The organism is Streptomyces sp. NBC_01012 (genome assembly GCF_045162755.1).
In the GTDB taxonomy this organism is placed as follows: Bacteria; Actinomycetota; Actinomycetes; order Streptomycetales; family Streptomycetaceae; genus Streptomyces.
In genome coordinates, this window is the sequence record NZ_CP108688.1 from 4,393,809 (window position 1) to 4,449,513 (window position 55,705).

At 69.5% G+C, this 55,705-nt stretch carries 53 protein-coding genes and 2 pseudogenes (2 of these 55 only partly in view); 27 read left to right on the top strand and 28 right to left on the bottom strand.

Annotated elements, in window-relative coordinates:
* A protein-coding gene (locus tag OG623_RS19820) for an AMP-dependent synthetase/ligase (RefSeq protein ID WP_406148100.1) crosses the window boundary here: on the top strand, positions 1–646 show its final stretch. The gene continues 1,277 nt to the left of window position 1, outside the view; 646 of the gene's 1,923 nt are visible here — the last part of the coding sequence; the start codon falls outside the window, past its left edge; it ends in the stop codon at positions 644–646.
* Between the two features lie 18 nt (positions 647–664).
* Here OG623_RS19820 and OG623_RS19825 read toward each other — a convergent pair whose 3' ends face one another.
* Positions 665–1,396: a siderophore-interacting protein gene (locus OG623_RS19825; RefSeq protein ID WP_406148101.1), complete on the bottom strand. Its 732-nt coding sequence runs from the start codon at positions 1,394–1,396 to the stop codon at positions 665–667.
* Positions 1,397–1,566: 170 nt separating this feature from the next.
* Between OG623_RS19825 and OG623_RS19830 the strand changes: the two genes are divergently transcribed.
* Together OG623_RS19830 and OG623_RS19835 are read left to right on the top strand one after the other, a co-directional pair.
* Positions 1,567–2,412: an LLM class F420-dependent oxidoreductase gene (locus OG623_RS19830; protein ID WP_406148102.1), complete on the top strand. Its 846-nt coding sequence runs from the start codon at positions 1,567–1,569 to the stop codon at positions 2,410–2,412.
* A gap of 136 nt (positions 2,413–2,548) precedes the next feature.
* Positions 2,549–4,033 (top strand): peptidoglycan D,D-transpeptidase FtsI family protein, encoded by a 1,485-nt coding sequence (locus OG623_RS19835; RefSeq protein ID WP_406148103.1) that lies wholly within the window; start codon positions 2,549–2,551, stop codon positions 4,031–4,033.
* 74 nt (positions 4,034–4,107) lie between these two features.
* Here the strand turns inward: OG623_RS19835 and OG623_RS19840 are convergent, their stop codons facing one another.
* On the bottom strand, positions 4,108–4,785 hold the full coding sequence (locus OG623_RS19840) for a TetR/AcrR family transcriptional regulator (RefSeq protein ID WP_406148105.1): 678 nt from the start codon (positions 4,783–4,785) through the stop codon (positions 4,108–4,110).
* Between the two features lie 170 nt (positions 4,786–4,955).
* On the opposite strand from OG623_RS19840, the gene OG623_RS19845 reads away from it, so the two are divergent.
* Positions 4,956–6,068, top strand: coding sequence for a serine hydrolase domain-containing protein (locus tag OG623_RS19845; RefSeq protein ID WP_406151923.1), 1,113 nt, complete (start codon positions 4,956–4,958; stop codon positions 6,066–6,068).
* A gap of 22 nt (positions 6,069–6,090) precedes the next feature.
* On the opposite strand, the gene OG623_RS19850 is transcribed toward OG623_RS19845, so the two are convergent.
* Positions 6,091–7,551 carry an FAD-dependent monooxygenase gene (locus OG623_RS19850; RefSeq protein WP_406148106.1) on the bottom strand — a complete coding sequence of 487 codons (1,461 nt, stop codon included), beginning with the start codon at positions 7,549–7,551 and terminating at the stop codon, positions 6,091–6,093.
* 71 nt (positions 7,552–7,622) lie between these two features.
* Between OG623_RS19850 and OG623_RS19855 the strand changes: the two genes are divergently transcribed.
* Positions 7,623–8,306 carry a TetR/AcrR family transcriptional regulator C-terminal domain-containing protein gene (locus OG623_RS19855; protein WP_406148107.1) on the top strand — a complete coding sequence of 228 codons (684 nt, stop codon included), beginning with the start codon at positions 7,623–7,625 and terminating at the stop codon, positions 8,304–8,306.
* A 33-nt stretch (positions 8,307–8,339) separates the two neighbouring features.
* On the opposite strand, the gene OG623_RS19860 is transcribed toward OG623_RS19855, so the two are convergent.
* From OG623_RS19860 to OG623_RS19885, 6 genes are read right to left on the bottom strand one after another with little or no spacing between them, the layout of a single operon-like run.
* Positions 8,340–9,209 carry a phosphogluconate dehydrogenase C-terminal domain-containing protein gene (locus OG623_RS19860; RefSeq protein WP_406148109.1) on the bottom strand — a complete coding sequence of 290 codons (870 nt, stop codon included), beginning with the start codon at positions 9,207–9,209 and terminating at the stop codon, positions 8,340–8,342.
* A complete protein-coding gene (locus tag OG623_RS19865; RefSeq protein ID WP_406148110.1) occupies positions 9,209–10,006 on the bottom strand; it encodes a sugar phosphate isomerase/epimerase family protein in 798 nt (265 codons plus the stop codon). The genes OG623_RS19860 and OG623_RS19865 overlap by 1 nt, the downstream gene beginning before the upstream one ends.
* Positions 9,991–10,800 carry a triose-phosphate isomerase family protein gene (locus OG623_RS19870; RefSeq protein WP_406148112.1) on the bottom strand — a complete coding sequence of 270 codons (810 nt, stop codon included), beginning with the start codon at positions 10,798–10,800 and terminating at the stop codon, positions 9,991–9,993. Before OG623_RS19870 ends, OG623_RS19865 begins: the two co-directional genes overlap by 16 nt.
* Positions 10,800–11,324 carry a ribose-5-phosphate isomerase gene (locus tag OG623_RS19875; RefSeq protein ID WP_406148114.1) on the bottom strand — a complete coding sequence of 175 codons (525 nt, stop codon included), beginning with the start codon at positions 11,322–11,324 and terminating at the stop codon, positions 10,800–10,802. The genes OG623_RS19870 and OG623_RS19875 overlap by 1 nt, the downstream gene beginning before the upstream one ends.
* Complete coding sequence (locus OG623_RS19880) at positions 11,324–13,066, bottom strand: dihydroxyacetone kinase family protein (protein WP_406148116.1); 1,743 nt, start codon at positions 13,064–13,066, stop codon at positions 11,324–11,326. Before OG623_RS19880 ends, OG623_RS19875 begins: the two co-directional genes overlap by 1 nt.
* The gene (locus OG623_RS19885) at positions 13,066–14,433 is read right to left on the bottom strand and encodes an MFS transporter (RefSeq protein WP_406148117.1); all 1,368 of its coding nucleotides are present in this window, start codon (positions 14,431–14,433) and stop codon (positions 13,066–13,068) included. The genes OG623_RS19880 and OG623_RS19885 overlap by 1 nt, the downstream gene beginning before the upstream one ends.
* 243 nt (positions 14,434–14,676) lie before the next feature.
* Between OG623_RS19885 and OG623_RS19890 the strand changes: the two genes are divergently transcribed.
* Entirely contained in the window at positions 14,677–15,432 is a 756-nt protein-coding gene (locus OG623_RS19890; RefSeq protein WP_406148118.1) for a FadR/GntR family transcriptional regulator, read from the top strand.
* Positions 15,433–15,691: 259 nt separating this feature from the next.
* Here the strand turns inward: OG623_RS19890 and OG623_RS19895 are convergent.
* Positions 15,692–16,324: pseudogene (locus OG623_RS19895) on the bottom strand (HAD family hydrolase); the annotation flags it as partial.
* A gap of 186 nt (positions 16,325–16,510) precedes the next feature.
* Between OG623_RS19895 and OG623_RS19900 the strand changes: the two are divergent.
* Positions 16,511–19,087 carry a bifunctional FO biosynthesis protein CofGH gene (locus OG623_RS19900; RefSeq protein WP_406148120.1) on the top strand — a complete coding sequence of 859 codons (2,577 nt, stop codon included), beginning with the start codon at positions 16,511–16,513 and terminating at the stop codon, positions 19,085–19,087.
* A gap of 149 nt (positions 19,088–19,236) precedes the next feature.
* Positions 19,237–19,404 (top strand): hypothetical protein, encoded by a 168-nt coding sequence (locus OG623_RS19905; RefSeq protein WP_406148122.1) that lies wholly within the window; start codon positions 19,237–19,239, stop codon positions 19,402–19,404.
* Here OG623_RS19905 and OG623_RS19910 read toward each other — a convergent pair.
* The 3 genes from OG623_RS19910 to OG623_RS19920 all read right to left on the bottom strand — a co-directional run bounded on the left by OG623_RS19910 (position 19,362) and on the right by OG623_RS19920 (position 21,043).
* Positions 19,362–20,219, bottom strand: coding sequence for an aldo/keto reductase (locus tag OG623_RS19910; protein WP_406148124.1), 858 nt, complete (start codon positions 20,217–20,219; stop codon positions 19,362–19,364). The two genes, OG623_RS19905 and OG623_RS19910, sit on opposite strands and share 43 nt — an antisense overlap.
* Positions 20,216–20,650: a cupin domain-containing protein gene (locus OG623_RS19915; protein WP_406148125.1), complete on the bottom strand. Its 435-nt coding sequence runs from the start codon at positions 20,648–20,650 to the stop codon at positions 20,216–20,218. The genes OG623_RS19910 and OG623_RS19915 overlap by 4 nt, the downstream gene beginning before the upstream one ends.
* A gap of 72 nt (positions 20,651–20,722) precedes the next feature.
* Positions 20,723–21,043 (bottom strand): carboxymuconolactone decarboxylase family protein, encoded by a 321-nt coding sequence (locus OG623_RS19920; RefSeq protein ID WP_406148126.1) that lies wholly within the window; start codon positions 21,041–21,043, stop codon positions 20,723–20,725.
* A 233-nt stretch (positions 21,044–21,276) separates the two neighbouring features.
* Here OG623_RS19920 and OG623_RS19925 point away from each other — a divergent pair, with 233 nt between their 5' ends.
* Positions 21,277–22,164: a helix-turn-helix transcriptional regulator gene (locus OG623_RS19925; RefSeq protein ID WP_406148127.1), complete on the top strand. Its 888-nt coding sequence runs from the start codon at positions 21,277–21,279 to the stop codon at positions 22,162–22,164.
* A gap of 167 nt (positions 22,165–22,331) precedes the next feature.
* Here OG623_RS19925 and OG623_RS19930 read toward each other — a convergent pair whose 3' ends face one another.
* The 3 genes from OG623_RS19930 to OG623_RS19940 are packed head-to-tail and all read right to left on the bottom strand — an operon-like array spanning position 22,332 to position 23,553.
* Positions 22,332–22,523, bottom strand: coding sequence for a DUF397 domain-containing protein (locus OG623_RS19930; RefSeq protein ID WP_406148128.1), 192 nt, complete (start codon positions 22,521–22,523; stop codon positions 22,332–22,334).
* Positions 22,520–22,729, bottom strand: a complete 210-nt coding sequence (locus OG623_RS19935) for a DUF397 domain-containing protein (RefSeq protein ID WP_406148129.1) — start codon at positions 22,727–22,729, stop codon at positions 22,520–22,522. The genes OG623_RS19930 and OG623_RS19935 overlap by 4 nt, the downstream gene beginning before the upstream one ends.
* Entirely contained in the window at positions 22,726–23,553 is an 828-nt protein-coding gene (locus OG623_RS19940; RefSeq protein ID WP_406148131.1) for a helix-turn-helix domain-containing protein, read from the bottom strand. Before OG623_RS19940 ends, OG623_RS19935 begins: the two co-directional genes overlap by 4 nt.
* A gap of 132 nt (positions 23,554–23,685) precedes the next feature.
* Between OG623_RS19940 and OG623_RS19945 the strand changes: the two genes are divergently transcribed.
* The 3 genes from OG623_RS19945 (at position 23,686) to OG623_RS19955 (ending at position 25,842) form a co-directional block, all read left to right on the top strand.
* Complete coding sequence (locus OG623_RS19945; protein ID WP_406148132.1) at positions 23,686–23,961, top strand: hypothetical protein; 276 nt, start codon at positions 23,686–23,688, stop codon at positions 23,959–23,961.
* 90 nt (positions 23,962–24,051) lie between these two features.
* Positions 24,052–24,525: a carboxymuconolactone decarboxylase family protein gene (locus OG623_RS19950; protein ID WP_406148134.1), complete on the top strand. Its 474-nt coding sequence runs from the start codon at positions 24,052–24,054 to the stop codon at positions 24,523–24,525.
* A 192-nt stretch (positions 24,526–24,717) separates the two neighbouring features.
* Complete coding sequence (locus OG623_RS19955; RefSeq protein ID WP_406148135.1) at positions 24,718–25,842, top strand: ADP-ribosylglycohydrolase family protein; 1,125 nt, start codon at positions 24,718–24,720, stop codon at positions 25,840–25,842.
* Between the two features lie 188 nt (positions 25,843–26,030).
* On the opposite strand, the gene OG623_RS19960 is transcribed toward OG623_RS19955, so the two are convergent.
* Positions 26,031–27,614: a sodium:solute symporter family protein gene (locus OG623_RS19960; RefSeq protein WP_406148136.1), complete on the bottom strand. Its 1,584-nt coding sequence runs from the start codon at positions 27,612–27,614 to the stop codon at positions 26,031–26,033.
* A gap of 504 nt (positions 27,615–28,118) precedes the next feature.
* Between OG623_RS19960 and OG623_RS19965 the strand changes: the two genes are divergently transcribed.
* From OG623_RS19965 to OG623_RS19975, 3 genes are read left to right on the top strand one after another with little or no spacing between them, the layout of a single operon-like run.
* On the top strand, positions 28,119–28,361 hold the full coding sequence (locus tag OG623_RS19965) for a hypothetical protein (RefSeq protein ID WP_406148137.1): 243 nt from the start codon (positions 28,119–28,121) through the stop codon (positions 28,359–28,361).
* Positions 28,358–29,560, top strand: coding sequence for an NB-ARC domain-containing protein (locus OG623_RS19970; RefSeq protein ID WP_406148139.1), 1,203 nt, complete (start codon positions 28,358–28,360; stop codon positions 29,558–29,560). The genes OG623_RS19965 and OG623_RS19970 overlap by 4 nt, the downstream gene beginning before the upstream one ends.
* Entirely contained in the window at positions 29,545–30,789 is a 1,245-nt protein-coding gene (locus OG623_RS19975) for a tetratricopeptide repeat protein (RefSeq protein ID WP_406148140.1), read from the top strand. Before OG623_RS19970 ends, OG623_RS19975 begins: the two co-directional genes overlap by 16 nt.
* Positions 30,790–30,931: 142 nt before the next feature.
* Here OG623_RS19975 and OG623_RS19980 read toward each other — a convergent pair whose 3' ends face one another.
* From OG623_RS19980 to OG623_RS19990, 3 genes are all read right to left on the bottom strand, one after another.
* The gene (locus tag OG623_RS19980) at positions 30,932–31,129 is read right to left on the bottom strand and encodes a DUF397 domain-containing protein (protein WP_406148141.1); all 198 of its coding nucleotides are present in this window, start codon (positions 31,127–31,129) and stop codon (positions 30,932–30,934) included.
* Positions 31,130–31,370: 241 nt separating this feature from the next.
* The gene (locus OG623_RS19985; RefSeq protein WP_362889968.1) at positions 31,371–32,237 is read right to left on the bottom strand and encodes a helix-turn-helix transcriptional regulator; all 867 of its coding nucleotides are present in this window, start codon (positions 32,235–32,237) and stop codon (positions 31,371–31,373) included.
* A 239-nt stretch (positions 32,238–32,476) separates the two neighbouring features.
* A complete protein-coding gene (locus tag OG623_RS19990) occupies positions 32,477–33,196 on the bottom strand; it encodes a GPP34 family phosphoprotein (protein WP_356709848.1) in 720 nt (239 codons plus the stop codon).
* Between the two features lie 194 nt (positions 33,197–33,390).
* Between OG623_RS19990 and OG623_RS19995 the strand changes: the two genes are divergently transcribed.
* Both OG623_RS19995 and OG623_RS20000 read left to right on the top strand, forming a co-directional pair.
* Positions 33,391–36,279 (top strand): serine hydrolase, encoded by a 2,889-nt coding sequence (locus tag OG623_RS19995; protein WP_406148143.1) that lies wholly within the window; start codon positions 33,391–33,393, stop codon positions 36,277–36,279.
* A 191-nt stretch (positions 36,280–36,470) separates the two neighbouring features.
* Positions 36,471–38,291, top strand: a complete 1,821-nt coding sequence (locus tag OG623_RS20000; RefSeq protein WP_406148144.1) for an MFS transporter — start codon at positions 36,471–36,473, stop codon at positions 38,289–38,291.
* Between the two features lie 94 nt (positions 38,292–38,385).
* Here OG623_RS20000 and OG623_RS20005 read toward each other — a convergent pair whose 3' ends face one another.
* Positions 38,386–38,820 carry a VOC family protein gene (locus OG623_RS20005; protein ID WP_406148145.1) on the bottom strand — a complete coding sequence of 145 codons (435 nt, stop codon included), beginning with the start codon at positions 38,818–38,820 and terminating at the stop codon, positions 38,386–38,388.
* 96 nt (positions 38,821–38,916) lie between these two features.
* Between OG623_RS20005 and OG623_RS20010 the strand changes: the two genes are divergently transcribed.
* Together OG623_RS20010 and OG623_RS20015 are read left to right on the top strand one after the other, a co-directional pair.
* Complete coding sequence (locus OG623_RS20010) at positions 38,917–39,600, top strand: TetR/AcrR family transcriptional regulator (RefSeq protein WP_406148147.1); 684 nt, start codon at positions 38,917–38,919, stop codon at positions 39,598–39,600.
* 40 nt (positions 39,601–39,640) lie between these two features.
* A complete protein-coding gene (locus OG623_RS20015) occupies positions 39,641–40,864 on the top strand; it encodes an acyltransferase (RefSeq protein ID WP_406148148.1) in 1,224 nt (407 codons plus the stop codon).
* A 39-nt stretch (positions 40,865–40,903) separates the two neighbouring features.
* Here the strand turns inward: OG623_RS20015 and OG623_RS20020 are convergent, their stop codons facing one another.
* On the bottom strand, positions 40,904–41,518 hold the full coding sequence (locus OG623_RS20020; protein ID WP_406148150.1) for a hypothetical protein: 615 nt from the start codon (positions 41,516–41,518) through the stop codon (positions 40,904–40,906).
* A gap of 181 nt (positions 41,519–41,699) precedes the next feature.
* Here OG623_RS20020 and OG623_RS20025 point away from each other — a divergent pair, with 181 nt between their 5' ends.
* From OG623_RS20025 to OG623_RS20035, 3 genes are all read left to right on the top strand, one after another.
* A complete protein-coding gene (locus OG623_RS20025; protein ID WP_406148152.1) occupies positions 41,700–42,611 on the top strand; it encodes a hypothetical protein in 912 nt (303 codons plus the stop codon).
* Positions 42,608–43,369 (top strand): hypothetical protein, encoded by a 762-nt coding sequence (locus tag OG623_RS20030; protein WP_406148153.1) that lies wholly within the window; start codon positions 42,608–42,610, stop codon positions 43,367–43,369. Before OG623_RS20025 ends, OG623_RS20030 begins: the two co-directional genes overlap by 4 nt.
* Before the next feature lie 112 nt (positions 43,370–43,481).
* The gene (locus OG623_RS20035) at positions 43,482–44,264 is read left to right on the top strand and encodes an N-acetylmuramoyl-L-alanine amidase (RefSeq protein ID WP_406148155.1); all 783 of its coding nucleotides are present in this window, start codon (positions 43,482–43,484) and stop codon (positions 44,262–44,264) included.
* A gap of 82 nt (positions 44,265–44,346) precedes the next feature.
* Here OG623_RS20035 and OG623_RS20040 read toward each other — a convergent pair whose 3' ends face one another.
* A complete protein-coding gene (locus OG623_RS20040; protein ID WP_406148157.1) occupies positions 44,347–45,906 on the bottom strand; it encodes a hypothetical protein in 1,560 nt (519 codons plus the stop codon).
* Between the two features lie 271 nt (positions 45,907–46,177).
* On the opposite strand from OG623_RS20040, the gene OG623_RS20045 reads away from it, so the two are divergent.
* Positions 46,178–46,834, top strand: a complete 657-nt coding sequence (locus OG623_RS20045) for an O-methyltransferase (protein WP_406148158.1) — start codon at positions 46,178–46,180, stop codon at positions 46,832–46,834.
* Positions 46,835–47,406: 572 nt separating this feature from the next.
* Here OG623_RS20045 and OG623_RS20050 read toward each other — a convergent pair.
* Positions 47,407–48,147: a DUF4145 domain-containing protein gene (locus tag OG623_RS20050; RefSeq protein WP_406148159.1), complete on the bottom strand. Its 741-nt coding sequence runs from the start codon at positions 48,145–48,147 to the stop codon at positions 47,407–47,409.
* 540 nt (positions 48,148–48,687) lie between these two features.
* Between OG623_RS20050 and OG623_RS20055 the strand changes: the two are divergent.
* The 3 genes and pseudogenes from OG623_RS20055 to OG623_RS20065 all read left to right on the top strand — a co-directional run.
* Positions 48,688–48,887: pseudogene (locus OG623_RS20055) on the top strand (tyrosine-type recombinase/integrase); the annotation flags it as partial.
* Positions 48,888–49,448: 561 nt separating this feature from the next.
* A complete protein-coding gene (locus OG623_RS20060; RefSeq protein ID WP_406148161.1) occupies positions 49,449–51,506 on the top strand; it encodes a GNAT family N-acetyltransferase in 2,058 nt (685 codons plus the stop codon).
* Positions 51,503–51,982: an ASCH domain-containing protein gene (locus OG623_RS20065; RefSeq protein ID WP_326839456.1), complete on the top strand. Its 480-nt coding sequence runs from the start codon at positions 51,503–51,505 to the stop codon at positions 51,980–51,982. Before OG623_RS20060 ends, OG623_RS20065 begins: the two co-directional genes overlap by 4 nt.
* Here OG623_RS20065 and OG623_RS20070 read toward each other — a convergent pair.
* Genes OG623_RS20070 through OG623_RS20080 form a run of 3 tightly spaced genes read right to left on the bottom strand, consistent with a single transcriptional unit; the run spans position 51,979 to position 55,139 of the window.
* On the bottom strand, positions 51,979–53,223 hold the full coding sequence (locus OG623_RS20070) for an MFS transporter (protein ID WP_406148163.1): 1,245 nt from the start codon (positions 53,221–53,223) through the stop codon (positions 51,979–51,981). The two genes, OG623_RS20065 and OG623_RS20070, sit on opposite strands and share 4 nt — an antisense overlap.
* A complete protein-coding gene (locus OG623_RS20075; RefSeq protein WP_355972199.1) occupies positions 53,220–53,684 on the bottom strand; it encodes an ArsI/CadI family heavy metal resistance metalloenzyme in 465 nt (154 codons plus the stop codon). The genes OG623_RS20070 and OG623_RS20075 overlap by 4 nt, the downstream gene beginning before the upstream one ends.
* A gap of 60 nt (positions 53,685–53,744) precedes the next feature.
* Positions 53,745–55,139 carry an FAD-dependent oxidoreductase gene (locus tag OG623_RS20080; RefSeq protein WP_406148164.1) on the bottom strand — a complete coding sequence of 465 codons (1,395 nt, stop codon included), beginning with the start codon at positions 55,137–55,139 and terminating at the stop codon, positions 53,745–53,747.
* Between the two features lie 104 nt (positions 55,140–55,243).
* On the opposite strand from OG623_RS20080, the gene OG623_RS20085 reads away from it, so the two are divergent.
* Positions 55,244–55,609, top strand: coding sequence for a helix-turn-helix transcriptional regulator (locus OG623_RS20085; RefSeq protein WP_129264048.1), 366 nt, complete (start codon positions 55,244–55,246; stop codon positions 55,607–55,609).
* 21 nt (positions 55,610–55,630) lie between these two features.
* Here the strand turns inward: OG623_RS20085 and OG623_RS20090 are convergent, their stop codons facing one another.
* Positions 55,631–55,705 carry the 3' portion of an ArsR/SmtB family transcription factor gene (locus OG623_RS20090; RefSeq protein ID WP_406148167.1) on the bottom strand. Its footprint extends 252 nt past the window's final position, so only the last 75 of its 327 coding nucleotides appear in the window; its start codon lies beyond the right edge, outside the window; its stop codon occupies positions 55,631–55,633.

Consider the following 55,705-nt stretch of genomic DNA (forward strand, 5'->3'; position numbering starts at 1 on the left):
CACCCCGCCCCTCAAACCCCGTCTGGGCACGGTGGGCTGGCCACTGCCCGGCACCGCCGTGCGGATCGCGGACGACGGGGAGGTGCTGCTCGGCGGGGGCCAGGTCTTCCGGGGCTACTGGGACACGGAGCTCGGCGCGGCCACGCGGGGGCCCGACGGCGGCTGGTTCGCGACGGGTGACCTCGGGAATCTGGACGAGGACGGCTACCTCACGATCACCGGACGCAAGAAGGACATCATCATCACGTCCGGCGGCAAGAACGTCGCCCCCGCCCCGCTCGAGGACTGGCTGCGCGCCCACCCGCTGGTCAGCCAGTGCATGGTCGTGGGGGACAACCGGTCGTTCATCAGCGCCCTCATCACCCTGGAACCCGACGGCCTCGCCCACTGGCGCAGGATGCGGAAGAAGGAGGACGTGCCCATGCGTGAGCTCGTCCATGACGAGGAACTGCTCACCGCACTCCAGCGGGCGGTCGACGAGGCCAACCGGCTCGTCTCGCGCGCCGAGTCCATCCGTAGGTTCACGGTGCTGCCGAAGGACTTCACCGAGGAGAGCGGCCATCTCACCCCGTCGCTGAAGCTGAAGCGGGACGCGATCACACGGGACTACGACGCGGAGATCGAGGAGCTCTACCGCAAACTCTGAGGGCTGTCCCGCCAGGTGTCAGGCGGGCCGCCAGTAACCCAGGGCGTTCACCCGCTCCTTGGGGACGGCCAGCTCCTTGCGGACGTAGGAGCTCAGGGCCCGGGTGGTCGCCGTGTCGCAGGCGATCCAGACGTACGCGTCCGAGCTGTCGTCGCCGAGCAGTCCGGGCAGCGCGGACTTCACCTCGGAGACCAGGTGTGCGCCCTCCCCGCGGCGGGGGACGGTGTGCAGCGTGTGGTGGGCCGCGTCCAGCCGGAACGGCAGCCGCTCGTCCACGACATGGCCGGTCTCGCACCAGACGGTCGCCCGGGTGCCGGGCAGCGCGTCGAGCAGCGAGTTGACTGCGGGCAGCGACGCCGCGTCCCCGATCACGAAGAGCCGTGCGGGGCGCGGTTCGGGCAGGGTGAAGCGGGTGCCCTGGAGTGTGGCGTCGATCGTGTCGCCAGGCCGGGCGGCGCGGGCCCAGTCGCTCGCGGTCCCCGCATGGAGGGCGAACTCCAGGGCGAACGTACCGGTGGCGGGGTCGGGATCGACGAGGGTGTAGCCGCGCTGGTGCGGCTTGCCGTCCCGGTCGAACCAGAGCCTGACCCACATGGTCGGATGCGCGCCGCCCGTCGCCGCGAGCAGACCGCCGTCGGAGACGGTCACCCGGCGGAAGTCCTCGGTGAGCTGCTCGACCCCGGTGACGGTGAAGGTGAAGTCCCGCCCCCGGAAGAGCTTGAGGACGGCACCTTCCCAGCCGTGACCCATGAAAGTCTCCCCACGACGCAACCGAACGGAACGGAACAAAGCTTAGGCTAACCTAACTTCCCTCTTCGTGGCTCTCCGGACCGGAAGTCACCTAAGGAACGGGAGTGCACCCGACGGCACCCCGTACCGCATACCGTTGATCCGTCACGACGACGACGGAGGTGCCTCGCATGCGGATCGCCACAACGATCTTCCTCACCGACGAGACGATCACGCCGGTCCGGCTCGCCCGCGAGCTGGAGCAGCGGGGGTTCTCGGGGCTGTATCTGCCCGAGCACACCCATATCCCCGTGAGCCGGGAGACCCCGTATCCGGCGGGCGGTGAGCTGCCGCCCGAGTACGGCCGCACCCTCGACCCCTTCATCGCCCTGGGGCAGGCCCTCGCCGTCACGGAGCGGCTCGACGTCGGCACGGGCATCACGCTGATCGCGCAGCACGACCCCATCGATCTGGCGAAGCAGGCCGCCACGCTCGACCACCTCTCCGGCGGCCGCTTCACGCTCGGCATCGGCTTCGGCTGGAATGTGGAGGAAGCCGCCGACCACGGGGTGGAGTGGTCGACGAGGCGTGCGCTCGGCAGCGACCGGCTGGCCCTGATGCGCGCCCTCTGGTCGGACGAACCGACGGCGTACGACGGTGCGTTCGGCTCGGTCAGGGCGAGCCAGGCCCACCCGAAGCCGGTACGGAGGCCACGTGGCCCGGTGAACGGCCCGCGCACCCTGATCGGCGGGGCGGCCGGCCCGAAGCTGTTCGCGCAGATCGCCGAGAACGCGGACGGCTGGCTGCCGATCGGCGGGCGAGGCCTCTCGGAGTCCATCCCGAAGCTGCGCACCGCCTGGGAGGAGGCGGGCCGTGACCCCGAGCACCTCCAGGTGGTGCCGTACGCCGTCCTGCCCTCCCCGGGGAAGCTGGCCCACTACGCCGATCTCGGTGTGGAGGAGGTCGTTCTGCAGCTTCCCCCGGCCGGGGAGGCCGAGGTGCTGCGCGCGCTGGACGCCTACGCGGCCCATCTGTGAGAGCGCGGGCACGGGGACCCCACCGGGGGTGAGAATCCGGCGCAACCATCAAGGCTAAAATCGCATCTATCACCTCCGGACATCGATGGTGCGGCCCGTGTGCGTGTGTGCTCGGCTGCCTGGGAGCGGGAGCACGATGAACAGGCCGTTGCGGCACATAGCCATATTCTGTGGGCTGCTGATGCTGGCTCTGCTGATACGGACCAACTGGCTCCAGTACGCCAAGAGCGAGGAGCTGGCGGGCCACGAGCACAACCGGCGGGTCAAGATCACCCAGTTCGCCACCCCGCGCGGCGACATCATCGTCGGCGGCAAGGCCGTCACGGGGTCGAAGGCGGTCGAGGGGACCGACTTCAAGTACCAGCGGACGTTCAAGCAGGGTGCGATGTACGCCCCCGTCACCGGCTACGCCTCCCAGGCGCAGGGCATGTCCCTCCTGGAGAAGACGTACGACAGCATCCTCAGCGGCCAGGACGACCGTTTCGCCTTCCAGAACGCCAAGGGCATCCTCACCGGTGAGGAGCGTCGCGGCGGTGACGTGATCACCACCATCGACCCGAAGGCGCAGGAGGCGGCCTACAAGGGCCTGACCGACCTCGACGCACGGGGCGCGGTCGTCGCACTCGAACCGTCGACGGGCAAGGTCCTCGCCCTGGTCTCGACGCCCTCGTACGACCCCTCGGTCTTCGCCGGCAACTCCTTCAAGGAGGGCGACAAGTTCCAGGCCCTGGTCGACGAGAAGGGCAAGCCGCTGGCCAACCGCCCGCTGCGCGAGACCTTCCCGCCCGGGTCCACCTTCAAGATCCTCACGGCCGCCGCGGCCCTGGAGCACGGCGTCGTCACGGACGTCGACGCCCATACGGACGCGGTCTCCCCGTACCCCCTGCCGCTCTCGACGAGCAAGATCAGCAGCGAGGCGGGCGACGCCGCGTGCAACAAGGCGTCGATGAAGACGGCCATGCAGTACTCCTGCAACAACGTCTTCCTGGACGCCGCCCTCAAGGTCGGTGACGAGGGGATGCGTGAGACGGCCGAGAAGTTCGGCTTCAACGATGACGTCTACTCCGACGCCTTCGGCGACATGCTCGCCACCAAGAGCCTCTATCCGGAGAAGCTCGACAAGCCCGGCACCGCCCTCACCGGCATGGGCCAGGGCAGCCTCACGAGCACTCCGATGCAGATGGCGATGGTCACGGCGGCCCTCGCGAACGACGGCAAGCTGATGCAGCCGTACATCGTCGACGAGCTGCGCGGCCCGGACCTGAGCACGCTGGAGAAGCACCAGCCGGAGGTCAAGAGCCAGGCGGTCTCCGAGGAGACGGCGAAGAAGGTGCAGGAGATGATGGAGTTCACCGCCAAGGAGGGCAGCGCGCAGCGCGCGCTGATCGACGGCGTGACGGTGGGCGGCAAGACGGGTACGGCGCAGCGGGGCGACGACGTCAGCAAGGAAGTCCCGTACGGCTGGTTCGTCTCGTACGGCAAGAAGGCCGACGGCCGGTCGGTGGCGGTCGCGGTGTTCATCGACCCGACCGCGATGGACATCTCCCGCTCGGACATCTCGGGCGGCGGCCTGGGCGGCCCGATCGCCCGAGCGGTAATGAACGCAGCCCTCACGAAGTAACCCGCGCGCGCCGCGCCCCCCGGCCCCGGCCCCGCCGGCCTAGCCGGGGGAGGTTACGGACCGAATCCCGGGCGCTATGTCCGTTTTTCGCGTCCCTGACCCACCCCCCGACGCTCCAGGTGGGTGAGGTGGGTTGTCAGGAGGGCCTCGAAGGCTGCTGGGCGGTCGGCGCTCAAGGGGTGGATGTCGCGGGCGAAGTGGGCCAGGGCCGGGAAGCGGTCGGGGTCGGCGCCCAGTACCGCTACGCGGAAGAGCTCCATGCCCTGTTCGTGCTCCGTGGGGCTGACGGTACTGACGCCGGCCTCGGAGGCGATCAGTGCCGCGATGAGGACCGCGATCCGGTGGTAGTGCGTCGGGATCTCCTCGTCGGGCAGTCCCGATTCGCGCAGGGCCTGGAGGACCTCTTCCATGATCAGCCGGGAACCCGTGCCGCTCGACGCGTAGCGCCCCCAGGTCGCGGCGAGCTGGGGGTGCCGGCCGAACGCCTCCCGCAGGCGGAGGGCCAGGGTCGTGATGCGCTGCTTCCAGTCGCCCTCGGGGCGGTATCCCTCCATGGCGGTCAGGAGGATCCGGTCGGCGACCGCGCGCAGCAGCTCCGTCTTGCTGCGGAAGTGTCTGTAGAGGCTGGAGGAGTCGGTGCCGAGCACCGCCGCCAGCTTGCGCACGCTGAACGAGTCGGCGTCGCTCGTGCGCAGCAACTCCGCGGCCGCGTCCAGGATCTCATCGGTCGACCAGCGCCTTCGGCCTGCCATTTCACCCCTCTCGTCGGGATCAGCCTAGCGTATGCACTTGGTGTTGCACGCACCGCGTGCATAATGAGGACATGGGGCTGCGTGAGTGCCGCCGTGACCATGAGAGGACGTATGCCGTGAGCCATGCACAGGAATCCGCGAAGACGGATGCCGCCACGTTGGATCCCGCCATGCTGCACGCCGCGGTCGAGGAGGTTCGGCGTGCTGGGATGCCCGGGTTGTTCGTCGAGGTGCGGGACGGGGAGCAGGTCTGGCGGGGTGCTGCCGGGGTCGCCGATGTCGGGACCGCTCGGCCCGTCACCGCCGACATGCGGCACCGCGTCGGCAGCGTCACCAAGACCTTCACCGCCGCCGCGGTCCTGCGGCAGGTCGAGGGCGGCCGGATCGCCCTCGACGCGCCGATCGGGCAGTACCTTCCCGAGCTGGTGCCGGGGGAGAGGGGCGATGCGATCACGGTGCGGATGCTGCTCAACCACACCAGCGGCCTCGCCGAGTACCTCCCGTACGCCTATCCCTCGCTCAAGGGCTTCCCCGTCGTCGCGGACACCCGGCCCGACAGCCTGGACGACCACCGGTTCACCCGGTTCGATCCCGTCGAGCTGATCGAGATGGGGGTCACCGCACCTGCCGTCGGCACCCCGGGCGGAGACGAGGGAGGCGCGCCAGGGGTGTATTCCAACACCAACTACCTGCTCCTCGGGCAGCTCCTGGAACAGGCGACCGGCATCCCGGCCGAGCAGTGCATCACCCGTGACGTCATCGAGCGCGCCGGGCTCCGGGACACCGGGTTCCCCACCGGCACCCATGTCGAGGGGCCGCACTCGCGGCTCTACGAGGCGTGGTTCGGCATGATCGACCCGCCGCGTGACTACAGCGTCTACGACATGTCGTGGGTGGGGCCGACGGCCTCGCTGATATCGACCGTCTCGGACCTCAACCGCTTCTTCCGCGCCCTGCTCGCCGGCGACATCGTCAGTCCCTCGTCGCTGGAGCAGATGCAGCGCACCGTCCCTGTCGTCTCGCAGGAGGGGAGGGTCATCGCGTACGGGCTGGGTCTGCATCCGCTGGAGGGGACGGCGCCGGGGCCGGGCGCCTTCTGGGGGCACGGCGGCACGGTCTGGGGTGGTGGAACGCTGACCATGACCCGTGACGACGGCCGGCGGCAGATGTCGGTCGCGGTGAACATGCAGCGGTGGAACGGGCTCGACCCGGAGGGCAGGCCGACGCCCCATCCCATCGACGGTGCGCTCGCGGATCTCTGCCGCGTGGCGATGTACGGCTGAGGCCGCAGAGGTACGGCTGAGGTCAGAGGTGGGTGGCCGATGTCGCCGCTCGCGCCTCCGCCCGTAGAGCCTCGGCGTCGGGCTGCTCGCTCGCCCAGGCGATGTGTCCGTCGGGGCGGACGAGCGCGGCGCGCACGGTGGACCAGGCGGGGCGTGGGTCCGGCTCGGGCGCGGTGTGCGTGATGACGTGCGGGGTGGACGGCGGCGTTGGGGTGCCGGAGAAGTTCAGGAGGACGTGGCGGCCGGTGCGGAGCAGGGTGAAGAGGTCCGTGCCGCCGCCGAGTCGCAGATTGGGTGAGCGGTGGCCGGTCAGGGGGTGACGGGGCGCGGGGGCCGGGTAGGTGACGGCCAGTGCGGAGAGGCGCTCGGCCAGGCTCCGGGAGAACTCGGGCACGGTGACGATGAGTTGACCGAGCAGGGTGCGCAGGTCCTGGCCCTCGGGTGACTGGGCGTTCATCAGGGCCGTCTGGGCCCGGGTGCTGAGCAGCAGGTCGGCGCCCACCGGGTGGCGTTCGGTGTGGTAGCTGTCCAGGAGGCCGTCGGGTGCCGTGCCCGCCAGGGTCGCGGCCAGTTTCCAGCCGAGGTTCGTGGCGTCCTGGAGGCCGACGTTGAGGCCCACGCCGCCGGCCGGGTAGTGCATATGGGCGGCGTCACCCGCGAGCAGGACGCGTCCCTCGCGGTACGTGGCGGCCTGGCGGGTGGCGTTGCCGAACCGGGAGAGCCAGCGAGGGTCGCGCATGCCGAAGTCCGTGCCGGCGATCCGGGTCACCTTGGCGCGGAGGGCGTCGAGGGTCAGCTCGCCGGGGTGCTCCGGGCCGTTGCTGTCCGGGTCACCGCCGACGATCCGGTGGATGCCGCCCGGCATGGGGACGACCATGACGCCGCCCCGCGGACCCGATGCCGCGTACGTCGCGCCCTCGGGCGGAGCGTCCAGGGTGACGTCGCCGAGCCAGCCCCAGGTCGTGGCGTCGGTGCCGGGAAACCCGATCCCGGCAGCCTCGCGCACGGTGCTCCGGGTGCCGTCGCAGCCGACGGCGTAGGCGGCGCGCAGGGTGTACGGGCCCTCGGGGCCGGTCGCCTCCAGGGTGACGCCGTCCTCGTCCTGGGTGAGGCCGGTGACCTGGTGTCCGCGCCGCAGGCCGACGCCCGACGCCTTCGCGTGCGCCTCCAGGAGCTCCTCGGTGCGGGCCTGCGGCAGGGCGAGCGTGAAGGGGTACGGGGTGTCGAGGACGCCGAAGTCCATCCGGTTGTCGAGTCCGCCGAAGTGACCGCTGGGGATGCGTCGGCCCTCGGCGAGGAACGGGTCCACCACACCACGGAAGGCAAGGATCTCCAGCGTGCGGGGGTGGAGGGTGAGGGCCTTGGAGTGGGGGTCGGGCTCGTGGCGTGATTCCAGGACGGTGACGGGTGTCCCGGCCAGACGCAGTTCGGCGGCCAGCCACAGACCGGTGGGCCCGGCTCCCGCGATGACGACGTGTTCCATGACGCTCCCTGATGTTCCCTGGGCTTTATTGGTCGGTGACCAAGGGGTGGGGTGCCCAGTAGACTAGGTCGGTGACCAAGAAGCAAATGGATGCCGCGCAGGGCCCGACCCGGCTGGGCCCCGGCGACGTGGTGCGTGCGGGGATCGAGCTGCTGGACGAGAAGGGCGCTGACGGGCTCTCGATCCGGGGCATCGCGGACCGGCTGGGCGTACGGATGAACACCGTGCTGTGGCATGCGAAGACCAAGGCGCGGCTGCTGGAGCTGATGGCGGACGCGATCCTGGCGGAGGTCCCGGTGGACGGGCTGCCCGAGGCGTGGGAGCCGCGCGTGCGTGAGCTGTTCCACCGCTACCGTCGCGCTCTGCTCGCCCATCGGGACGGGGCCAGGATCGTGGCCGGTACGTACGCGGCCGAGCCCGCCACGCTCCGCTTCGCGGAGCTGATGGTCGAGGCCCTGCTGGCCGGCGGGCTGAGGGAGCGGGAGGCCGTCTGGACGGGCTGGACCCTGGTCTATTTCACCCTCGGACTGGCCCAGGAGGAGCAGGCGCTGCCGGACGCGATGGGCCCGGCGTTCGCCCGTCGGCTCGGCGGGGGCGAGTACCCGTCACTCTCCCGCGCCGCCGAACACTTCGAGGACTCCTCCTTCGGCGAGCGCTTCGACTACGGGATCTCCCGAATCCTCGGCGTCCGGGACCGGGCGTGCGGACGGGCCGGGTCCTCCACCCCTGATGGAGAGCCCGGCCCGTCCTCGTAGGAGACCTGGCGGTGACGCGGTGTCAGGACCGGGTCAGCGCCTGATCTCCTTGATCTTGAGCATCCGCGTGATGACCTTGTCGAGCTCGTCGTCCTCGAAGACGTTCTTCCAGTCGTCGCGGACGATCGACTCCCGGCCGTAGTCCATCGCGATCAGGCACGCGTCGGAGAACGGGTTCGAGCCCTTGAGGGTGTTGGCCAGTGCCACCTGGGTGTGGCCGAGCAGCATGGCGCGGGCCGCCTTCTCCGGGACGCCCACCGTGTGGACGGTCTCGTGGAGTGCCTCGGTCAGCAGGGCGCCGACCATGCACGCGATCGTCTCGACGAGGGTCGGCTCCAGGACCGCGAGCTGCTTGACGGTCACCCAGTGCACCTCGACGACCGGGGCGTACATGGTGGAGATGACGGCCTCGGCCAGCTCCTGGGCCGCCGGGTCGGCGGACTCGGCGGCGGGCTCGAAGGAGGCGACGACCTCCTGCGGGGCGGCGATGCCGCCGAAGGTGTCCGCCCACTCCTCCTTGGTCGTGCGCTCCAGGAAGACGGAGGGGTGGCAGGGGTGGGCCACGGCGTTGTGCACGTCGGCGCGGCGGGTCAGCAGGCCCGCGTACGCGGCTGCCGGGTCCAGGGTCAGCAGGATCGCGCCGGGCTTCATGACCGGGACGAGCTGCTCGGAGACCGTGCCGAGGACGACGTCCGGGACGGCGAGGATCACGACGTCGGCCTGCGCGGCGGCGTCCGCGCTGTCCGTCAGTTCGCGGCCGAGCTCACGGACCAGCTCCTGGCCCTTGGGGGAGTTCTCGGCGAAGAGGGTGGTGAAGTCGCTCTTCACCAGGTTGTTGGAGACGCGCTGGCCCATCTTGCCTGCGGCCCCGATGACAGCGACGGTCCTGGATCCGGTGGCCATTACTTGCTCCTCAGAAGGGTGTTGATGCTGTGCCGGGTCCACCGGTCCTCCAGGCGGGCGGTCTCAGCGAAATCGCCCTGCCAGGGGAGCCAGTGCTCCACGATCTGGTTGATGCCACGCTCGTCGGGACCGACCTTGCGGATCATGTCCTCGTAGTCGAGGAGGCCTTCGCCGAGAGGGCAGCCGGCGAACGTGAAGCCGACCCAGCCGTCGCGGCGGGAGAACGAGAAGTCCTTGACGTGGATGTTCACCACGTGGGGGGCGGTGGCGTCGACGACGTCCGCCGGGCGCTCCAGCCGGGCGACGCTGTTGCCCGGGTCGAGTACGACGCCGAGGTGGGGGCTGTCCACGCCGCGTACGACGGCCAGCAGGTCGTCGGTGGAGACCTGTTCGTAGGTCTCCAGGCCGAGCGTGACGCCCGCCGCCGCGTACGCGGGGACGGTCTCGCGCAGGAGCGCGATGGCATCCGCGACGGTCGGGCGGTGGTCCGCCGTGTTCAGCATGGAGCGGACCAGGGTGACGCCCAGGCGTCGGGCGATGCGGAGGTAGGTGGCGAGGTGTTCCGTACGTACGCCTCTGGTGCCCAGTTCGAGTGTGAGGCCGTGGTCCGCGGCGGTGGCCCGGAGGGCGTCGAGCGCCGCGTCGTCGTACGTCTCGATCGGTGGGTAGTCGCAGATCTGGAAGACCTCGCCGCCCATCTCCCGGGTCTGCGCGAGCATCTCGTCGAGGGTGAGGGGGCGGGGCGCCCTGTCCGAGATGCGCCAGAAGAAGGCGTAGGTGCTCAGGCCGTAGGACATGAGCGGGCTCCTTCCAGCGCCGGCGCCAGCGCCTCGTCGAGAATGCGTTCCACCGCTGCCGGGTCGTGGGCGAAGCGGCCGAGGAACAGTCCGTCCACGCAAGGGCCGAGGTCGGTCAGCAGGCCGGGCCCCGCGCTGCCGCCGTAGATGACGCGGCTGTCGGACAGGGCGGGCTGGGTGGCGAGCCAGGTGGTGAGGGCCTCGCAGACCGTCCGGATGTGGTCGGGCGACGCGGGGCGGGGGGCGCCGATGGCCCACTGCGGTTCGTAGGCGAGGACGACCGGGGCGAGCGGGCCCTCGTGGGCGGCCGTCGCCAGGACGCGTTCGGCCTCGGCGACCGTGCGGGTGGCGGCCTCGGCGGGGGAGACCTGGTCGAGCTCGCCGACACAGAGCACCGGGGTCAGGTCGTTGCGCAGGGCTGCCGCCGCCTTGGCGGCGACGACCGTGTCGCCCTCACCGAAGAGGCGGCGGCGTTCGGCGTGCCCGACCTCGGCGTAGCGTGCGCCGATCTCGCGCAGGTGCGCGCCGCTGACCTCCCCGGTGTAGGGGCCCGAGTCCTCGGTAGCCAGGTCCTGCGCGCCGGTGCGTACGTCGGTCGCGGCGAGGATGCCGGTGACCGGGACGAGGGCCGGGAAGGCGGGCAGCACGAACAGCTCGGCATCGCCACCGGTGACGGCCGGGTGCCGGGCGGCGAGATCCGCGATGCTGCGGGCCCAGTTGAGGGTCTCGTGGTGGCCGAAGTACATCTTCAGGCTCACCCCGATCGTGACCCGGGGGCGGTTCTGTGCGGTCATCAGGCTGCGGCTTCCTGCTGGTTCTCGTCGTCGTTCCGGTTCCCGTCGTCGTTCTGGTTCTCGTAGTCGTCCATCAGCGCGACCTTGGCGGCGGACGCCGACGCCTCGTCGAAGCGGTACGTCAGCCACTCGGAGGCCAGCCGCCGGGCCAGCTCCAGGCCGACGACGCGCTGGCCGAAGGTGAGGACCTGGGCGTTGTTGGAGAGGACCGCGCGCTCGACGGAGAAGGAGTCATGGGCGGTGACGGCCCGGATCCCCTTGACCTTGTTCGCGGCGATGGCCACCCCGAGGCCCGTGCCGCAGACCAGCAGGGCGCGGTCGGCCTCGCCACGGGCGACCATCTCGGCCGCGGCGATGGCGACCTTCGGGTAGGCGGTGTGGCCTTCCGCGTCGACGCCGACGTCCGTGACGGCCGCGACGAGTCCGCTGGCCTCCAGGTCCTTCTTGAGGGCTTCCTTGTACGTGTGGCCGGCGTCGTCCGAGCCGACGACGATGCGCAGCTTTTCGTACGGCTTCTCGGGCATCAGTGGGTCTCCAGGGTGGGTGCGAACACGCCGTGCACGGCACGGACGATCAGGGCGAGCGAGTGGGCTCCGGCGTCGGGGGTGCCGAGGCTCTTCTCGGCGTGCGGACGGGCGCGGCCCATCCGGGGGAGCAGGCCCGCCGTGGCCTCGGCGGCGGCGGACGCGGAGTGCGCGGCCGTGTCCCAGGCGGTGGCCAGGGGCTGACCCGACTCGGTGGCGGCGGTGAGCGCGTAGGAGAAGGGGATGAGGACATCGACCATCGTCTTGTCGCCGACCTCCGCCTTTCCGAGCTCCATCACGTCCGCCGCCGCCTGGGCGACGCCCTCGGCGACCACGGGGGCCGTGGGCCGCTCGGTGTTGCCGAGCGCGGTGCCGAGCGCCCGGAGCATGGCGCCCCACAGGGCGCCGGACGTGCCGCCTGCCCGGTCGGCCCAGGCGTCGGCAGCCCGGTGCAGAAGCGTTTCTGCGCCAGCGCCGAGCGCTTCGGCCTGGGCCGCGGCCTCGTATGCCCCGGTGGAGCCGCGCGTCATGCCGATGCCGTGGTCGCCGTCACCGGCGACCGCGTCGATCCGGCCCAGCTCCTCGGCGTGGACGCCGACGGTGTCCTTGAGGACGCGCAGGGCGCGAAGGACCGTGCGGGCGGCCTCGCGGGAGGCGTCGGTGGCGGGCGGGACGGTGTCGTCGGCGGTCTCCGCCGGGAGCGGGAGGTCGGGGACGAACAGCTCCGCGGCTTCGACGGTGCCCTTGCGGTAGGCGGGGGCGTCGGCCGGGGCCGTCCACAGGGGCTCGAGCTCGTCGGTGAGCCAGCACAGGGTGAGCGAGACGCCGGCCATGTCGAAGCTGGTGACCAGCTCGCCGACCTCGGGGTCCACGGCCTCCACACCGGCGTCCGAGAGGAGCTGGGCGACCCGTCGGTAGACGACGAACAGCTCCTCGTACTTCACCGAGCCGAGGCCGTTGAGGATCACAGCGGCCCGCTGCCCGTGCGGGGACGCGACGCCTTCGGGGAGTTCGCCGAGGACGGTGGCGACCAGGAGCTCGGCCGCCTCGTCGGCGGTCGGTACGGGCCGCTCGCCCATGCCGGGTTCGCCGTGGATGCCCAGGCCGACGGCCATCCGGCCCTCGGGGACGCTGAACAGGGGGTGGTCGGCGCCCGGCAGTGTGCAGCCGGAGAAGGCGACTCCGAAGGACCGGGTGCGGGCGTTGGCCAGCTCGGCGATCCTGGTCACCTCGTCCAGCGGCTGCCCGGCCTCGGCCGCGGCCGCCGCGGTCTTGAAGACGACCAGGTCCCCGGCGACACCGCGACGCTTGTGTGCCTCGGCGGGGGAGGCGCTGGACATGTCGTCCGTGACGCCGAGCGTGCGGGTGGGGATGCCGTCGGCGGTCAGCTGCGAGGCGGCCTGGCCGAAGTGCAGGACGTCGCCCGCGTAGTTCCCGTACGCGAGGAGGACGCCGCCGCCGGACTCGGCGGCCCGTGCGACCTGGCGCACCTGGTGGGCCGATGGGGAGGCGAAGACATTGCCGACCGCCGCGCCGTGGGCGAGGCCCTGGCCGACGAGCCCGGAGAAGGCCGGGTAGTGGCCGGAGCCGCCGCCGACCACCACGGCGACCTGGCCGGGGGCGGTGCGGGTGGCACGGACCACGCCGCCGGGGACCTGGCGGACCCTGCGGGGATGGGCGGCGGCGAAGCCTTCGAGTGCCTCGTCTGCGAAGGCGGCGGGGTCGTTGGAAAGGCGGGTCATCAGCGGACCTCTGCGAGGGGCCGGCCCTGGTTCGCACCCCGGCCGTTCGACCGGTTGGCGAGCCACAGCATCAGCGCGGCGGACATGAGCATGAAAGCCCCGACGAGGAACAGCGGCAGGTAGTAGGCACCGCTGAAGTCCTTCAGCCAGCCGGTGACATAGCCGGCGGCGAAGCCGGCCACGTTCCCCGCGGTGTTGATCAGGGCGATACCGGCAGCGGCTGTCGCGCCGGTCAGGAACTGCGAGGGGACGGACCAGAAGACCGGCAGCGCGGCGAAGATCGCACAGGCGGTGACGGTGATGACGGCGACCGTGGCGGCCGGTGAGCCCATGTAGAGGGCGACCGGGATGGAGATCCCGCCGACGACGGCCGGGCCTGCGATGTGCCAGGTGTGGACACCGTGCCTGGTGGCGTGGCGGGACCAGAAGTAGAGGACGATCGCGGCCGGGAGGTAGGGGATGGCCGTGATCAGGGCCTTGTCCATGACGCTGAACGTCGTGCCGAACTGGTCCTGGAAGCCGTTGATGATCGTCGGCAGGAAGAAGGCGAGCGCGTACAGGCCGTAGATGAAGCCGAAGTAGATGAGCGCGAGGATCCAGACCCGGCTGCTGGTGAAGGCCGCCTTCAGGGCCGCCTTGCCGTGGGCCGCCTTCTCACCCTCACCGGCGCCGGTCTTGCCGGCGTTCTCGGCGGCCAGCTCCTCGGTCAGCCAGTCCCGCTCCTCGGGGGTCAGCCACTTCGCGTCGGCCGGCTTGTCGATCAGGTAGAACCAGGCGATGACACCCAGCGCGATCGCCGGGATCGACACACCGAGGAACATCACGCGCCAGCCCTCCAGGCCGAAGAGCCCGTGCTGGTTGATGAACCAGCCGGCCAGCGGGGCGCCGATGACGGTGGTCAGGGGCTGAGCGAGGTAGAAGAGGCCGAGCACCTTCGTACGGTGCCTGGAGGGCACCCACTGGCTGAGGAAGAGGATCGCGCCGGGGAAGAAGCCCGCCTCGGCGACACCGAGCAGGAAGCGCAGCGTGTAGAGCTGCTCGCTGTTCTGCACCCAGGTGAAGAGGAGCGCGACGATGCCCCAGCACACCATGATCCTGGCCAGCCAGCGCCGGGCGCCGAACTTGTGCAGCGCCATGTTGCTCGGCACTTCGAGAATGATGTAGCCGATGAAGAAGACGCCTGAGGCGAAGCCGAACTGCGCCGCGGTGAGCGTGAGGTCCTGCCCCATGCCGTTGGGCTCGGCGAAGGAGACGGCCGTCCGGTCCAGGTAGTTCACGAAGAACATCAGGGCCACGAAGGGGACGAGCCGGACCGAGACCTTCCTGATCGCTGATCTCTCGATCACTGAATGCGCAGTGGCGCCCATGGAGACTCCTCGCTTGCGGACCGCTTTGTCCGATTCCGTGTCTGCGCCGGCAGGCGAAGGCGAACCGTGGAAGGTTGTGTTTCCGGCCGGTGAACAGCTCCAAGCTAGCCCCGGATCCTAAATTGGTCACCAATTTACCAAAGTGACGTAGGTCGCTCTCCTGAGCTCTTCTCCTGGGCCGATGAGCGCGTTATCTTCCGCCCGCTCCGGGGGTGTGCCGCCCCATCTGATGTACTGGTCAGCGTGTCCACGCAGCCCGGAGAACCCGATTTCACGTCACTTCTGCGCCCCGTCGTACGGGAGTCGTCGGTCAGTGAGGTGGCCAAGCGGCTCCTTGATCATCTGTCCGAGGGGAACCTGAAGCCGGGCACCCGCCTGCCCGCCGAGCGCCAGCTCGCCGACGCCCTCGGCGTCGCGCGGTCCAGCGTGCGCGGGGCGCTGTCCGCGTTGGATGTCCTGGGCATCATCGAGATCAGGCCGGGCTCGGGCTCGTACGTGAGGGAGGGGACCTCGGAGTTCCTGCCGCAGGCCATCAACTGGGGCCTGATGCTCGGTCAGCGCCGGACCCAGGATCTGGTCGAGGTCCGCACCTTCATGGAGGGCATGTCGGCACGGCTCGCCGCGGACCGGGCATCCGAGGCGGACGTCGAGCGCCTGGAGCAGCACCTGGAGCGGATGCGGGAGGCGGGGACGGACGTCAAGGCGTTCATCGACGCCGATATCGCCTTCCACCTGGAGACCGCGAACATCGCCCGCAACACGGTGCTCAGCGACATCCTGCACTCCATCCGGGCGCTGCTCCAGGTGTGGATGGAGCGGGCGGGAGACATCGAGGGCACGGTCAGCGGGACGCTGCACGAGCACGGGGCGGTGCTCGACGCGATCCGGGCGGGGGACCCGGGGAGGGCGGACGCGGCGATGGCCGAGCACATGAGGCTGGCGAGCGACCGGCTGAGGCTCTCGCTGCGCGGGGTCGATGACCGGGGTACGGGGGCGTAGGAGGGCTTCAGGTCCGTGACTGCTCGGGTGGCGTGGACTGTGCGGGGAGTACGGGCTGTTCCGGCGGGGCGGGCTGATCCGTGGCGGGCGCCTGATCCGCGCCGGACGCCTGGCCCGGCGGGGCGGCCGGATCTGCGTCGGACGCCGGATCTGCGTCGGACACCTGGCCCGTGTCGGACACCTGGCCCGTGCCGTGCGCCTGATCCGTCCCGGGCGCCTGGCCCGGTGGGGTGGCGAGGGCCTTGCGGTGCGTGGACCGGCCCAGCAGTGCCGGGAGTTCGGTCAGGGCGCTGATGCGCCAGTCCGCCGTCTCCAGCACGTCCGGGTGGTCCGCCCACCAATGCCCGTACGGGCCCCGGCGGATGTGGGCCGTCCGCAACCCGCGGGACCTCGCGGGGAAGAGGTCGTCGGCCGGGTGGTCACCGACGTACAGGGTGGCCTCGGGCGCCGCGCCCGACACCTCGAGTACGCGGGTGAAGAACTCCGGGTCCCGCTTGGTGACACCCCACTCCCCTGACGTGACGACCAGGTCGGCCGGCAGATCCAGGGCCCGCAGCAGCTCTCCCGCCCGGGCCGTCCGGTCACCCGCGACGACCACCCGCAGGCCGAGCGCGCGTAGTTCGGCCAAAGCGGGGCGGACGTCCGGATAGAGGTCCGTCTCGTCCAGGTGTTCGCCACGCCCGGCCGCCGCACGGGCCTGGCAGGCCTCCCCGACGTCCATCCCCGGGCGCAGGATGCCCAGTGCGTCGGCACTGTCATGGCCCTGTACGACGGCGGCGCCGACCAGCGCGCTGACCGTGTGCGGGGGGATCCCGAGCCAGTTGGCCCACGAGGCCCAGTGGCGGTCGTCGCGGACGAGGGTTTCTCCGATGTCGAAGACGATCGTTTCCATCACCTCCCCGAGCCTACGGGGCAAGAGGTGTATATCGGTCAAGGCGCCAGTGTCGGACGGGCGGTCGGATGGGCCGGGGCGGGACGTGCCGGGGCAGTTCCGGGGCAGGTCGGGGCCGCGTCCAGGAGGCGCGGGTGGGATGAAGATCATGGTCCGTGAGGAGTGACCCGCTCGTATGCTCGGAGCATGACCGATCCTCAGCGCCCCACGACCAACGCCATGCGGCGCGCCCTCCGGCGGGCCCGCGACGGCGTCGCCCTCGACGTGGCCGAGGCCGCCGTCCTGCTCCAGGCGCGAGGGGAGGACCTGACCGATCTGGCCACGTCCGCCGCCCGGGTCAGGGACGCGGGGCTCGAAGCCGCGGGCCGGCCGGGAGTGATCACGTACTCGCGCAAGGTCTTCATCCCGCTGACCCGGCTCTGCCGTGACACCTGCCATTACTGCACCTTCGTCACCGTGCCGGGCAAGCTCAGGCGCGCGGGCCACGGGATGTTCCTGTCACCGGACGAGATTCTCGATGTCGCTCGTAAGGGTGCAGAACTGGGATGCAAGGAAGCCCTGTTCACGCTCGGCGACCGGCCCGAGGACCGATGGCCCGAGGCGCGGGAATGGCTGGAGGCCGAGGGGTACGACGACACCCTGGCGTACGTACGCGCCATGGCGATCCGGGTGCTGGAGGAGACGGGGCTCCTGCCGCACCTGAACCCGGGTGTGATGACGTGGACGGACCTCCAGCGGCTGAAGCCCGTCGCGCCGTCCATGGGGATGATGCTGGAGACGACGGCGACCCGTCTGTGGTCCGAGAAGGGCGGCCCGCACTACGGGTCACCGGACAAGGAGCCGGCCGTCCGGCTGCGGGTGCTCGAAGACGCGGGCCGGTCCAACGTGCCCTTCACCAGCGGCATCCTGATCGGGATCGGTGAGTCGTACGAGGAGCGGGCCGACTCCCTGTTCGAGCTGCGCAAGACGGCCCGCGCCTACCACGGCATCCAGGAGGTCATCGTCCAGAACTTCCGCGCCAAGCCGGACACGGCGATGCGCGGGATGCCGGACGCCGAACTGGAGGAGCTGGCGGCGGCCATCGCCGTCGCCCGCCACATCCTGGGCCCGTCGGCCCGTATCCAGGCCCCGCCGAATCTCGTCGACGCGGAGTACGCCCTGCTGATCGGCGCGGGCATCGACGACTGGGGCGGCGTATCGCCCCTCACTCCGGACCATGTGAACCCCGAGCGCCCCTGGCCGCACATCGACGAGCTGGCATCGAGGACCGCCGAGTCCGGCTTCCGGCTGCGCGAACGCCTCACCATCTACCCGGAGTTCATCCGGCGCGGCGAGCCCTGGCTCGACCCGCGCCTCCTGCCGCACGTGCGCGCGCTCGCCGACCCGGAGACCGGCCTCGCGAAGGAGGGCGCGATCCCGGCGGGACTGCCCTGGCAGGAGCCCGACGAGGGGTTCAACGCCTCAGGCCGCACCGACCTGCACCGCACCATCGACACCGAGGGCCGCACCGGCGACCGGCGGAACGACTTCGACGAGGTGTACGGCGACTGGGAGGCCCTGCGTGAGGCCGCGGCCCCCGGCATGGTCCCGTCCCGTATCGACACCGACGTACGCCAGGCCCTGAGCCAGGCCGCCGACGACCCCACGAAGCTCACCGACGACCAGGCACTCGCCTTGCTCCACGCGGACGGTCCCGCGCTGGACGAGCTGTGCCGGATCGCGGACACGCTGCGCCGTGACGTGGTCGGTGACGAGGTCACCTACATCGTCACCAGGAACATCAACTTCACCAACGTCTGCTACACGGGCTGCCGTTTCTGCGCCTTCGCCCAGCGGCGTACGGACGCCGACGCCTACACCCTCTCCCTCGACCAGGTCGCCGACCGTGCGGCGCAGGCCTGGGACGTCGGCGCGGTCGAGGTCTGCATGCAGGGCGGTATCCACCCGGATCTGCCGGGCACCGCGTACTTCGACATCGCGCGGGCGGTGAAGGAACGCGTGCCCGGTATGCACGTCCACGCCTTCTCGCCGATGGAGGTCGTCAACGGCGCGACCCGCACCGGCATGTCGATCCGCGACTGGCTGGCCGCGGCCAAGGACGCGGGCCTGGACTCGATCCCCGGCACGGCGGCGGAGATCCTGGACGACGAGGTCCGCTGGATCCTCACCAAGGGCAAGCTGCCGACCGCCACCTGGCTGGAGGTCATCAGGACGGCCCACGAGACGGGCCTGCGCTCCTCGTCGACCATGATGTACGGCCATGTGGACCAGCCCCGCCACTGGCTCGGCCACTTCAGGACGCTGTCCCGCCTCCAGCAGGAGACGGGTGGCTTCACCGAGTTCGTCACGCTCCCGTTCATCCACACCAACGCCCCGGTCTACCTGGCGGGCATCGCCCGCCCCGGGCCCACCGACCGCGACAACCGCGCCGTCACGGCGATGGCCCGGCTGCTCCTCCACCCGCACATCACCAACATCCAGACCAGCTGGGTGAAGCTCGGCGCGGAGGGCGCGGCAGAGATGCTCCGCTCGGGCGCCAACGACCTGGGTGGCACCCTGATGGAGGAGACCATCTCCCGTATGGCGGGCTCCAGTTACGGCTCGTACCGCTCGATCCAGGACCTCACCGCCATCGCCGACCTGGCGGGTCGCCCGGCGAAGCCGCGTACGACGCTGTACGGCGAGGTGCCGGAGGAACGCATCAAGTCCGCCACAGCCTCGGACGGCCACCTGCCGGAACTGCTGCCGGTGCTGCCGCAGTAGCGGCTCACGGTCTGCTTCCGGAGCCGCCGGTTTCGCCGGGCCGGGCTCCGGAAGCGACCGCCGGCGACTGCGGTTCCGCGTGATCGGAATTACTGGCGATCACGATCGCCCCACCCGTCTCGGTCTCTCGGTCACCGTGGGACGATGTCGTGCCCGGCACCCCGCGCGACTCCCCGCACGTCCTCGACGCGCTGCTGAACCTCGATGGCGGGGTGAAGCGGGAGATGTCGGCTGCCGACAACGCCTCGTACTCCGAGGTGGCGCTCCTGTGGCGTCACTTGCCACTGAAGACGGGGAAGGCGCTGTGGTCGCCGTAATCCACATCGCGCAGGCCCCGCAGAGCGTCCATGTCCGTGTCGGAGATCTCGAAGTCGATGTCGGCGTTGGAGCGCATGTGGTCGGGGTTTGCCGTCTTGGGCAATGACACCGTGCCCAGCTGGAGGGTGTAGCGGATGCAGAGCTGGGGGACGGACACGCCGTACTTCTCGGCCATTGCACGGACCTCGGCGTTCTTCAGGATCGCGCCGTGGGCGATCGGCGAGTACGCCTCGACGAGGATCTGCCGGCTCGCGCAGTAGGCCAGCAGCTCGGTGTGGGTGTTCCCGGCGTGGACGAGCAGTTGGTTCACGTGCGGGACGACGGCCGCGTCCTGGAGGATGTTTTCCAGGTCGTGCTGCTGGAAGTTGGAGACGCCGATCGCCCGGATCTTTCCGGCCTGGTGGGCCTCCTCCAGGGCGCGCCACGCGGCGCGGTTGCCCTGGGCGTAGTCTCCGCCGCGGAAGTCGTCCCACGGCTGCGGGCTGTGGATCAGCATCAGGTCGATACGGTCCAGGCCCAGCTTCTCCAGGGAGCCGTCGATCGCGGCCACCGCCTGGTCGTGGTCCTTGATCTCGGCTGCGAGCTTGGTCGAGACGAACAGCTCCTCGCGGGGCAGGCCGGAGGTGCGCACGCCCTCGCCGACGCCGCGCTCGTTGCCGTACGCCTGGGCGGTGTCGATGTTGCGGTAGCCGATCTGCACGGCTGCGCGTACGGCGTCGGCGGCCTGGTCGTCGTCGATGAACCAGGTGCCGAGCCCCAGCTTGGGGATCTCGACGCCGTTGGACAGCGTGTAGGTCTCCTCCAGGACGGTCATGCGGTCGCTCCGTTCTTGGGCAGCTTGCCGTACACCTCGTCGGTGACGGGCTCCAGCCATTCGTTGCCGACGTCTTCGCCGGGGGTGATGAAGGCGAGGTGGGAGAACCACGCGTCGGCCTTCGCGCCGTGCCAGTGCTTCGTGCCGGCGGGTACGCGGATCACCGTGCCCGGCTCCATGCTGATGGGATCCTCGCCCTCGGCCTGGTACCAGCCGCTTCCGGCCGTGCACAGCAGGATCTGGTCACCGCCGCCGTTCGTGCCGTGGTGGATGTGCCAGTTGTTACGGCAGCCCGGCTCGAAGGAGACGTTGCTGACCGGGACGCTGCCCGAGGCGAGCGGAGCCAGGTAGCTCTGGCCGGTGAAGTACTGCGCATAGGCGTCGTTCGTCTCGCCGAGCGGGAAGATCTGGTCGAATCCGTTGCCGGCCATCGTGTTCCTCTTCCTTGGTCCACCGGGCCCCGCGGGTCGTGCGGGGCCGGTCGTGCTGCTCGCGCCCGGGGGTCAGGCGGAGCGCTCCTCGGCGATCTTCTTCAGCAGGGTGATCGCGGTCATGGCGTTGGGCCATCCGGCGTAGAACGCCAGATGCGTGATCGCCTCGGACAGCTCCTCGACCGTGAGCCCGTTGTCCAGAGCCACGCCCAGGTGGTAGGGCAGCTGCTCGCTGCGGTAGAGGGCGGCCAGCACACTGACCGTGACCAGGCTCCGGTCCCGCGGGGAGAGACCGGGGCGCTCCCACACGTCCTGGAACAGGACCTCGTCGGTGACCTCGACCAGCTTCGGCGCGATTCCGGCCAGCTCCTGCGGCGCGGACTGCGTTGCCATGGGACAACTCCTTGCGATGGTACGGACACGAAGGTGCGGCACTACCCACAGTGAGCCACCCGAGGCCGCAGGGCATCCCGCCAACCGGGAGGGGTGCCCGCGCTCCGGGGCCAGGGGCCGCATCTGCTGACACCATCGAGGAAACCGCAGCTCACAGCCGCGCGGAAGGCTCTGCCGTGCCAGGTACTGGCAGAACCTCCCAGCCGAACCCCGCTCCTCCTAACCTGGACAACATGGACACCACCCGCGAGATCCGAGAGTTCCTCGCCACTCGCCGTGCCAAGATCACCCCCGGGCAGGCCGGCCTGCCCGCCTTCGGCAACGGCAAGCGCAGGGTCCCCGGCCTGCGCCGCGAGGAAGTCGCCCTGCTCGCCGGTGTCAGCGTCGACTACTACGTCCGCCTGGAACGCGGCCAGCTCGCCGGCGCCTCCGAAGAAGTCCTCGACGCGCTCTGCCGCGCCCTCCAGCTCGATGACGCCGAACGCTCGCACCTCCACGACCTCGCCGCCGCCCAGCGCCAACGCCCGGCCCGCCACACCCCACGCCGGGCCAAGGACACCGTCCCCGCCAGCCTCAAACGGGTCCTTGACTCCATGACCGGCTCACCGGCCTTCATCCGCAACGGCCGCCTCGACATCCTTGCCGTCAACGACCTCGGACACGCCCTCTACGCCCCCCTGTTCACCGGCACGGCCCCCACGCCGGTGAACATCGCCCGCTTCCAGTTCCTTGACCCCACCAGCCGCAGCTTCTTCCCCGACTGGGCGGCTTCCGTCAACACCACCGTCTCCCTGCTGCGCACCGAAGCCGGCCGGGCCCCGGGCGACACCGAACTCACCGGCCTCATCGGCGAGCTCGTCACCCGCAGCGACGAGTTCCGCACCGCCTGGGCCAAACACAACGTCCGTCTGCACCGCACAGGCCGCAAGGCATTCCGTCATCCGGCCATCGGCGAGGTCACCCTCGACTTCGACGCCATGCAGCTGCCGGGCGACGCCGGACTGACCCTGACCGCCTACACCGCCGAACCCGGCACCCCCGAACACGACGCCCTCATACTGCTCGCCTCCTGGGCCGCAACCAGCGCAGACGCAGCCCACCAGGACGCCCCCCGCCCCTGACCGGACCCATCGGGCGACGCCGCCCCTGTCGGAGCACATCACCGCAGCCGAAGAGATGTCGGCGCCGGAGCTGCCGGTCGCCCTCGACCTGCCGGGCAAGGTCGCCGACCACCCCCGGAGCGTCGAGCCGGACCCGCCGAGCGGGCCGCGGCAGGGGCGAAGCGGGATCAGTGCCTGGCCGCGAAGTCCACGAAGGCGGTCCACGCGGGGGCGTTGACGATGAGGACGGGGCCGGTGGGGGTCTTGCTGTCCCGTACGGGGACCAGGCCGGGGATGTGGTCGGCTACTTCGAGGCAGTTGTTCGCTCCGCCGTCGCTGTAGCTGGACTTGCGCCAGGTGGTGGCGGGGAGTTCGGTCATCGGTCGGCCCCGCCCCGGACTTCTTCGACGAAGGCGGACCACGTGTGTGCAGGGAAGACCAGAACAGGGCCGGTGGGGGTCTTGCTGTCCCGGACGGGGACCAGTCCGGGGAAGCCGTCGGCTACTTCGATGCAGTTGGTACCCCCGCCGTCGCTGTAGCTGGACTTGCGCCAGGACGTGGTGGAGAGGTCGAGCGTACGGATCATGGTCTGTGCTCCTTCAGGACACCCCGGACGAACGCCATTGAGTCTGACGGGGACAGCGCCAGATCGCGAATGCGATCGTAGGACAGCCGATGGTCGGCGACCTTCTCAGGATCATCGATCAACTCACCGAAACCGTTGCCCTCGACGTAGGCAACGGAGTTACCGTTCGGCTCCCACATCAACCAGAGATGGCTGCCCATGAGCCCGTGGAGGCCTGCGCTGAAGGGCAGTACCTGGAGCACAAGCGACGACAGCTGGCCGGCATCGAGCAGATGGTTCAGTTGGTCGGTCCACGCTTTGGGGTCGGCGGTCCGGCGACGAAACGCCACTTCGTCGAGGATCACACGGACCTGGGGTGCCGGGTCGCGGTTGAGGATCTCCTTGCGGCTCATCCGCGCTGCGACCTGTTCCTCGACCAAGTCTCCGTTGTTGCCGGGGATCCGAGCTGCTGACAGGACTTCCCGGGCGTAGTCCTCCGTCTGGAGGAGGCCTGGCACAGCGAGCTGGTACATCCACATGATGCGCGCCTGGTTCTCCAGCCGCATGAACTCCTTGTACCGGTCCTTGAACACCTCCCGCCGGGCCACCTTCCACAGCTGCACCAGCAGCCCCCCGGACTCGTAGTGCCGGTCCAGGTCCTCCATCACCGCCAGTTTGGACAGGCGTTGGCCGACCTCCAGCCGGTACAGGTAGCTCTTGTCGTACCGCGTCTCGCCTGCGAGCTGGCTCAGGGACTTCCCCGACCGCTCCCTCAGATACCGCAGGGCCCGCCCCAGTGCGGCTCGCCCCGATTCCTCGTCCACGTAGGCCGGTGAGTCGGTCATCGTGGTCCTCCCGTTGTCCCGTGCCCCGGCAATCAGGTCCCTCTTCCCGAGGCTACGGGCGCACAGTGATCATCGGAGTGCGAACAGTGAGCATCACCCGATGGAAGACACCCACACCTGCGAGGCGCGCCCATGGCCGGATCCCCTCTTCGCCAGCTGCCCTGGAACTCCCCCGAGGGGAAGCCCTGTTACCTGAGCACGGACGACCCGGACAGCCTGCTGTCACGGCTGGCGGACGACATCGAGGCCGAGCTGATCGGCTGCGGGGAGGAGGTGCTCGGCGGGGCCGAGTCCGTGCTCGCCGACCAGGCGGCGGGGGAGCGGGCCGTGCGGTTCGCGCTCGTACGGACGACCGAGTCGCTCAGGGACGTACTGCGCGTCGCGCGGTGCAGGGAGCGTCGGGTGTGAGACCGGGGTCACACAGAGCCGTGTCACATCCAGCCGGGGCCGATCCGTCGAGGGAGTGTAGGCATCGGCAACGACTAAGGAGCAGAGACCATGACCGCCCGTCTTGAGATCTTCGGCAGCAAGGCCGCCACCACCCTCGTGAAGCACATCAACGCGGCGGGGAAGGTGGTCACCGACTCGGGTCTGCCGCCCGCCACGCAGGAGCTGGTCAAGATCCGTGCCAGCCAGATCAACGGCTGCGGGTTCTGCCTCGACATGCACACCAAGGAGGCCGCCCACGCCGGAGAGACGGCCACCCGGCTCAACCTGGTCGCGGGCTGGCGCGAGGCCAACGTCTTCACCGACGCCGAGCGCGCGGCCCTTGAGCTGGCGGAGCAGGGCACCCGGATCGCCGACGCGGCCGGCGGTGTGCCGGACGAGGTGTGGACGAACGCCACCAAGTACTACGACGAGGACCAGCTGTTCGCCCTGGTGGCGCTGATCGCGCTCATCAACACGTACAACCGTCTGAACGTCATCGTCCAGCAGCCGGCAGGCGACTACCAGCCCGGCATGTTCGGCTGACCCGGCCGTTCCGGTGCCTGATTTTCCCGGGGCCGGTGCCCCGGGAAGACCAGGCCGGAAATGATGAGGAATGCCGCGCACAAGTGCTCTCGCGTACCAGTGCGTACATTCCGTTCCGCCGCTGAACCGTCCGTTCCCGTTCGATTACGCTGCTTGCGCAGTCGCACACGGTAGGCGGGCGGAAGGGGCACGGTGAGCACAGGGACCACAGGGACCGCAGCTGTCTGGGGCCGTGTCCAGCAGCAGGACTTCCGCGGCCGGGTACGGGGATCCCTGCTCGGAGGCGCCATCGGGGACGCGCTCGGGGCGGGTGTGGCCGGGCTCACCCTGGAGGAGATCCGCGCCGCCCATGGTGTGGACGGGGTGGCCGACTTCGTCCCCGTGCACGGCAGACGGGGCGCTGTCACCGCCGTCACCCAGCTCACCCTCTTCACCGTCGACGGGCTCATCAGAGCCCAGGTCAGACGTGACACCGGTGCCTGGCATCCGCCGACCGACGTGCACCGCGCCCATCTGCGCTGGGCGGCCACCCAGAGCGCCTGGGGGCCCGACGAACGCCGCAGGGACAACGGCTGGCTGGCCAAGGAGGAGTGGCTGTACACCCGCCGCGCCCCCACCCGGGAGTGCCTGGTCGGCTTCGGGGACGCCACGATGGGCACGCTCGCCGTGCCCAAGAACCCCGCGGCGCGGGACTCGGCCGCGCTGACCCGCTCGGCGCCCTTCGGGCTGCTGGTCGGCTGGGAGCCCCAGCTGGTCCTCCAGCTTGCTGTCGAGTGCGCCGCCCACACCCATGGCCATGCCAGCGCACAGCTCGCGGCCGGAGCCTTCGCCGTCCTGGTGCACGGGCTGGCCCGCGGGGAGACCCTGGACGGTTCGGTGCAGCACGCTCTGGGCCTGCTCGCCGATCGTCCGGGCAGTGAGCAGGTCTCCGACGCGCTCCGGCAGGCCCTCGGGTCCGTACGCCAGGGGATTCCAGGGCCCGCCCTCATCGAGGCGCTCGGCGACACCGACTCGGCTGAGGAGGTACTCGCCGTGGCGCTGTACTGCGCGCTGGTCGGCGAGGACATACGCCATGGGCTGCGGCTCGCCGTGAACCACTCCGGGCCGTCCGCGGCCACGGGGGCCGTCTGCGGGGCGCTTCTCGGTGCGCTGCACGGAGAGACGGCGCTGCCGCCGGCCTGGCTGGCGGAACTGGAGGGGCGCTCGACGCTCCTGGAGCTCTCCGACGACTTCGCGATGGAGATGACGCAGGGGCCGGCCTTGCACAGTCCTGCCGCGGTCGCCCCGGGCTGGCTGGCCCGCTACCCGCGGGACTGAGCGACGACCGGGCCGGGCGCCGGGGCGGGCGCGGAAAGCCGGGGCGGGCGCGGCAGCCGGGGAAGCGCGGCAGGCCGTGCGTGCACGGCAGGCTGGGCGGGCGCCGCCGCGCCCGCCCAGCGTTCGTGTGTCCCGCGTGAGTGCGAGTCATGGGATGCCGGCCAGTGGGTGCCGGCAGTGGGTGCCGGTCAGTCCTTGACGCCCTCCTGGACCTCCGTGCTCTCCTGGCCGGGCTTCTGCGTCGGCACGGTCGCCGCCGCGCCCGCGCCCGCGGGGCCCCCGCCGTCCGCGTTGACCTTGTCGATCAGCGCGTCGCGCTCCGGGGTGTCCTCGGGCTTGATGAAGCCGATGACGATGTAGAGCACCAGTGAGATCGCGAGCGGCAGTGCAACCTGGTACTGCAGGGCGACATCCGTCTTCGTCGAACCGTCGAAGTTGTAGTTGGTGAAGTAGAACGCGAGCAGCCCCGCCGCCCAGCTGGTGAGCGCGGCGGTCGGTCCGGACCGGCGGAAACTGCGCAGCAGGCCCAGCATGAACGGGATCGCGATCGGGCCCATCAGTCCGGCCACCCACTTGATGACGACCGAGATGATGTCCTTGAACGTCGGCGAGTTGATCTGTGTCGCCAGCGCCATCGACAGCCCGAGGAACGCGAGCGTGGAGAGCCGTGCGGCCAGCAGACCGCCGCGTTCGTTCCAGTTCCGGGCGGCCTTCGAGAAGACCGGTGCGATGTCCCGGGTGAAGACCGCCGAGATCGCGTTGGCGTCGGAGGAGCACATGGCCATCGTGTGGGAGAAGAAGCCCACGACGACCAGGCCGAGCAGACCGTGCGGCAGCAGCTGCTCGGTCATCAGGGCGTAGCTGTCGGAAGCGTCGGGCTTCTGGGCGTCGACGAGCAGCGGCGCGGCCCACATCGGGAAGAAGAGCACTGTCGGCCAGATCAGCCACAGTGCGGCCGAGAGCCAGGCCGAACGGGACGCGGAGTGCGCGGAGTCCGTGGCCATGTAGCGCTGGGCCTGGTTCCACATGCCGCCGTTGTACTCGAAGGTCTTGATGAAGAGGTACGCGAGCAGGAACGTCACCGTGTACGGGCCGGCCGTCGGGCTCGTGTGGCCGTCGGGCAGCTTGTCCCAGATCGTCCACAGCGAGCTGAAGCCGCCCAGCTTGCTCATGGTGATGACCAGCATGGCCACACCGGCGAAGAGCTGGATGATGAACTGCCCGAGCTCCGTGAGCGCGTCGGCCCACAGTCCGCCGATCGTGCAGTAGAGGGCGGTGATGGCACCGGTGATGAAGATGCCCTGCGTCAGGGTGATGCCGGTGAAGACGGATAGCAGCGTGGCGATCGCAGCCCACTTGGCGCCGACGTCCACGATCTTCAGCAGCAGACCGGACCAGGCCAGGGCCTGTTGGGTCGGGATGTTGTAGCGGTTCTTGAGGTATTCGAGCGGCGAGGCGACGTGCAGGCGTGAACGCAGCCGGTTGAGCCGGGGCGCGAAGAGCTTGGCGCCGATACCGATACCGATCGCGATCGGCAGCGACCAGGTCACGAACGACGTGACCCCGTACTGATACGCGATGCCCGCGTATCCGGTGAACATCACCGCGCTGTAACCGGACATGTGGTGCGAGATGCCCGACAGCCACCAGGGCATCTTGCCGCCGGCCGTGAAGAAGTCGCTGACATTGTCCACGCGCTTGTGCGACCAGAGTCCGATCGCGACCATCACACCGAAGTAGCCGATGAGCACGGCCCAGTCGAGACTGTTCATGTGCCCCCTCCAGGGGTCCGCCTTGTGAACGGGAACGCACTTCGTCAGTACGGCCGTTCAGCGGGGCCCCGCGCGGGAACGGGGACTTCGGGGATTGAACCGCCTGTCCGGGGCAACGGTCAAGGTTTTCACGGTCAGGAATGTGAACGCCGATCAGCAAGGCGAACGATTTTACGTGCTCTTGACCTTGCGGGGCGTTGTCGCGAACGTGACCGCGGCCACACGATGGGCGGGCACTTCGTCAGGCTGTGCAGAGATCGGCATACAAGGCATGTCCCGCGAACGCGGCAGGAACACCCAGGAACGTCCAGGAACGTCGACGACCGCACGGGATGCGGGTCCCGTGTGGCCGGAGGGAGGAGGGGAGCTTCACCTGACAGCGACAATCCGTCGCACATAGTGTGGTCGTCCTGTCCAGGCGCCGGCATCGTCTCACTGTGGCAGCGGGCCGGCCCGTCGCGCGCCGGGAGTGTTCAGGGCGAACTGGAAGCGGCCCGGGACGACTTGCTCACCGCCAGGAACAACGGCGACGAGCTGACCGAGCAGGAACTGCGCGACGCATGGACGGGCCGCGTACGGCGTCTGCTCACCGAGAGGCCCGACATCGCTTCGGACCTGCGCCGGATCCTGGTGGAGCTCGCCCCCGAGGTGGACGACGCGCCGCGAACCGTGCGGATGCGCGCGGAGGCATCCGGCAGCGGCCGGGTCTACCAGGCAGGGCGCGACCAGCACATCAACGAGCGGTGAGCAAGGCCGAGCAGGGCCAGGACCCTCAGCTGGAAGGCAGGGCGTCGGGGCAGGGCCGTGTCTACCAGACGACCGGCAACCAGTACGTCACCGAGAACCACTACCACTATTCGCCCGAGCACCACTCGCCCGAGCACCACTCGCCCGAGGCCGGGCCGACCGAGCACGAGCCGCCCGGTCGTGGTGGCTCCCTCTTCGAGGCGTCCACCCCACGCACGGTGGTCAGGGCGAGGGCGGACCACGCCTTCGACCGGCCTGCGCCCGACTCCGTACGCACCCCGCTCGTGGGCCGGGCGCCCCGGATCCTCAGGGACCGCGCCGACCTGATGGCCCGGCTGACGGAAGCCGTCCGGTGCGAGGGCGCTGGAGGGGTCCATGTGCTCCATGGAATGGGCGGTTGCGGCAAGACCGCCGTGGCCCAGACGCTCTTCCACCGGGTCGCCGGCCAGGAGAACCGCATCGGGCTGTGGGTCAACGCCTCCGAACGGGCCACCCTCCGCGCAGGCATGCTGGCCGTGGCCGCCGACCGTGGAGCGGAGACGTCGGAACTCGCGGCGGCGCGCGACGGGCAGCGGGCGGCGGCCGATCTCGTCTGGCATCACCTCGGCCACTCCGCACAGCCATGGCTGCTGGTTCTGGACAACGCGGATGATCCCGCTGTTCTCGAAGAAGGCGCATGGCTCAGATCAAGCCCGCGAGGAACGGTTCTCGTGACCACGCGTGTGGCTGGATCACGTGTATGGAACGGCGCCGAACTGCACCCGGTGGGTGTACTTCCACTGGAGGACGCCGCACTGGTTCTGCATGATCTCGCCCCGTCCGCGGGCACCGCACACGAAGCGGAGACCGTGGCCCGAAGACTCGAATGCCTTCCGCTCGCTCTGACCTTGGCCGGATCCTTTCTGTCTCGTCAACTGCTGGAGAACTGGTCCATGAGTGACTATCGGCGGCGCCTGGACGAAAATCCCACCGAATTGATCGACCGGGGTGCGGCGCCGGGCAGTTCGGAGCGAAACGCCCGCCAACTCGTGGGACGGACATGGGAGATCTCGCTGAGATCCCTGGGGAGGGCGGCATTCCCGAGGCCGGGTCGCTGCTGCGTCTGCTCTCCTGCTGGAGCTCCGACCCCGTTCCGCTGGCGCTGTTGCGGCCACTCTCGGCGGGCACGGTCGACCTCGGCGCGGTGGAGCCGCAGTTGAGTGGCGACCGGGTGGAGAGCGCGCTCCGGGGGCTGCTGGACCACTCCCTCATCTCGCTCGTGGACTCCGAGGACAGCGGCGAAGCCGTGCGATGCGTCCAGACGCATGGAGTCCTGCTCGACAGTGTCGCGGCCACGGTGCCGGACGATCGGAGGCCGCTCCTTGTCCAGGGGGCCGTGCGCCTGCTCGAAGCGGAGATCCCCGCCGAGGTGGAGGTGGGCGGGGCAGCGGTGGGAGGCCGGGTCCGTGGACTGGTCCCGCATGTCACGCGGCTGCTCGAACTGGTCGAAGACCATGACACCGGAGCCGGAGTGGTCGGGGTCGCGAATCTGCTGGACCGGCACGTTTTCGAAAGCGGCGACTATCAGGCGTCCTTGCATGTGGCGCAGGCCGCCATGAAAACGGCGGACCTGTATCTGGGGGAAGACCACCCGCTGACCCTCGATGCCGGCCACAATACGGCCCTGGCTCTCTTCCGATTGGGGCGGTTCGAGGATTCCGAAGCTCTTCACCGAAAGGTAATCGGCGGACGGGAAAGAGTTTTCGGTGAGGAGCACCCAGAAACTCTGCGCAGTTTTCTGGCCCTGCATGAGCCTCTAGGTCTGTTGGGTCGATTCGTCGAGGGCCTGGCGGTTCTGAGGAGGACCCGCGAAGTCCGCGGACGCATTCTCGGCGAGAGTCACCCGGACACTCTTTACGTCCGCGCGCTGCTCATCGAATATCTGGCCTCCGCCGGTGAGGAAGAGGAATTCAGCCGGGTAGGTCCCGAGACGGTGGCTCTCTGTGAGGAGTTCCTCGGCCCCGACTCGATGGCAACCGTCACGAGTCGCCACACCTACGCCTACGGCCTCCACCGCTTCGGCAGGTACGAACAGGCGGAACCGGTGGCGCGGGCGGCTCTGTCCGACCGGCAGCGCGTGCAGGGTGCTGAGCACCCGCTGGCTCTCTCGGCCGCGATCCTCCTGAGCTGGATCCTGGCCGAGCGCGGGTCGCTGGAGGAGTCGATCTCGTACGCCAGGCTGGCGGTGAACGGCCAGGAGCGGGCGCTGGGGCCCGAGCATCCCTACCTGCTCACCAACCGGACAGGGCTGGCCGCTTCCCTTGCGGCCTTCGGCGAGGTGGCCGAGGCCCAGGCGCTCGCCCGGCTGAATCTGCCGCTCTGCGAACGCGTGCTGGGCACGGACAGCCCTGTCACGGCGAAGACCCGCAGCTTGTTGCCCGCTCCCTGAGTGGGCTCCTGGCGGAGCCCCTGAGCGAGCTCTTGGCGGAGCCCCTGAGTGAGCGAGCAACCCTCTCGGCCAGGACGGCGGACCGGTCGAGAGGGCGTGTGGCTGGCAGTGCTCAGGTGCTCAGTCGGCCTTTCGGCCGGCTTCAGTGCTCTGCGGGTCGGCTGAGGTCCGAAAGAAACACCGACCAGGTGTCGACCGTAAATCCGAGGAGACCGGTGTGCGGATCCTTGGAATCGCGCACTGCCACGGCACCGTGTGCCACGGACTTGATCTCGACGCAATCCCCGTTAACGGCGGAATAGGATGACTTGGTCCACTCTGTCAGCTTGCCTTGCTCCATCAGCGCGCCTCCGATGACTGTCTCGGCCGTTGGGCCGTGTGACGCAGTCGCTGCGAGTCAGCGACTCCAGGAAGGACGCTACGCTGCGACATCATCGAAGGTGAGTACCCCTCACCCCTTTGGGTGAACTATTTCTTTGGGGTCTTCCAGGATGGGCCGGGTAAGGCGTATATTGCCGCCTTCCTTTCGGGATGTGCCCGGTCCGCCCCGCTCAATCGTTTCCGGTTCATTCGTTTCCGGTTCAATCGTCCAGGGCGAGGCAGCTGTCGGCCGCCGCCACGATGAAGTCGCGCGACTGCTCCGCGCTCAGCGCCTTGGCCCGCAGGTGCTCGTACATTACGGCGTAACTCTGGACGTCATTCGCCTTCTCCAGATACAGGTCGCTCGTGACGCCTTCCAGGTAGACGACGCTGGCGTCCATCGCTTCCTGGAATTCGAGGATGGCGAACTTCCCGTACATGCCGGGGTGCGCGCCCACGTCGTACGGCAGCACCTGAAGTGTCACGTGCGGGAGTTCGCTCAGCTCCGCCAGGTGCATCAGCTGGGCCCGCATGGTCTCCGGGTCGCCCACGATGCGACGCAGCAGTGCCTCGTCGATCACCGCCCAGAAGCGCAGAGGGTTGACCGGATCGGTGAGGCGGTCCTGGCGCTTGAGACGGATCTGGATGCGCTTGTCGATCTCGCTGGGCGTGGCTTCGGGCCACATCCCCTCGATGACCGCCTGTGCGTACTCGCGTGTCTGCAGCAGGCCGGGGACGATCAGCGACTCGTAGACCCGCAGTGAGGCGGCATCGGTCTCAAGCCCGATGTACACGCTGTACGGGATGTCACCGAAGGCGTGCCACCAGCCCTGCTGGCGGGAGTCCTTCGCCATCTGCATCAGCGAGTCGACGATGCGGTGGTCCTCGACCTCGTACACCCCGCAGAGATCGCGTACGTCGCGCTGGCTGATCGAACGGCGGCCGTTCTCCAGGCGGCTGATCTTCGACTGCGAGACCAGCAGCCGCTCGGCGACCTCTTCGGCCGTCATGCCCTTGACCTCACGGAGGCGGCGCAGTTCCTGACCCAGCCGGCGTCGCCTGACGGTGGGATTGACGTTGGTCGGCACGGGAAGGGCACCTCCGGCTATGCAGCTGTTGTAGCTGTGCGTATCTGCTTGCTCAGCAGATTGCCACCCGATGCCCTGGCCGCGCTGGGAAATGGCCACACACAATCACCGTGCGCAAGAGCGCGGGGCAGCCGGTGGATCCGGCTGCCCCGCGCCTGGTGCGGCTCCCGAACCGGGTCTTGGGGACTTCGGTGCGGCGGTATTCGGTGCTCCGCGCAAGTGTCCGCGCGGTCGTGCTGTCAGTGGACGGAGGTGTGCGCCATGCTGCCCCGGCGTGCTTGCGCTTGCGGCTGCAACGGCACACCTGCCGTCTGCTGATTACGGCGTGGCTGGACGGCCACGCCGTTCTGGACGTCCATCACGGCATGCGCCACGAGACCGCCCATCGGGTCGTGTCTGATCAGGTCCCGGAGCCGGGAGCGCGATGAACGCCCCTCGTTCCCGGGGTACAGGTGCTTGCCGAGTCCGACCGCGTGGGCCAGTGCGGCGAGCGCCGCGGTCCGTGGGTCCGGCGGTACGCCGGTACGGATCGCGTTGTCCAGCCGGGCTCTGATGTCCCGGCTGATTGCCGTGTCCGTCGCCTGGTAGCGAGTCGTCGGCAGCACTCCGCACATCTGGCCCGCCACGGCATGAACCATGCCGCACCGCTCCAGATGAGCGAGGTAGATCTGGCGAAGCCCCAGCCGGGGTCCGCCGATCCAGTGGACGGCCCGTACCGGACTGCCACGACGGCGCAGCAGTTCCAGTGCGGAGTCCAGAGTCGGATCTCCTGTCGGCCGTGGCATCACCACGGCGATACGATCCCCGTCAGGGGCTATCCGTCCTGCCAGAGCCAGCTCTACTAGCTGTGCCCCGGCCAGGCCGAGGTCGAGCGACTGCGGCTGCGCTGTGGTACCCGTGGTCGGGTCCAGAGCGAGCAACAGAAGCTCCTCCGGAATTGTTCTGCGGCTCCTGCCCATCCATGCCTCCCCGCGTGGATGAATGACAGGGTGACCCCTCTCACATTGGTCTGTCGAGGGTGCCTGGGTGCTTTGTGAGGGAACCGTTAGGTATGTCGTTCTCGTCTAGCGGCTCGGCCAAGGGTTCACACAGGACACTGGTAGATGGTTCGGACAGTGCGGGCATGGTCCCGCGGCATAACAGGGAGGTATCGGTGGCGGGCGAGTCCCCCGGCAAGTCGGAGCAGCGGAAGTCGTCGGGGACGACTTCGGGGACGGCTGAGGAACGCGATCCGCGTCTCGCCGTGTTCCGTGAACCGGTCGCAGCAGCGGGCGGGGATACGGCGGGCGGGACGACGGACACCGCGACGGGCACCACGACGGACGGGGCTGCGGACGGCGCTACGGGCGGCGCCAAGGACGGCGAGGCAGTCGGCGAGGTGGTCGGCGCGTCGGATGCGGACAGCGGGACGGGCAGCAAGACGGCTGTCTTCCGTTTGCCGCGCTCGGCGGAGCCCGACGCGGCCGAGGCCGCTTCCGCGCCCCGGGCGGACGCGGAGGGCTCGGATGGCCCCGTGGAGGCCTCCACGGCCCGCAGGGAGGCCGGAGGGGCAGCAGAGGCGCCGCGAGTACCCGAGGGTGCCACGGTGGCCTCTGAGGCGCCTGTGAGCGCGCCCGAGGCCGCAGCCGGCCCGGACGCCGAAGCGGAGCCGGCGGCGGAAGCGAAGCCCGAAGCGGCGTCCGGTTCCGGTGTTCCGGATGCCGAGGAGAAGCCCGCGACCGGATCCGCGGCCGACGGGGCCGAGGCCACTGACACGGCCACCGCGGATTCCGCATCCGACGCGGAGCCCGCGTCGGAGACCACCCCCGATGCCGGCGGTGAGGGCGGCGCGGATGCCGGTCCACCGGTCGATGCGCGGCTGCGTGCCGCCGTGGCGGCGTGGGTGGCGACCGGGTCCGACGAGGAAGACGCAGCTCAGGACGGCGCGGCCGAGGGCGGGGACAAGCCGTCCGCGGCCGATGGCGCCGCGGCTGACGACAGCGACAACGCCGACGACAACGCCGCCGCCTCCGCCGACGAGACGCCGTCCGAAAAGGGCGATGACTCGACGGATGACTCGACGACGGACAGCGCCGCCGACGCGCCGGCCGCCGACGGTGCTCCGGCCGACAGCGCCGACTCGGCGACGGATGTCCCGGCCGGGAAGGATGCCGAGGCTCCTGCCGATGGCGGGACCAAGGCGGCGGACGGCGCGGCCGAAGCGCCGACCTCCGACGCCGATGCCGCCGCAACCGATGCCGCCGCAGCCGAAGCTTCCGACGCCGACGCCCCCCGCGTCCCGAAGAGCCGCGAGGAGGCCTCTCCGGCCAAGGACACGGCCCCCGTCAAGGGCGCGGCACAGGACGCCGCACAGGGCACGCACGACGACGCACAGGACGACGCGGAATCCGCGTCCGACGGGCGAGGAATCGATCATCCGACGGCCGTCTTCAAGGCGCCGCGCCCCGAACGCCTCGACCAGCCGACGACCGCGCTGAAGCTCCCGCCGAAGGAGAAGGAAGCCGCCCGGAAGAAGCCCGCCTCCTGGGCCGCCAAGCCCTCCGACGACCCCGGGACCGCCCCCGGATCGCCCGCCGAGACCCCCGCCGAGCGGACCAGCAAGTTCGTGCCGCTGCGCTCGGACGACGTACGCCCCGCACCCGCGCCCGTGGCCGGTCCCACGGCCACCCCGGACGCCGCCGCGGGCCCCGGCACCCCCGCGAGCCCCGGTGAGAGCTTCGCCGAGGCCGAGCGGACCAGGCAGCAGCCCATGCCGCCCAGGCCCCCGCTCGACCTGCTCGCCGAGCTGACGAACACCCCGCCGCCCGCCGAGACCCCGGTGCGCACCGCGGTCCGCCGGGTGAAGATCTGGACGCCGCTCCTCCTGCTCGTCGTGATCATCTTTGCGATCGCGCAGGCCGTGCGTCCGCTGCCCGACCCGACGCTGACGCTGTCCGTAGACCCCACCTACACCTTCGGCGGCGAAAAGCTGGACATGCCGTGGCCGGAGGACGGGCAGGGCGCCGTGGAGGTCGAGGGCGTCGGCACCATCGGTGCGTACGGCAAGGAGAAGTCCGCGCCGATCGCGAGTGTCGCGAAGATCATGACGGCGTACGTGATCCTCCAGGGCCACCCGATCACCGGCAAGCAGACGGGCGACCAGATCGTGGTCGACGCGAAGGCCGGCGAGGAGGCGGGCCGTGAGGACGAGTCGACGGCGCCGATCAAGGAGGGCCAGAAGTACACGGAGCGCCAGATGCTCCAGCTCCTGATGATCCCCTCCGGCAACAACGTGGCACGGCTGCTGGCCCGCTGGGACGCCAAGACCGAGGAGGCGTTCGTCGAGAAGATGAACGCGGCGGCGAAGGACCTCGGGATGACGAACTCCGAGTACACGGACCCGAGCGGTCTTGAGGCCACCACCCGGTCCACCCCGGCCGACCAGCTCAAGCTGGCCAAGGCCGTCGTGCAGAACGATGTCTTCCGCGAGATCGTGAACATGCCGCAGGCCGATATCCCCGGCATCGACAAGACGATCTACAACAACAACAACATCCTGCTGGAGCCCGGCGTCAGCGGCATCAAGACCGGTTCGTCGACCCCCGCGGGCGGCAACCTCATCTGGACGGCCGAGACGGTCATCGACGGCAAGACCCGGCGGATCATCGGCGCGGTCATGGGTGCCGATGCCGACGGCACCCTGGACGCCAAGCTGCAGCGAGCGCTACAGAGCAGTCTGGCGCTGATCCGGACCGCCCAGGAGGGCGTCGACTCCGCCGCCGTCGTCAAGAAGGGCCAGGTCGTCGGTTACGTCGACAACGGCGTCGGCGGCCGGACCCCCGTGGTCGCCACCAAGGACCTGAAGGCCGTCGGCTGGGGCGGGCTCAAGGTCGACCTCAAGCTGACCGACGGCGGGAAGACCCCCGCCCAGGAGGCGAAGGCGGGCACCGTCGTGGGCGAGGTGACCGTCGGTACGGGCGCGGGCAAGGTGTCGGTACCCGTCGCCCTCCAGAGCGCGATGACGGAACCGGGCTTCGGCGACAAGCTCACCCGCATCACCTGACGGGCCCGCCCCTTGCCCCGCGCGGGGCAAGGGGCGCCCGTCGTGCCAACAGGGCGGCGCGGTGCAAATGCCGCGTGCTAGCGTCCCAAAAGCAACGGATGGGCGCCGGGACGCGTCCTTCCGACTACGGATGAGGCCCGTGCGGTACGTGGACGGTTCGGCAGGCCCGGGCAAGGACGGGGAGAGTCGCAGTGACTACCGCTGAGCCGACACGGGCAGCCGCTGACCAGCCGGCCGAGGGCGCGTCCGTCCGTATCCCGGCCCAGGCCGCCCCCGGTGACGGCGACAGCGGTTCGATACGGAGCCGCCTCCGACGCCATCCCGTCCTGCTGACGACCGTGGCCGCCGCAGCCGTGCACCTCCTCTGGTTCTTCTTCTTCGCGAACAGCGGCGGCGACATCGCCGCCCAGGACGCCTGGGCCGAGTTCGTCGGCCGTCACCCAGGCACCGCGTACAACCTCGCCTGGTACGGCGGCATGCACCCGGTCTCGTACAGCGTGGTGTCGCCCTATCTGATGTCGCTGCTCGGGGTCCGGTCGACGATGATGGTCGCGGGCACGGTGTCGTCGGCCCTCACCGCCCTGATCCTGGTGCGGGTGCCCGCCGTCCGTAACCCCCTCGCGTGCGCGCTCGCCGGAGTGTTCGCGTATCTGTGCAACGCCCTGTCCGGCCGGGTGACGTTCGGGCTCGGCACGATGCTCGCGCTCGGTGCCGTCGCCGCCGTCTTCTGCTGGCCGCACCGCTGGCGCCACCGGCGTTGGGCCAAGGCCGCCGTCGCCGCGCCGCTGGCCGGGCTCGCGACGGCGAGCAGCCCGGTCGCCGGGCTCTTCCTCGGCGTGGTCGCCGCGGCGCTGTTCCTGCACAAACGGCGACCCGGGGCGTACGCGCTGGGCCTCGCCCCCGTCGCTGTGGTGGTCCTGTCCGCCTGGCTGTTCCCGTTCTCCGGCACGCAGCCGATGGCGATCGGCACGCTCTCGCTGCCCTTCCTGTACGCGGTGTTCGTGTTCTTCCTGGTGCCCCGCGACTGGCGCACCGTGCGGACGGCCGCCGCGGTCTACGGCGCCGGGACACTGCTGACCTATGTGGTCGACTCGCAGATCGGCTCGAACGTGTCGCGCATGGCGATGCTGTTCGCCGGGATCGTCCTGCTCGCCGCGCTCCCGTACACGGCACCGCGCACCCGCCGCTGGTACGCGCTGCTCATCGTCTTCGCCGGGCTGAACTTCTGGATCGGCTTCAAGGGCGTCGACGACATCGTCCGGACCGCCCCCACCGCCTCCTGGAACCGTGAACTGGCCCCGCTGGTCAACCAGCTCCAGAAGGTCGGCGCGGAGCGGGGCCGGGTCGAGGTCGTGCCCGCCAGCAGCCACCGTGAGGCCTCCGCGCTCACGCCGTACGTGAATCTGGCGCGCGGCTGGAACCGGCAGGCGGACATGAAGCGCAACCCGCTCTTCTACGACGACACCCTCAACGCGGTGAACTACCGCGAGTGGCTGGACCGCTGGGCGGTGCACTACGTGGTGCTGCCGACCGGGATGCCGGACTCCGGGGGCGAGCAGGAGGCGGGGCTCGTCGAGGAGGGGCAGCCGTATCTGAAGGCGGTCTGGAGCGATGCCAACTGGAAGCTGTTCCGGGTCCTGGACCCGGTGCCGCTCGCCGACCCGCCCGCGACGGTGGAGCGGGCAGGCGACGACAAGCTGACGATCCGGGTGCAGTCGGCCGGCCGCGTCCTGATCCGTATCCCGTACTCCCGTTGGCTCGCCGTCGTGGACGACGACGGCAAGAGTGTGGAGCGGCCGCAGGAGACGGAGGCGTCCAAGAAGCGTTCGGAGGAGGACGGGGACGCCCCGAAGGACTTCACCAACGACCACGGCTGTCTGATCAAGGTGGAGGAGGACGGGGACGGCGACGAGTGGACCGAGCTCCTCGCGCCACGCCCCGGCGTCTACCGCTTGGCGGCCCCGTACCAGCTGCAGCCGGGCACCCCCTGCCCCGAGGAACTGCGTCCGTAGAGGGGGAGCCCACAACTGCGCCCGTCGAGCGGGAGCCGCAACTGTGTCCGTAGCGCGGGAGCCGCGCGGCGGGCGGGCGTCATGGGACGGCCGCTCAGTCGAGGCAGAACTCGTTGCCCTCGATGTCCTGCATCACGAGGCAGGACTCGTTGAAGTCATCGGCGGTGAGCAGCTCCACGCGCGCCGCGCCGAGCGGGATCAGCCGTGCGCATTCGGCCTCCAGCGCGGCCAGCCGTTCGGCACCCACGAGCCCTGTACCGACCCGGACGTCGAGGTGCACCCGGTTCTTGACGACCTTGCCCTCGGGCACACGCTGGAAGTACATGCGCGGGCCCACGCCCGTGGGGTCCATGCAGACGAACCCGGACCCCTGACGCTCGGGCGGCAGCGAGCGCTCGTAATCGGCCCACGTGGCGAACCCCTCCGGTACGGGCGGCACGACGTACCCCAGCACCTCGCACCAGAAGCGGGCGACGCGCTCAGGCTCCGCGCAGTCGAAGGTGATCTGAACCTGCTTGATCGACGGCATCGGACCACCATAGAGGCGTAGCGCTTTCGAGCAGACCTGTTTTTACGGCTGCCCTTGCCCGTCCGCGCGGCGCGGCGGCGTGGATACGCTGCGGACATGCACGCGGTGGAGAAGAGTGATCTGACGGGGCGGGCACGGCTGCGTGAGGCGGCGCTCGAGTTGTTCGCCGAGCGGGGGTTCGAGGCGACGTCCACGAGGGCGGTGGCAGCCGCGGCCGGGCTGTCACCCGCGCTGGTGACACGGCACTTCGGGTCGAAGGACGGGCTGCGGGCCGCGGTCGACACGTATGTACTGGGGCGTATCGACCAGCAGTTGGCGGAGCTGGACCCGGATCCGGGCGCGGGGCTGATGGAGTCGCTCGGTGAGGTGTCGGCCCGGCTCTTCGGGGCGGATCCGGTGCTGCGCGGGTATCTGCGTCATGTCCTGCTGGAGGAGAGCGAGGCGAGCGCGGCCTTGTTCGGGCGGCTGCTGAGCGGTGCCGGTGCGGAGCTGGAACGGTTGTCGGCGGCGCACGGAGGCAGGGGCCCGGGCGCTGCGGGCACTCGCGGTGCTCGGGGTGCTGCGGGCACTCCGGGTGCTTCCGGCGCTCCGGGCGACGAGTGGGCGCCGTTCCAGCTGCTGTGTCTCATCCTCGGGCCCCTGCTGCTCGAGCGGGTGATGCAGCCGAATCTCGGTGAGCCGATGTTCGCCCCGGAGGTCCTGGCGCGGCGCAGCGCGGCCAATCAACGGCTGCTGACGCGGGGGTTCTACGGCTACCCGGAGGACGAGGACGGGTGCTAGCCCCCATGCGGGGTGTACACGTGTTGAGGATGCTGTATGGATGTACACATTCGCATACGACGCCCCGCGGCCCGGGACGGACTCGGCCCACCGGCTCGCCTGGCTGGACAACCTCCGGATCGCCCTGACGCTGCTGGTGGTCGTCCACCACGCCGCCCAGCCGTACGGCCCTTCCGACTGGTGGTACGTCGAGGGCCAACCCCGAAATCCCGTGCTCACCACGCTCTCCGCGGTCGACGGAGCGTTCTTCATGAGCCTGTTCTTCTTCGTGTCAGCGGTGTTCGTGCCCGGCTCGTACGAGCGGCGCGGTGGACGGTCCTTCGTGAACGGCCGACTGGTGCGGCTCGGCATCCCGGTTCTGGTGGGTGCGCTGACGATCGTGCCGACCCTGATGTACGCCTACTACACGCACTACCGCGGCTACCCTCCACTCTCCTTCGGGCGCTACTTCACCGACGTCTACCTGGGGCTGGGCGACAAGCCCGCCGACTGGACGGGTCCCTCGTGGCCGGATCTCCAGTTCGGGCACCTGTGGTTCATCCAGAACCTGCTGGCCTACACCCTCCTGTACGTACTGTGCCGTCAGGTGGCCCGGCTGCTGCGGCGTCGCGACGGTGCCCGTGACCGTGACCAGGTGGGAGCGGCGCCCGGGCATCGGGCGCTGCTCCTGCTGACCGCCGGGATCGCCGTCGCGACGTTCCTGATCCGGCTGAGGTACCCGCTGGACGCCTGGGTGCCGGTCCTGGACTTCCTCCAGGTCGAGCCCGCCCGGCTGCCGCAGTACGCGGCCTTCTTCGCGCTCGGTGTGTTCGCGCACCGGCACGACTGGCTGCGGCGGTTCGATGCCCGTACGGGCTGGGTGTGGCTGGCCGGAGGGCTCGTCGGGGTGGGGCTGCTGACGGCTGTCGGCGCGGACGCCTCGTGCGCGGGCACCCCGTGCTTCGGGCCGGGCGGGCTCGACGGCTCCTCCGCACTGTGGGCCGCCTACGAGAGTGCCCTGTGCGTGTCGCTGTGCGTCGGACTGCTGACCCTGTTCCGCGAGGCCGTCACCGGCAGCGGTCGGCTCTCGGCGGAACTGGCGGCCTCCGCCTACGCCGTCTACATCATCCACCTGCCCCTCGTGGTCACGGCGCAGTACTACCTGTCGGGGCGTGGGTTGTCCGCGACCACGGCGTGGGCGGTGGTGTGCGTCATCGGAGTCCTGGCAGCGTTCCTGCTCGCGGCCGGGCTGCGCCGACTGCCGCTGCTGCGCCGGGTCTTGTGACGAGCCCCGGCGCATGTCCTGCGAGCCGGAAGCGCGGCGTCACGCCGGCTGGAGCACCGCACAGGAGCAGTGGCGGAACTCCAGTCCGAGTTCCTGGTCCACGGCCGCGCTCGACCGGGTGGCGGCCTCGGCGACCTTCTCCCAGGAGCCGTACTTCAGATACAGCTGGTCCGCCGTCGGGCCGAGCGGGTTGCCGTACTTCTTCTCGTTGCGTGCCTCCAGCTCCGCGACCTGTTCCGGGGTCATGCCGGCGCGGACGACGTCCTTGGCATCGTTGCGCATCCGGACGAGAGTGCGGGCGATGTCCTGTTCCGAGCGCCCCTCCGCGCGCATGGCGCACTCCGTGCGCTCCATGTCCTCCAGGAGGTCGTGATAGCGCATCCGCTGGTCGCGGGCGACCTCGCGCTCCTCCGGCGTCTCGCTCCTGATGAGGCACACGACCGGTTCCGGGCTGGTGCAGTGACCGTGGTCAGGGGCCGCCTGGGAGACAGGAGCGACGACGACCGAACCGCAGCCGGCGAGCGACCGGCACGGGTGCGTCACATGCGGGGCGGCATCGGCGGAGGTCGACTGAAGAGGGAGGAAGGCGGCCAGGGCGACCAGGAGCGTAGGGATCACGCGGCGGGCCGGCGAGCGCAGAGTGTTCGGTGACATGCGCTCATCGTTCGGCGAACCACAGTGATGCCGAAGCATGTCGCGGCCGACAGTCCCGCGCGGGCGGCCGACTCCACTCGGCCGAGTGAACCGAGGCGTCAGGAGACACCGCCCGGTCCACCCCTCCGTACCGGTGCGGGCAGCCCGTGCGGGTGGGAGCCCGCCGTGCTGTACTGGCCAGGTGGAGCGAAAGCACGCACTGGCATCGGTCGTCCACCTGAGGCGACCCGGTGGGGCGGCTCCGGACAGCGAGAGTGCCCGGCGCGCCGAGAAGGTGCGCACCAGGGTCCGGCTGATGATCGAGATCACGGCGCGGGCCGGCGCGTACCGCAAGGGCCTGGTGGAGGCCGCTCGCCGTCTCAGCCCGGAGGAAGCGGTGATCCTCTCGGATCTGGAGCGCCACGGACTACAGGTGCCCCAGTTGCACGATGTGCTGTGCGGCGGCCATGTGCTGGTGGACGAACCGCGGCTGTACGAGGACTGGCGGTTCGCCGACGTGAGTCATGAACGCCTGTCCAGCCACCACCGTGACATCGACAAGACGCTCTATCCCGACATCGGGATGCGCGGGGACGTGGTGCGGGAGAAGCTGCACGGGCGCACCGCCCAGGGCACCTGGGTGCAGTTGGAGAAGACACCGGCCGCGTTCGGCGGGCGGAGGCTGCCCAGCGTGAGCGACCTGCGCCACCTCGTGGACTACGTCGTCTACCGGATCACGCGCAGCAATGTCGGTCCCTGGGGGCTGTCCCGGATGACCGAACGGCGACCGCTGTACCTGTCGCCGTTCCTCGCCGTGCCGACGTCCCTGTCGCCTCCCGTCGCGCGGGTGCTGACCCAGGCGCTACGGCGGATCGAGGAGGGCGACGACGTCACCGCCGTTTCCGCGGACCTGGCGGCCCGCTTCCCGCCCCCCGACCGGCAGGACCTGGCCGGCGAGCTGGGGCAGTCGCTGTCCGGCAGGGCGGGCCGTGGGCTGTTCGGCAACTCCGAGGTGTGGGTGACGGAGACCCTCTCGCGCAGCGCGGCCGCGGTGCTCAGGGAGAGCCGTGTGCCGCCCGTGGTGGACCTGTTGCAGCCGGGAGGGACCTCATGAGCGACGACGAACAGCGCGATGTCCCCCCGGCGGCTCCGTCGGACGCGGGCGCGGCGTCCGCCCCGGAGGGGCTGGTGTCGGCCGTGGTGAACCTGGTCGACACAGGACCGGTGCTGCTCGGTGCGTACACCATCGCGGAGCTCACCGCCGTGGACGCGATCGTCGACTTCCTGGAGGCCAGACCGGCGGACGACGTGATCGCCGAGGCCGTCCGCTCGCTGGCGGCCCGACAGCTGCTGCTGGCGGGTGACACGGGCGAGGAGGTCCAGGTGCAGGGAGACCTGGGCATCGCCGTGGCGTTCCAGCAGCGGGCCCGGAAGGTGCTCGACGCCCGTACGACCGGGACGGGGCCGGGTGAGCCGTGGCGGATCCTGTTGCTCCCTCAGCCCGAGCGGATCTGCCTCATGGTCCGCATCGACGCGCTCGGGGTGCACCAGCTGGGGCTGTACAAGATCGACGAGGCCCTGAACGCGCTCACCGAGTGGCTGCCACGGGGCTCGGTGGCGGACCGTGGCGAGTCAGCGGACACCGAGGCCGTACTCGCCGAGTCGGAGCGCTCCGCGCTGATCACCGTCACCGACTACACGGCGCGGGGATCGGCCGAGACCGCGGGCAGCAGCAGGGACCTGGTGCTGGCCCGCAGCGGCGGACGGCTGCACGTCCTCGCCCGGGACCCCGACGACCGGGAGAAGCTGGTGCCGGACCCCGAGGCGGGCAAGGACGACGTGCGTGAACGACTCGTCGATCTTCTGAGCTGACACGACGACAACTCGCCGGTTCTGGCGTGTCGATGGGGAATGTCGGGCACCGTGTAGGGGAGACGAGCCCCGCGCCGACCGGCCGGAGCTCCCTGTACGTCAGGAGATCCATGTGGCCACACCACTGTCTGCCGCAAAGTTCCTCGCCGCACTGAAGGCCGAGGGCGTCACCGTCGTCGAGGTGGGCAACTGGCGCACCCACAACCGTGCCGGACACGGCGCATGGGGCCCGGTGCACGGGGTGATGATCCATCACACCGTCACGAAGGGCACGGCGAACACCGTGAAGATCGTGCGCGACGGATACGCGGGCCTGCCGGGACCGCTGTGCCACGGCATGATCGCGAAGGACGGGCGGGTGCACCTCGTCGGTTACGGCCGGGCGAACCACGCCGGCCTCGGCGACGACGACGTACTCGCCGCGGTCATCGCCGAGCGCAGCCTCCCCAAGGACAACGAGGCGAACACCGACGGCAACGCCCGCTTCTACGGCTTCGAGTGCGAGAACCTGGGCGACGGGAAGGACCCGTGGCCCGACGTCCAGGTCGAGGCGATGGTGCGGGCGTCCGCCGCACTCGTCCGGGCGCACGGCTGGGGCAAGCAGGGAACGACGTCCGTCATCGGACACCTGGAGTGGCAGCCGGGGAAGATCGACCCGAAGGGCGTCAGCATGGGCGGGCTCCGGCGCCGGGTCGCCGAGCGCCTGGAACACGCCGCGTCATGGTCGCGCCCCACCACCACCGCTACGTACACCGTCGCGAAGGGCGACACGCTCTGGTCGATCGCGGCCGACAAGCTGGGCGACGGCGCCCGCTACACCGAGATCAAGAGCCTCAACGGCCTCACGTCCGACACGCTCACGGTCGGCCAGAAGCTCAAGCTCCCCAAGAAGTAACCCGGTGCCGGTATCGCCTGAGCAGTGTGGGTGCGGCCCCGGCTGCCGCACTCACACCCGCACCCGCACGCTCAGGTGGGAATCACCGCCTGCGCAGCTTGCGCCGCGCGAGTACGCCGACCCCCGCGAGGACCACGCAGCCACCGAGCGCGCCGGTGACCACGACGCCGACGTTTGTCCCCGCGTCGGGTGCGGCCTCGTCGGGCACCGGCCCGAACAGGTCGAAGGTGCGTGCGTTGTTCGTGGCGTCGAGATCGGCGTGGTCCGCCTCGGTGTCGCCGATCTTGAGCGTGGCCCTGGCCTTCCCGCCCTCCACGCTCTTGGCCCCGCGTACCTCGAAGTCGAGGGTGTAGGACTCTCCGGGCGCAACCGTCCGCAGAGGGCAGGTGTAGGTGAGCCCCTGGTGCCGGCAGACCGGCTCGTACGTGTCCGTATCGATCTCCTCCATCGGCTCCTTGTGCACCTCGGTGCCCTCCGGCAGCGTGAGGACCAGCGAGGCGCTCCCGCCGCCCGGTCGGCCGGGGCCGTCGTTGCGCAGCCCCACCCGTAGGCGGCGCCCGTCGCTGTCCGCGGCGGAGAGGTCCGACACGAGCACGTAGTCGGGGTGATTGGCGATGCGCACCGTCGTCCAGACCTCTTTCTCCTCGCTGTACTTCACGTCCTTGGAAGGCGCCGCACGTACCTGCGGGGCGAGCGCAGGGCCGGTGCCCGCACTCGGGGTGCCGGACAGGGAAGGGTCCGACGTCGAGCGGGAGGAGCCGTCGAGGCCCCCGTTGTCGGCACCAGTGCCCAGGAGCTGGACGGTGGCGCGGAAGAAGGAGCCCATCGCGGTGCGTGAGCCGCCAAGGACGAGCCAGTTCGCGACGTGTGCTTCTTCGCCGGGTTCGATGCGCACTCCGGGGAAGCGGCACGTCACGATCGTGGTGCCGCGGTGGGCGAGGTAGTCGCACGACCGGGAACGCTGGACCGGACCCATTGCGCCGTCGACCGTCGCGGTGACGGCGAAGCCGTCCGCCGGCAGCTCCCCGGTGTTGCGGACGTCCAGCGGAGCAGCGTGCCGCTTGCCCGAACCCATGCGAACAGGGTCCTGTTCGCGTAGGGCAAGGATGGGGCCGCCGACCGCGATACGGGTCGTCGCCCGGCTCACACCACCGTCCGCGTTACGGAAGGTGATGTGCAGTTCGCCCACGTCCCCGGGCTTGCTCGTGGGCGCCGCGCGGGGCAGAACACGGGCCCCGTCGGTCCAGCTGTCGTACGCCTCGCCGACATGGCACACCACTTTGTGGTCCGTCCCCGAACAACTGGTGCTGTACCCCTTGAGCCGCAGCACGCCGGAGGAGCCGGTGACGTCCATGGTGAGCGTGGACTCGTTCCCGACACCGCGCGGCACTCCCCGGTCGTACGTGATGAGGAGGTTCTTCTCGCGGTCGGGACGCGGCTTTCCGCCGTACGGGGCCACACGGAACGACGCGGGTGCCGAGAGCCGTAACGCGGAGCCGTCCCTGTCGGCGGGGCCGGTACTCGGCAGGAGGACGTACAGACCGAGCAGTGCGAGAACGCCGACCAGCAGGACGAGACCAGGCAGCCGAGCGCGGGGTGCGAGGGAGCGGCGGCGTGGAGCAACAGCTTCTGAGGCGGGCATCCCTCCAGTCGAACAGCTCGTGCCCGCGTCGCGATCACTGTCGTATGACAGAACAGCGACGGTTCCGCGCTCACGCGAAAGGCCCCGGACGAGAGCCCGAGGCTGATCGACGTGGTGGCTGAACAGCGGAAGCGGCGCTTCGGTGGACGTGGGGCAACTGCCCTGTCGGGAGCCTGCCAATCCCGTGGCTCTCTGTATGTTCTGTCTTGGTTGTGGGGCACGTCTCAAGGTCGGCAGGACGGCACGACAGACGGGTCGTAGGGACTCGCGCATGACGTTGAGACCAACCCCGTTGTCGGATGAACTGTGTGGCTATCTGGTCGAGCAGGGTTCGCCGCCCGACACAGTGCAGGCGGCGTTGATCGCGGAAACCGCCACCCTCGGACATGAGGCACGCCTGCAGATCTCGCAGGACGAGGGCAGGTTCCTGACCTTGCTGGCCCAATTGATGGGCGCCAGGACCGCACTGGAGATCGGCACGTTCACCGGGTACTCAGCCTTGGCGATCGTCCGTGGTCTGGGGCCGGGTGGTCGGTTGACCTGCTGCGACATCAGCGAGGAGTGGACCCGGATCGCCCGCCGGCACTGGGATACCGCAGGTGTCGGCGATCAGATCGACCTACGCCTGGGCCCGGCTCTGGACACACTGCGGTCCCTGCCCGGTGAACCCGCGTACGACTTGGCGTTCATCGACGCCGACTACCTCAACTACACCGCGTACTGGGAAGAGGTTGTGCCTCGGGTCAGGTCCGGTGGTGCGATCCTCGTCGACAATGTGCTCTACCACGCCAGGGTGATCGACCCGGCAGACACCGCCGACACCACTCAAGCGGTGCGAGACCTCAACGAACGAATCCGCACCGACGATCGTGTAGAGGCCACCATGATCGCGATCGCGGACGGGCTCACTCTCGCTCGCAAGAGATAGTCACCCAGCTCCCACCCCGACCTGCAGACCCGCGCCCGACAGCCAAAGCAAAGGGCCAGTCCGAGGGAATCATGCCCCTGAACTGGCCCTTTCTGCTGTGCCCCCGGCAGGATTCGAACCTGCGACACCCGCTTTAGGAGTTCGATCCGAGTTGGCTACGACTGCTGTCGTCGCTGCGGACGGCCACCGGACAGAGTTGCTGGCGTACGCTCCCGTCCGGCGTCGTTGATGTCGGCTGTTGATGTCAAAAACCGAAGAAGTGACGCGGCGGGTTCCTGACGTGCAGCGACACAATCAATCAACGTTGCGACCTGCAGTTGCGATGTCGCCGATTGTCAGTGGTGGTCATCATTGAGCGCCCTCCCACGGCCCACAGACGGCCCGGGGAGGGCGCTCCTTCTTTGAGACTGGTGACCCCTCTGTGCTGACCGTAGTCAGGTGGTCGGCCGGGATCACCGAGTTGGTTGCAAGGCTCTACCGCCGGGTGTCTAAGCTGTCGTGTCGCCGCAGCGGATAGCAGGGTCATGGGGCCGAGACGTCTATGTGTCTGCCCGGTCACTCACACCCGCAGGCTACGTCTCCGATGGTGTTGGCGATCCTGTGTTTGCGCTGAGCCAGGGGTCTACACCGTCATTGCGGGCTTCAGGCAAAGGAACCTCTCGGCGGAGTTGCTCGTAGTCTCGCTCATGCTTCCTACGCGCTTTGAACATGTTGAACTGAGCGTGCAGAACGTACAGGTAGTCGAGTAAGGCCTCTGCCAGAGCTAACCCATCGGCTGCATCCTCTCGGGTCACAAGTGTGCTGCTGTAATGTGCCCCCTGGTTACCTAGGCTGCGGAGTTCCTGAGCCCACTCGAACAGGCGTCCATCGATCTTCCCTTGGTCGCGCATCTCTTCAAGCATCTTGAACAGGGGTTTCGGACGGCGACCAGTAGCCTCGATGACCATTCCTTGTTCGACACAGACTGCCTCTAATACGCGTCGAACCATCACGGCAGTCGCTGTGTATGCCTTCGCTGAGAAGCAGCGTCGCGCTTCGGAGTGTGTGCGTTGGAGTTCCGCCGGCACATGCACACTCAAGGGTCGTTGCTGCTGGGGCCAGAGAACACCAGGCTCTCCATCCCACCCATCTCCGTAGTCCTCCTCTACGGTTAGGTACGGCTTCTGGCACTTACCGCAGCGGACTAGCTCAAGCAGGTAGGGGGGGCCATCATCGCAACTGTCGTCCAATGCCTCGCCTAACACGGATGCCAAAGCTGGCTTCTCGCAGTGCGGACAGTTGACAAGCACATCCGTGCCAATTCGTGTGGTCATGGAGGTGATTCTTCACCAGGCAGACGGTCGAGGTGAGCTATCGGCCGAAAGAGCCTCTGATGCCGACGAGCGCAATCCGCCGGACTGCGGACTTGACCCACCACCTACCCAAGCTCCCATCCCGTCCGCCTTCGACCCACACGTCGTGGAGCGGCCGTGGTTCAGGGCGTCAAGGTGGAGCGCGCCACTGTACGAACGACCTTGACGCCCTGGGCCGCGACTGCTCGGCTCTGCCTGGGTCGAAGGTGGTCGGGATGGGAGCCCCCACGACGCTCACCACGCTCCGGCCGGCACTCGCGAACGGCGCCCCGTCCATCCCGGAGTCTGAGCGCCCCCGCCGGAGGCATCGTCGTGAAGCCGCGGGCTTGGTTCTCGTCTCATGCCCCACGGGCCTACACAGCGGGCGCGCGTCGGCGGGCAGCGCCGAGCGGGCCGAAGGCAGGAGCGCGGGCGCAGCCAGAGCCGGGAAGCGCGCCCGGCGGAGCGGAGCGCAGCCGGGTGCCTTGATGAGGTAGAGAAACCTGTAACAACTCCGTGTGCGTCGGGCTGTCAGGTGCTCGGCATGGCTGCGCCACGATCCTCACCGTGGCCGGCGTGGCTCCTCGCGTCGTGATGGAGATCCTCGGTCACAGCCAGTCAGCATCACGATGGACGTCTACACGCATGTCGTCCAGGACACGCAGCGCGGGGCAATCAGCCATATGGACCGGCTGCTCAAGAGGCGGCCCAGCTGTGAGTGACTGCCGCCGTTGATGTCAGGCGTAGATGTCAAAGGCCACCTACCGAGATCGGTAGGTGGCCTTTTCCCTTGTGCCCCCGGCAGGATTCGAACCTGCGACACCCGCTTTAGGAGTGGGATCGAAGTCCTGCCGGGGGGTGCCTGAGTCTGCCGCGTGGTGCTGTCCTGCCTGGTCAGAGCCACGCGGCTTCGTAGTCGGTCCGGCTCGTGATGCCTTGTGCCGGACCGTCCGCTCACGCATCGCTCACGCATTTCGGCCTTCCGGCCGGCGTCTCCCATCAAACGTCGTCACGCCGCAGGAGCCCCTTCGGTTGGGCACATGCCACACCGTAGACCTCGTCGTGCCTATCGATAAGCCCACCGCCAGGAACCCCCCTCCCTGTCCCCTGAAAGCCGGGGTATCGGCAGGCAGCCTCCCAGTCCCGTGCAAGGCGGGAGGCGAATTGTGGCCGAGTGCGCTGTATTTGATCAAAAAGCGCCTTGGCCCGACTCAGCCCCTCCTGTAAGCACTGACTCAAAGGATCAGCTCCACCCGCTATGGGCTGATCCGGAGGGGGTTCTGATGGTGATCAAGGTGCTGCCCGTTTCGGAGTCGCAGACCGACTTGCTTGACGCAGCCGTTTCGCTGGGGGACAGGTACACGAAGACGCTCGGTCTGCTGACGCCTCCGGCTTACCGCAAGGCGGCGGAGGACGGCGGTCTGCTGGTGGCACTCGACGGGGACGAACTGCTTGGCTACGCACTGTTCGGGCTGCCCAAGCGGAGCCCCCACGTGAGGCTGGCGCATCTGTGTGTGGCGGAGGAACACCGTGGCAAAGGGGTTGCTCGTCTACTGATCCAGACGATCCGAGAGCGCCACTCGCAACGGCTCGGCATCAAGGCGAAGTGCCGACGCGACTACGACCTCAGCGGAATGTGGTCGAGTCTGGGCTTCGTGCCCCGAGGGGAGGCGCTCGGGCGCGGGCGTGACAAGGAGACTCTGGACGGCTGGTGGCTGGACCTCGGGCATGCTGACCTCTTTGCCGAAGTGGAGAGCGACGCGCTGCTGGTCGTGACGGTGGATCACGGAGTGTTCGCGGACATCGGGGGCGGGAAGCCAGGTGGCGAGGCGGAGGAGTCTCGGGCTCTAGAAGCAGGCTGGCTGGCAGACCTCATCGAGCTCGCTTTCACGCCTCAGCTGCTGAGGGATGTGCGGGACGTCGCAGCCCATGCAGAACGGCAGCACCAGCGAGCTGCTCTGCCGAGCATGCGCCAGATCACTCCGGATCCTGATGCTGTGGCCTCACGCCACGGCGAGCTGATGACTGCCATTTCCGAGAGGCTGCCGAATCTGCAGCTGGACGCGACCCTGCGGAGTCGGCTGCACTACGTCGCCGAGACTTCCTGCGCCGGTCTTCAGGTTCTAGCCACCAGGGATCCACTGCTGTTCCGGCTGGCAGACGTCGCCTGGGAGGTGGCTGGAGTAAAGGTGGTGTCCCCGGCGGTCGTGACCCTGCATGTCGACGAATTGCGGCAGGCCCAGGTCTACCGGCCGGCGGATCTGTTGGGCACTGAGTTCTCGGCAGGGGAAGTTGCTCAGGGAGCCGAAGGTGAACTGGTCGCGTTCTTCGATCAGGCGGACGGCGACAGTGGCTCCGCCTTCGAGAAGCGGCTCAGGGCGCTGGGGACGGATTCGGTGCTTTGGCGTCGAGAACTGCTGCGGGATGGGGAGGGGCACCCAGTCGCCTTGTACGTATGGGCTCTTGATGGCAGAACGTTGACCGTTCCCGTACTACGGACCGCCTCACACGTCTTGGAGGAGACGCTGGCCCGGCAGTTGCTGTTCATGCTCAAGCGCCTCGGCCGAGAAGGAGGCGCCCAGGTGGTGCGCATCACTGATCAGCGCCCCTCGCCCGTGGCCCGGGCAGCCGCCGGGGACGACGGCTTCTTCGAGCAAGCCGACGGGCTGACTGCGCTGCTGGTCGACGTGTGCGGTGCGGCCACTGAAGTCTCTTCCGCTGCCAGGGAAATCGCAGGGCGCCTGGCCGTTGACGTCACCGCGCTCCACGCCGGCCTTCCGCCCGAGGTGGCAAGTGTGGTCGAGCGCGCCTGGTGGCCGGCGAAAGTCACTGACTCCTTGATGCCTTCCTTCCTCGTGCCCATCGAACCGCGCTGGTCGGCAGAACTGTTCAACGTGCCGGAGATGTTGTTGCCGCGGAGCGACGTCCTGGGCATCAGTAGGGAGCACGTCTACTACCGCTCGTCCGGGCACCGAAGCGAGAGCGTCCCCGCGCGGTTGCTCTGGTATGTCAGCAGGGGAACGTCGGGCGCTCAGGGCAAGATGGTGATCGGCAGCTCGCGGTTGGACGAGGTGCTGATCGACGAGCCGGATGCCCTGTTCTCGCAATTCGAACACCTGGGCGTATATGGTCGGAGTGAAGTGCGATCGGCGGCTGATTCCTCGGGTCGGTCCATGGCATTGAGGTTCTCGGACACCGAGATCTTCCCGAGGCCGGTGACGCTGGGGCGTTTGAACGTACTCGCCCAGAGCCTGGGGCTACCGTTGTCGCTGATGTCGCTGTCGAAGATCAGCAGTGCGCTGTTCCAGGCGGTCTACGAAGAGGGGCACCGAAAGACGTGAGCGATCCGGAACGCGCGATGCTGCTGTCCGTCCACCCTCGATTCGCCACCGCGATCCTGGCCGGGAGTAAGACAGTGGAGGTCCGGAGGCAGCGCGTTGCCGCTCCTCCCGGAACCGCCGTACTTCTGTACGCCACAGCGCCCACGATGGCCATCGTGGGCGCGGCTCGCATCGCAGCGGTCCAGGTGGCCTCGCCCAGGGAGGTGTGGTCGGTCAGTCGCACTCGGGCGGGCATCAGCAGGCGAGAATACGACGAGTACATGAGCGGTGCTGTTCAGGCCAGCGGTCTCACTCTGGAGGACCCGGTCACCTTCAGCGACCCCGTTCCGCTGAGTGCTCTGAGGGCCGCTGGTTCATTCCACCCGCCGCAGAGCTATCGATACTTGAAGAGCGATGATCTGCGGCAGATGGCCAAGGCTGCGCCCACGGCGAACGCCACCTTGCGCGATGTGCTCAGCGAACTTGTACCCGCCTAGTTTCCGTGGGCCGGATCAAGATCAACGGTGCTGGCCTTGACCACAGTGTTCAGCGCGATCAGCGCCGCAAGTGCGGAAAGCGCGGCGAGCAGAGCGAAGAAGACTGAATAGCCACCGAGTGGTGAGGCCAGCGCCGCGCCGGCGAACGGGGCGAGCGCTGCGGCCGTGGTCGCAGGTGCTGCGAGGAGTCCGGACAGGCGGCCGTAGTGGGTGGTGCCCCAGCGGTCGGTGATGGCGGTCGCTTGTAGCAAGGTGAGGTTGCCGCGAACCATCCCGGCCGCGACCGACAAGGCGACCAACAGGGCGTAGGGGCCGGGTGCGAAGGCGAGGGCGGCTGTGGTGACGCCGCCGAGCGCAATCAGCGTGGTGGTGCGCGCGATGATCCTGGTGTGGCGGGCGAGTGTCGCGTACAAGGTGCGGCCAAGGGTTTGGCCCGCGCCGCCCAGGCCGAGCGCCCAGGCGGCCTGGCTGGTGGAGTACCCCCGCTCCAGTAGAAGCGGGACCAGGGCGACGACGACCGCGTAGACAGTGAATGCGGAGAGGGTCAGTGCGGTGGCCAGCATCCAGAATGGCCGGCTGCGCGACACTGCGGTCGCGGATTCGCCGGCGTGAGCTGTTGCGGGCGGTGCCTCGGGCCAGGGTGCTCTCAGTGCCAGGGCGTGGGCGGGCACGGTCACCGTAGCGAGGATAAGGGCGAGGACGGCATACGTAGCCCGCCATGTCAGGTGGTCGGCGAGCATGGCCGTCAGGGGTGCGAAGACGGTCGAAGCCAGCCCACCGGCGAGGGTGACGACGGTAAGGGCGCGGACGTGGTCGGGTGCCCACCAGCGGGTCAGTGCGGCGAAGGCAGGCTGGTAGAAGGTGGCCGCCATGGCCAGTCCTGCCAGCAGCCAGCCCGTGAAGAACACCGGCAGGTTGGGGGCAGCGGCAATGATGAGGAGGCTGGCCACGCCGAGGACGGAACCAGCGGTCATGACGGTGCGCGGACCGCGGTGGTCAATCATCCGGCCGACTCGGATCCCGGCGAAGGCGGAGATGAGCAGGGCTGCGGAGAATGCGGCTGTCGTGGCGCCGGTGGGCCAGCCGGTGTCTGCGGTGATGGCTGGGTTCAGGACGGGGAAGGCGTAGTAGATGACGCCCCAGCTGGTGATCTGTGTGGCGCATAGAGCAGGAAGTACGGCGCGGGGCCGCGACCGGTCCCCTGTTCCGGTCGCGGCCCCGTGGGCGTCGAGCTTGGTCACGGGCAGCAGCCACCAGCCTCGACGGGCGCTGGCGGGCCTGCTTCGGTGACGGGGCCCTCGCAGCAGGTGCTGTTCTTCTGCTTGGCCATTGCGTCGGCGTCTGCCTTGACGACGTAGACCTCCCACGGTTCCTGGCCGGGGCCGTGGACCCAGACCTTGTCCTGGAGGGCGTAGCAGCAGGTGGTGTCGTTCTCGATGTCGGTCGCCAGCCCTTGGTCCTGGAGACGGGCTGTGGCGGAGTGGACTTCTTCGGTGGCGGCGACTTCGACGCCGAGGTGGTCCAGCCGCGTGTCCGTGTCCGCTGTGCCCTGTATGAGGACCAGCTTGAGCGGTGGGTCGGCGATGGCGAAGTTGGCGTACCCGTCGCGCAGTTTGGCCGGCTCGGTGTCGAAGAGCTTGCTGTAGAAGGCGATTGATGATTGGAGGTCGGGGACGCGCAAGGCGAGTTGTATGCGTGACATGACGTTCCTCCAGACTCGGAGTGGTAGCGCCCAGGCCGGGAGTGGCCTGGGTGCGGTGTTTCAGGACCCGCAGCACCCACCGGACGCTGTGTCCTCGTCGGCTGCGACCGGCATGGAGGTGCCGGTGCCGATCTGTACGAGGGCGGGTGCCGGAGCGCAGCAGCCGCCTTCGTCGGCCTGGCCGGCGGCGGGGTCGTCGAAGAGTCCGGCGCCGCCGCAGACTCCGGTTTCGGGGAGGGTGAGTTCGACGCGGTCGGCGGACTCGGTGTCGCCGGCGATGGCGGCGGTGACGGAGCGGACCTGTTCGTAGCCGGTTATGGCGAGGAAGGTGGGGGCGCGGCCGTAGGACTTGATGCCGACGAGGTAGACGCCCTTTTCGGGGTGGGACAGTTCGCGGTGGCCGTGCGGGTAGACGGTGCCGCAGGAGTGCTGGTTCGGGTCGATGAGCGGGGCGAGCTCGACCGGCGCCTGCAGGCGCTCGTCCAGGGAGAGGCGGAGTTCGGACAGGAAGGACAGGTCGGGGCGCAGGCCCGTCAGGACGATGACCTCGTCCACCGGGTCGAGGCGTCGGCCGTCCTCACCCACGAGGGTCAGACGATCGTCGGCAGTGGGCTCGATGACCTCAGTGCGGAAGCCGGTGACGGCGTCGGCGTACCCGTCGTCGACGGCGGCCTTGGCGGCCAGGCCCAGGGCGCCTCGGGCGGGAAGCTGGTCGGCGCTGCCACCGCCGAAGGTTGACCCGCTGATACCGCGGCGCAGGATCCACACGGAGTGCGTACCTGGTTCGTTCTTTGCGAGGTCGGCGAGGGTGGCCAGCGCGGTGAACGCAGAGGCCCCGGAACCGATGACGGCGGTGCGCTTTCCCGCGTACCGGGCCCGGACTGCGGGGTCCTTGAGGTCGGGGATGCGGTAGGAGATCTGGGCGGAGGCGGCGCGTTCGCCCAGGGCGAGCAGCCCGTCGGCGCCGATCGGGCTGGGGGTGGACCACGTACCGGACGCGTCGATCACGGCCCGGCCGAGGATCCGGTCCTCGGTGCCGTCGGCGAGCGTGAGGCGGACGGTGAAGGGCTGCTGCTCTCGGTCGGCGTCGACGATCCGGTCCCGGCCGAGGCGCGAGACGCCGGTGACGGTGGCGCCGTAGCGGACCTTGTCTTCGAGGACGTCGGCGAGCGGCTGGAGGTACTGCTCGGCCCAGTCTCCGCCCGTGGGGTAGATCTCTGCGGCGGGCTTGGTCCAGCCGGTCGGCGCCAGGAGCTTCTCGGCGGCGGGATCGGTCAGTTCGTTCCAGGTGGAGAAGAGCCGTACGTGCGACCAGTCGCGCACCGAGGTGGCCGCGGAGGACCCGGCTTCCAGGACCAGCGGTTCGATGCCTCGCTCGACGAGGTGGGCGGCGGCTGCGAGCCCGGCAGGGCCGGCGCCGATGACGACTACCGGAAGGTTTGCAGTGGTGGTCATGGCGGTGATGTCCTCCGGGATGGGCGACCGCACCCGGCCGCTGTTTTGATTGCTGTCTATATTCGAAGCTTGCCACTCGCATTGATGAGTGTCAACATAGACGCATGTCGAAATCAGAGGTAGTGGAGCTGCCGGTTCTGGACCCCGCAACGGCGGTGCCGTGCTGCCCGCCGATCACTGCGGGAGAGCTGTCGCAGGATGACGCGGAGCGGATGGCCCTGATGTTCAAGGCGCTGTCCGACCCGATCCGGCTTCGGCTGTTCTCCAGAGTCGCCTCACATCCCGGCGGCGAGGCGTGTGTGTGCGACATCCAGGACGTCGGCGTTTCCCAGCCGACGGTCTCCCATCACCTGAAGAAGCTGCGCGAGGCTGGCCTGCTTACCTCGGAGCGACGCGGAACCTGGGTCTACTACCAGGTAGCCCCGTCCGTCGTGGCGGCCATGGCCGCCATGCTTGACCTGCGCAGCTGACCTCCCGACCGCCCCTGCGGGTCAAGTGGCGCAGTCGGGCGGGCAGCAGTTCGCCAGATACGCCTGGAGCGCGGAGAGGCGCTGGGTCATCGTGGC

Bases quoted from the DNA above. Each gene is read 5' to 3' on its own strand.
- OG623_RS19875 (WP_406148114.1), bottom strand. From the start codon at position 11,324: ATGCCCGAGAAGCCGTACGAAAAGCTGCGCATCGTCGTCGGCTCGGAC.
- OG623_RS19880 (WP_406148116.1), bottom strand. From the start codon at position 13,066: ATGACCCGCCTTTCCAACGACCCCGCCGCCTTCGCAGACGAGGCACTC.
- OG623_RS19900 (WP_406148120.1), top strand. From the start codon at position 16,511: ATGACCGATCCTCAGCGCCCCACGACCAACGCCATGCGGCGCGCCCTC.
- OG623_RS19860 (WP_406148109.1), bottom strand. From the start codon at position 9,209: ATGGCCACCGGATCCAGGACCGTCGCTGTCATCGGGGCCGCAGGCAAG.
- OG623_RS19870 (WP_406148112.1), bottom strand. From the start codon at position 10,800: ATGACCGCACAGAACCGCCCCCGGGTCACGATCGGGGTGAGCCTGAAG.
- OG623_RS19935 (WP_406148129.1), bottom strand. From the start codon at position 22,729: ATGATCCGTACGCTCGACCTCTCCACCACGTCCTGGCGCAAGTCCAGC.
- OG623_RS19850 (WP_406148106.1), bottom strand. From the start codon at position 7,551: ATGGAACACGTCGTCATCGCGGGAGCCGGGCCCACCGGTCTGTGGCTG.
- OG623_RS19920 (WP_406148126.1), bottom strand. From the start codon at position 21,043: ATGGCAACGCAGTCCGCGCCGCAGGAGCTGGCCGGAATCGCGCCGAAG.
- OG623_RS19950 (WP_406148134.1), top strand. From the start codon at position 24,052: ATGACCGCCCGTCTTGAGATCTTCGGCAGCAAGGCCGCCACCACCCTC.
- OG623_RS20085 (WP_129264048.1), top strand. From the start codon at position 55,244: ATGTCGAAATCAGAGGTAGTGGAGCTGCCGGTTCTGGACCCCGCAACG.
- OG623_RS19930 (WP_406148128.1), bottom strand. From the start codon at position 22,523: ATGACCGAACTCCCCGCCACCACCTGGCGCAAGTCCAGCTACAGCGAC.
- OG623_RS19845 (WP_406151923.1), top strand. From the start codon at position 4,956: ATGCTGCACGCCGCGGTCGAGGAGGTTCGGCGTGCTGGGATGCCCGGG.
- OG623_RS20015 (WP_406148148.1), top strand. From the start codon at position 39,641: ATGTACACATTCGCATACGACGCCCCGCGGCCCGGGACGGACTCGGCC.
- OG623_RS20040 (WP_406148157.1), bottom strand. From the start codon at position 45,906: ATGCCCGCCTCAGAAGCTGTTGCTCCACGCCGCCGCTCCCTCGCACCC.
- OG623_RS19945 (WP_406148132.1), top strand. From the start codon at position 23,686: ATGGCCGGATCCCCTCTTCGCCAGCTGCCCTGGAACTCCCCCGAGGGG.
- OG623_RS19885 (WP_406148117.1), bottom strand. From the start codon at position 14,433: ATGGGCGCCACTGCGCATTCAGTGATCGAGAGATCAGCGATCAGGAAG.
- OG623_RS20010 (WP_406148147.1), top strand. From the start codon at position 38,917: ATGCACGCGGTGGAGAAGAGTGATCTGACGGGGCGGGCACGGCTGCGT.
- OG623_RS20050 (WP_406148159.1), bottom strand. From the start codon at position 48,147: ATGACCACACGAATTGGCACGGATGTGCTTGTCAACTGTCCGCACTGC.
- OG623_RS19865 (WP_406148110.1), bottom strand. From the start codon at position 10,006: ATGTCCTACGGCCTGAGCACCTACGCCTTCTTCTGGCGCATCTCGGAC.
- OG623_RS20020 (WP_406148150.1), bottom strand. From the start codon at position 41,518: ATGTCACCGAACACTCTGCGCTCGCCGGCCCGCCGCGTGATCCCTACG.
- OG623_RS19940 (WP_406148131.1), bottom strand. From the start codon at position 23,553: ATGACCGACTCACCGGCCTACGTGGACGAGGAATCGGGGCGAGCCGCA.
- OG623_RS20060 (WP_406148161.1), top strand. From the start codon at position 49,449: ATGGTGATCAAGGTGCTGCCCGTTTCGGAGTCGCAGACCGACTTGCTT.
- OG623_RS19910 (WP_406148124.1), bottom strand. From the start codon at position 20,219: ATGACCGTCCTGGAGGAGACCTACACGCTGTCCAACGGCGTCGAGATC.
- OG623_RS19925 (WP_406148127.1), top strand. From the start codon at position 21,277: ATGGACACCACCCGCGAGATCCGAGAGTTCCTCGCCACTCGCCGTGCC.
- OG623_RS19980 (WP_406148141.1), bottom strand. From the start codon at position 31,129: ATGGAGCAAGGCAAGCTGACAGAGTGGACCAAGTCATCCTATTCCGCC.
- OG623_RS19830 (WP_406148102.1), top strand. From the start codon at position 1,567: ATGCGGATCGCCACAACGATCTTCCTCACCGACGAGACGATCACGCCG.
- OG623_RS20080 (WP_406148164.1), bottom strand. From the start codon at position 55,139: ATGACCACCACTGCAAACCTTCCGGTAGTCGTCATCGGCGCCGGCCCT.
- OG623_RS19960 (WP_406148136.1), bottom strand. From the start codon at position 27,614: ATGAACAGTCTCGACTGGGCCGTGCTCATCGGCTACTTCGGTGTGATG.
- OG623_RS20005 (WP_406148145.1), bottom strand. From the start codon at position 38,820: ATGCCGTCGATCAAGCAGGTTCAGATCACCTTCGACTGCGCGGAGCCT.
- OG623_RS19825 (WP_406148101.1), bottom strand. From the start codon at position 1,396: ATGGGTCACGGCTGGGAAGGTGCCGTCCTCAAGCTCTTCCGGGGGCGG.
- OG623_RS20045 (WP_406148158.1), top strand. From the start codon at position 46,178: ATGACGTTGAGACCAACCCCGTTGTCGGATGAACTGTGTGGCTATCTG.
- OG623_RS20030 (WP_406148153.1), top strand. From the start codon at position 42,608: ATGAGCGACGACGAACAGCGCGATGTCCCCCCGGCGGCTCCGTCGGAC.
- OG623_RS19840 (WP_406148105.1), bottom strand. From the start codon at position 4,785: ATGGCAGGCCGAAGGCGCTGGTCGACCGATGAGATCCTGGACGCGGCC.
- OG623_RS19835 (WP_406148103.1), top strand. From the start codon at position 2,549: ATGAACAGGCCGTTGCGGCACATAGCCATATTCTGTGGGCTGCTGATG.
- OG623_RS20075 (WP_355972199.1), bottom strand. From the start codon at position 53,684: ATGTCACGCATACAACTCGCCTTGCGCGTCCCCGACCTCCAATCATCA.
- OG623_RS19915 (WP_406148125.1), bottom strand. From the start codon at position 20,650: ATGGCCGGCAACGGATTCGACCAGATCTTCCCGCTCGGCGAGACGAAC.
- OG623_RS19990 (WP_356709848.1), bottom strand. From the start codon at position 33,196: ATGGGCAGGAGCCGCAGAACAATTCCGGAGGAGCTTCTGTTGCTCGCT.